50 protein-coding genes and 1 pseudogene (2 of these 51 cut by a window edge) are annotated in these 57671 nt (G+C 52.0%); 34 read left to right on the plus strand and 17 right to left on the minus strand.

The features are described from left to right. The 5 genes from PCH05_RS04385 to PCH05_RS04405 form a co-directional block, all read left to right on the plus strand. Nucleotides 1–88, plus strand: the final stretch of a protein-coding gene (locus tag PCH05_RS04385) for a DNA alkylation repair protein (RefSeq protein WP_127601056.1). Its footprint begins 617 nt before the window's first position; the window shows 88 of its 705 coding nt (coding positions 618–705); the start codon falls outside the window, past its left edge; its stop codon occupies nt 86–88. A gap of 126 nt (nt 89–214) precedes the next feature. Next, entirely contained in the window at nt 215–721 is a 507-nt protein-coding gene (locus PCH05_RS04390; protein WP_127601058.1) for a MerR family transcriptional regulator, read from the plus strand. After that, nucleotides 718–1161 (plus strand): SRPBCC family protein, encoded by a 444-nt coding sequence (locus tag PCH05_RS04395; RefSeq protein ID WP_127601060.1) that lies wholly within the window; start codon nt 718–720, stop codon nt 1159–1161. Before PCH05_RS04390 ends, PCH05_RS04395 begins: the two co-directional genes overlap by 4 nt. 3 nt (nt 1162–1164) lie before the next feature. Beyond that, on the plus strand, nt 1165–1602 hold the full coding sequence (locus PCH05_RS04400) for an SRPBCC family protein (RefSeq protein WP_127601062.1): 438 nt from the start codon (nt 1165–1167) through the stop codon (nt 1600–1602). A 15-nt stretch (nt 1603–1617) separates the two neighbouring features. Beyond that, on the plus strand, nt 1618–1917 hold the full coding sequence (locus PCH05_RS04405) for an S-layer homology domain-containing protein (RefSeq protein WP_127601064.1): 300 nt from the start codon (nt 1618–1620) through the stop codon (nt 1915–1917). Between the two features lie 205 nt (nt 1918–2122). Here PCH05_RS04405 and PCH05_RS04410 read toward each other — a convergent pair whose 3' ends face one another. Together PCH05_RS04410 and PCH05_RS04415 are read right to left on the minus strand one after the other, a co-directional pair. Next, entirely contained in the window at nt 2123–2809 is a 687-nt protein-coding gene (locus PCH05_RS04410; RefSeq protein WP_127601066.1) for an ABC transporter ATP-binding protein, read from the minus strand. Between the two features lies 1 nt (nt 2810). Further along, nucleotides 2811–3845 (minus strand): ABC transporter permease, encoded by a 1035-nt coding sequence (locus PCH05_RS04415; protein WP_127601068.1) that lies wholly within the window; start codon nt 3843–3845, stop codon nt 2811–2813. A 208-nt stretch (nt 3846–4053) separates the two neighbouring features. On the opposite strand from PCH05_RS04415, the gene PCH05_RS04420 reads away from it, so the two are divergent. After that, entirely contained in the window at nt 4054–4788 is a 735-nt protein-coding gene (locus tag PCH05_RS04420) for a glucose 1-dehydrogenase (RefSeq protein ID WP_127601070.1), read from the plus strand. Nucleotides 4789–5041: 253 nt separating this feature from the next. Continuing rightward, nucleotides 5042–6544, plus strand: a complete 1503-nt coding sequence (locus tag PCH05_RS04425; protein WP_127601072.1) for a malate:quinone oxidoreductase — start codon at nt 5042–5044, stop codon at nt 6542–6544. Nucleotides 6545–6705: 161 nt separating this feature from the next. Here PCH05_RS04425 and PCH05_RS04430 read toward each other — a convergent pair whose 3' ends face one another. From PCH05_RS04430 to PCH05_RS04440, 3 genes are all read right to left on the minus strand, one after another. Further along, the gene (locus PCH05_RS04430; protein ID WP_127601074.1) at nt 6706–8046 is read right to left on the minus strand and encodes an MFS transporter; all 1341 of its coding nucleotides are present in this window, start codon (nt 8044–8046) and stop codon (nt 6706–6708) included. 30 nt (nt 8047–8076) lie between these two features. Further along, entirely contained in the window at nt 8077–8784 is a 708-nt protein-coding gene (deoD, locus tag PCH05_RS04435) for a purine-nucleoside phosphorylase (protein ID WP_246049354.1), read from the minus strand. 214 nt (nt 8785–8998) lie between these two features. Continuing rightward, nucleotides 8999–9739, minus strand: a complete 741-nt coding sequence (locus PCH05_RS04440) for a GntR family transcriptional regulator (RefSeq protein WP_127601079.1) — start codon at nt 9737–9739, stop codon at nt 8999–9001. A gap of 315 nt (nt 9740–10054) precedes the next feature. Between PCH05_RS04440 and PCH05_RS04445 the strand changes: the two genes are divergently transcribed. The 5 genes from PCH05_RS04445 to PCH05_RS04465 all read left to right on the plus strand — a co-directional run bounded on the left by PCH05_RS04445 (nt 10055) and on the right by PCH05_RS04465 (nt 14609). Next, nucleotides 10055–10861 (plus strand): SDR family NAD(P)-dependent oxidoreductase, encoded by an 807-nt coding sequence (locus PCH05_RS04445; protein WP_127601081.1) that lies wholly within the window; start codon nt 10055–10057, stop codon nt 10859–10861. 51 nt (nt 10862–10912) lie between these two features. Then, a complete protein-coding gene (locus PCH05_RS04450) occupies nt 10913–12178 on the plus strand; it encodes an MFS transporter (protein WP_127601083.1) in 1266 nt (421 codons plus the stop codon). A gap of 27 nt (nt 12179–12205) precedes the next feature. Beyond that, complete coding sequence (locus PCH05_RS04455) at nt 12206–12940, plus strand: SDR family NAD(P)-dependent oxidoreductase (RefSeq protein WP_127601085.1); 735 nt, start codon at nt 12206–12208, stop codon at nt 12938–12940. A 67-nt stretch (nt 12941–13007) separates the two neighbouring features. After that, nucleotides 13008–13433, plus strand: coding sequence for a MarR family winged helix-turn-helix transcriptional regulator (locus PCH05_RS04460; RefSeq protein WP_127601087.1), 426 nt, complete (start codon nt 13008–13010; stop codon nt 13431–13433). Between the two features lie 312 nt (nt 13434–13745). Continuing rightward, on the plus strand, nt 13746–14609 hold the full coding sequence (locus PCH05_RS04465; RefSeq protein ID WP_127601089.1) for an MBL fold metallo-hydrolase: 864 nt from the start codon (nt 13746–13748) through the stop codon (nt 14607–14609). Nucleotides 14610–14689: 80 nt separating this feature from the next. Here the strand turns inward: PCH05_RS04465 and PCH05_RS04470 are convergent, their stop codons facing one another. Further along, entirely contained in the window at nt 14690–16135 is a 1446-nt protein-coding gene (locus PCH05_RS04470; protein WP_127601091.1) for a DEAD/DEAH box helicase, read from the minus strand. A 506-nt stretch (nt 16136–16641) separates the two neighbouring features. On the opposite strand from PCH05_RS04470, the gene PCH05_RS04475 reads away from it, so the two are divergent. Next, nucleotides 16642–17664: an ATP-binding cassette domain-containing protein gene (locus tag PCH05_RS04475; RefSeq protein WP_174806228.1), complete on the plus strand. Its 1023-nt coding sequence runs from the start codon at nt 16642–16644 to the stop codon at nt 17662–17664. Next, nucleotides 17661–18476 (plus strand): ABC transporter permease, encoded by an 816-nt coding sequence (locus PCH05_RS04480; RefSeq protein ID WP_127601093.1) that lies wholly within the window; start codon nt 17661–17663, stop codon nt 18474–18476. The genes PCH05_RS04475 and PCH05_RS04480 overlap by 4 nt, the downstream gene beginning before the upstream one ends. A 126-nt stretch (nt 18477–18602) precedes the next feature. On the opposite strand, the gene PCH05_RS04485 is transcribed toward PCH05_RS04480, so the two are convergent. Further along, on the minus strand, nt 18603–21686 hold the full coding sequence (locus PCH05_RS04485) for a hybrid sensor histidine kinase/response regulator (RefSeq protein WP_246049355.1): 3084 nt from the start codon (nt 21684–21686) through the stop codon (nt 18603–18605). Between the two features lie 119 nt (nt 21687–21805). Then, nucleotides 21806–23272: a sensor domain-containing diguanylate cyclase gene (locus tag PCH05_RS04490; protein WP_164766537.1), complete on the minus strand. Its 1467-nt coding sequence runs from the start codon at nt 23270–23272 to the stop codon at nt 21806–21808. A gap of 209 nt (nt 23273–23481) precedes the next feature. On the opposite strand from PCH05_RS04490, the gene PCH05_RS04495 reads away from it, so the two are divergent. From PCH05_RS04495 to PCH05_RS04525, 7 genes are all read left to right on the plus strand, one after another. Continuing rightward, nucleotides 23482–28560: an AAA family ATPase gene (locus PCH05_RS04495; protein WP_127601098.1), complete on the plus strand. Its 5079-nt coding sequence runs from the start codon at nt 23482–23484 to the stop codon at nt 28558–28560. 43 nt (nt 28561–28603) lie between these two features. After that, complete coding sequence (locus PCH05_RS04500; RefSeq protein ID WP_246049356.1) at nt 28604–29269, plus strand: response regulator; 666 nt, start codon at nt 28604–28606, stop codon at nt 29267–29269. Between the two features lie 313 nt (nt 29270–29582). Next, on the plus strand, nt 29583–29840 hold the full coding sequence (locus PCH05_RS04505; protein WP_127601102.1) for a cadherin-like beta sandwich domain-containing protein: 258 nt from the start codon (nt 29583–29585) through the stop codon (nt 29838–29840). A gap of 79 nt (nt 29841–29919) precedes the next feature. Next, entirely contained in the window at nt 29920–30903 is a 984-nt protein-coding gene (locus PCH05_RS04510; protein ID WP_127601103.1) for an SMI1/KNR4 family protein, read from the plus strand. A gap of 185 nt (nt 30904–31088) precedes the next feature. Next, nucleotides 31089–31418, plus strand: coding sequence for a MerR family transcriptional regulator (locus PCH05_RS04515; RefSeq protein ID WP_127601105.1), 330 nt, complete (start codon nt 31089–31091; stop codon nt 31416–31418). 25 nt (nt 31419–31443) lie between these two features. Beyond that, nucleotides 31444–31782 (plus strand): thioredoxin family protein, encoded by a 339-nt coding sequence (locus PCH05_RS04520; RefSeq protein WP_127601107.1) that lies wholly within the window; start codon nt 31444–31446, stop codon nt 31780–31782. Nucleotides 31783–31860: 78 nt separating this feature from the next. Beyond that, entirely contained in the window at nt 31861–32145 is a 285-nt protein-coding gene (locus PCH05_RS04525; RefSeq protein ID WP_127601109.1) for an alpha/beta-type small acid-soluble spore protein, read from the plus strand. A gap of 101 nt (nt 32146–32246) precedes the next feature. On the opposite strand, the gene PCH05_RS04530 is transcribed toward PCH05_RS04525, so the two are convergent. Together PCH05_RS04530 and PCH05_RS04535 are read right to left on the minus strand one after the other, a co-directional pair. After that, on the minus strand, nt 32247–33599 hold the full coding sequence (locus PCH05_RS04530; RefSeq protein ID WP_127601111.1) for a sensor histidine kinase: 1353 nt from the start codon (nt 33597–33599) through the stop codon (nt 32247–32249). Beyond that, nucleotides 33599–34276, minus strand: a complete 678-nt coding sequence (locus PCH05_RS04535) for a response regulator transcription factor (RefSeq protein ID WP_127601113.1) — start codon at nt 34274–34276, stop codon at nt 33599–33601. Before PCH05_RS04535 ends, PCH05_RS04530 begins: the two co-directional genes overlap by 1 nt. Nucleotides 34277–34498: 222 nt before the next feature. On the opposite strand from PCH05_RS04535, the gene PCH05_RS04540 reads away from it, so the two are divergent. From PCH05_RS04540 to PCH05_RS04550, 3 genes are read left to right on the plus strand one after another with little or no spacing between them, the layout of a single operon-like run. Continuing rightward, nucleotides 34499–35242 carry a polyphosphate polymerase domain-containing protein gene (locus tag PCH05_RS04540; RefSeq protein WP_127601115.1) on the plus strand — a complete coding sequence of 248 codons (744 nt, stop codon included), beginning with the start codon at nt 34499–34501 and terminating at the stop codon, nt 35240–35242. Continuing rightward, complete coding sequence (locus PCH05_RS04545; RefSeq protein ID WP_127601117.1) at nt 35239–35919, plus strand: DUF4956 domain-containing protein; 681 nt, start codon at nt 35239–35241, stop codon at nt 35917–35919. The genes PCH05_RS04540 and PCH05_RS04545 overlap by 4 nt, the downstream gene beginning before the upstream one ends. A 19-nt stretch (nt 35920–35938) precedes the next feature. Beyond that, the gene (locus tag PCH05_RS04550) at nt 35939–38380 is read left to right on the plus strand and encodes a carbohydrate-binding domain-containing protein (protein ID WP_127601119.1); all 2442 of its coding nucleotides are present in this window, start codon (nt 35939–35941) and stop codon (nt 38378–38380) included. A gap of 78 nt (nt 38381–38458) precedes the next feature. Here the strand turns inward: PCH05_RS04550 and PCH05_RS04555 are convergent, their stop codons facing one another. Then, complete coding sequence (locus PCH05_RS04555) at nt 38459–41617, minus strand: hybrid sensor histidine kinase/response regulator (protein WP_127601121.1); 3159 nt, start codon at nt 41615–41617, stop codon at nt 38459–38461. Between the two features lie 182 nt (nt 41618–41799). Here PCH05_RS04555 and PCH05_RS04560 point away from each other — a divergent pair, with 182 nt between their 5' ends. Beyond that, entirely contained in the window at nt 41800–43038 is a 1239-nt protein-coding gene (locus PCH05_RS04560) for an ATP-binding protein (RefSeq protein ID WP_127601123.1), read from the plus strand. 200 nt (nt 43039–43238) lie between these two features. Here the strand turns inward: PCH05_RS04560 and mgsA are convergent. Then, nucleotides 43239–43643, minus strand: a pseudogene (gene mgsA, locus PCH05_RS04565) (methylglyoxal synthase); the annotation flags it as partial. 655 nt (nt 43644–44298) lie between these two features. On the opposite strand from mgsA, the gene PCH05_RS04570 reads away from it, so the two are divergent. The 5 genes from PCH05_RS04570 (at nt 44299) to PCH05_RS04590 (ending at nt 50636) form a co-directional block, all read left to right on the plus strand. Next, the gene (locus tag PCH05_RS04570) at nt 44299–45105 is read left to right on the plus strand and encodes a class I SAM-dependent methyltransferase (RefSeq protein WP_127601127.1); all 807 of its coding nucleotides are present in this window, start codon (nt 44299–44301) and stop codon (nt 45103–45105) included. A 114-nt stretch (nt 45106–45219) separates the two neighbouring features. Next, nucleotides 45220–46206, plus strand: coding sequence for a substrate-binding domain-containing protein (locus tag PCH05_RS04575; protein WP_127601129.1), 987 nt, complete (start codon nt 45220–45222; stop codon nt 46204–46206). Next, entirely contained in the window at nt 46206–47669 is a 1464-nt protein-coding gene (locus tag PCH05_RS04580; RefSeq protein ID WP_127601131.1) for a sensor histidine kinase, read from the plus strand. Before PCH05_RS04575 ends, PCH05_RS04580 begins: the two co-directional genes overlap by 1 nt. Beyond that, nucleotides 47644–48996, plus strand: a complete 1353-nt coding sequence (locus PCH05_RS04585) for a response regulator (protein WP_174806229.1) — start codon at nt 47644–47646, stop codon at nt 48994–48996. The genes PCH05_RS04580 and PCH05_RS04585 overlap by 26 nt, the downstream gene beginning before the upstream one ends. A gap of 251 nt (nt 48997–49247) precedes the next feature. After that, complete coding sequence (locus tag PCH05_RS04590; RefSeq protein ID WP_127601135.1) at nt 49248–50636, plus strand: sugar porter family MFS transporter; 1389 nt, start codon at nt 49248–49250, stop codon at nt 50634–50636. Nucleotides 50637–50756: 120 nt separating this feature from the next. Here PCH05_RS04590 and PCH05_RS04595 read toward each other — a convergent pair whose 3' ends face one another. The 3 genes from PCH05_RS04595 to PCH05_RS04605 all read right to left on the minus strand — a co-directional run bounded on the left by PCH05_RS04595 (nt 50757) and on the right by PCH05_RS04605 (nt 52642). After that, nucleotides 50757–51674, minus strand: a complete 918-nt coding sequence (locus tag PCH05_RS04595) for an aldo/keto reductase (protein WP_127601137.1) — start codon at nt 51672–51674, stop codon at nt 50757–50759. Nucleotides 51675–51918: 244 nt separating this feature from the next. Then, nucleotides 51919–52326 (minus strand): DUF2752 domain-containing protein, encoded by a 408-nt coding sequence (locus PCH05_RS04600; RefSeq protein ID WP_127601139.1) that lies wholly within the window; start codon nt 52324–52326, stop codon nt 51919–51921. Beyond that, nucleotides 52307–52642 carry a DUF4234 domain-containing protein gene (locus PCH05_RS04605; RefSeq protein WP_127601141.1) on the minus strand — a complete coding sequence of 112 codons (336 nt, stop codon included), beginning with the start codon at nt 52640–52642 and terminating at the stop codon, nt 52307–52309. The genes PCH05_RS04600 and PCH05_RS04605 overlap by 20 nt, the downstream gene beginning before the upstream one ends. Nucleotides 52643–52898: 256 nt before the next feature. Here PCH05_RS04605 and PCH05_RS04610 point away from each other — a divergent pair, with 256 nt between their 5' ends. From PCH05_RS04610 to PCH05_RS27975, 3 genes are read left to right on the plus strand one after another with little or no spacing between them, the layout of a single operon-like run. Next, complete coding sequence (locus PCH05_RS04610; protein ID WP_127601143.1) at nt 52899–53708, plus strand: alpha/beta fold hydrolase; 810 nt, start codon at nt 52899–52901, stop codon at nt 53706–53708. Then, entirely contained in the window at nt 53708–54187 is a 480-nt protein-coding gene (locus tag PCH05_RS27970) for a PAS domain-containing protein (RefSeq protein ID WP_307719505.1), read from the plus strand. Before PCH05_RS04610 ends, PCH05_RS27970 begins: the two co-directional genes overlap by 1 nt. Beyond that, nucleotides 54133–54696, plus strand: coding sequence for a GGDEF domain-containing protein (locus PCH05_RS27975; protein WP_307719506.1), 564 nt, complete (start codon nt 54133–54135; stop codon nt 54694–54696). The genes PCH05_RS27970 and PCH05_RS27975 overlap by 55 nt, the downstream gene beginning before the upstream one ends. 97 nt (nt 54697–54793) lie before the next feature. On the opposite strand, the gene PCH05_RS04620 is transcribed toward PCH05_RS27975, so the two are convergent. Both PCH05_RS04620 and PCH05_RS04625 read right to left on the minus strand, forming a co-directional pair. Continuing rightward, nucleotides 54794–55624, minus strand: a complete 831-nt coding sequence (locus PCH05_RS04620) for a carbohydrate ABC transporter permease (RefSeq protein ID WP_127601145.1) — start codon at nt 55622–55624, stop codon at nt 54794–54796. Then, nucleotides 55624–56508: a carbohydrate ABC transporter permease gene (locus tag PCH05_RS04625; RefSeq protein ID WP_174806230.1), complete on the minus strand. Its 885-nt coding sequence runs from the start codon at nt 56506–56508 to the stop codon at nt 55624–55626. Before PCH05_RS04625 ends, PCH05_RS04620 begins: the two co-directional genes overlap by 1 nt. A gap of 212 nt (nt 56509–56720) precedes the next feature. Between PCH05_RS04625 and PCH05_RS04630 the strand changes: the two genes are divergently transcribed. Next, nucleotides 56721–57671: the 5' portion of a sensor histidine kinase gene (locus PCH05_RS04630; protein WP_127601149.1), read on the plus strand. The gene runs 882 nt beyond the window's last position; only the first 951 of its 1833 coding nucleotides appear in the window; it begins with the start codon at nt 56721–56723; its stop codon lies off the right edge, out of view.

Here is a 57671-nt window from a genome sequence, read left to right on the forward strand (position 1 = left end):
AAGCAAATCTTTGAACGCTTCCGTTAACATTCAAAAGGCGGTCGATAAAGGACAGCTCGGTTTTAAACGAAAATACGTAAGGTGTTAGCATCCGAAATCCGTTGACGCAAAAAAATTCCGTTTGAGCTTCACAATGTTGCTTGCACCTTACGTAACGTCATGTTTTAAAATAGAGCTACCGGTAAATAGCTGGCGTCGAAGAGTGGAGATGGTAATGAAGACAAATTGGAAGATCGGGGACCTCGCCAAGCTGACGGGTCTTACCGTACGAGCCTTGCGGTTTTATGATCAGATCGGGTTGTTCTCTCCGTCGGGACAGACGGAATCCGGCCACAGGCTGTACAATGAATCGGAATTGTCGCGTTTGCACCAGATCATATCGCTTAAGGAGCTGGGGTTATCCCTCGAGGAGATTAAGTCGGTCGTAACGGGCGGGCAAATCAGTCCGCTTGAGATTGTGGACCTGCAGATCAACCAAATCCAAGAGCAGATCAAACAGCAGCAGAAACTATTGGAACAGCTCAGACATGTATCGAAGCTTATGCAGGGCAAGAGGGAATTAACGGTTGAAGATTTCACCAGCCTTTTGCGAGCGATGAAGCAGGGATTCGAAAAGCCTGTTATTGAGCGGCAAACGAGTTGGGAACGACATTTGGACCTGCTGGGCGACTTTCTTGCCGAGGAGAGCGGAATGCCGAAACCTAAGGAGGAAAAACAATGAACGAACGATTTGTTAAGCATGCAACCTTTGTCATCGAGCGGATGTATTCGGCTTCACCGGAGCGCGTGTATCAAGCATGGTCCGATCCCGTTGCCAAAGCCAAGTGGTATTCGAAGCCGGACATCTTCGAGTTCCGGGTTGGCGGACGGGAATACAGCAGCGGCGGACCGCCGGAAGGGCCGGTCTTTACCTTCGACGCGATCTATCAGGAGCTTGTGCCAGAGCAGCGCATTGTCTATACGTACAGCCTGGATTCGGACGGTACTCGCATCTCCGTCTCGATAACAACGGTCGAACTGATCCAGATGGAGGGCGGCACGAAGCTGATTTTCACGGAGCAAGGTGCGTTCTTTGACGGACACGATACGCCGGAAGTACGGGAACACGGTACAAACATCATGCTGGATACGCTGGGCAAGGTATTGGAAGGGGAGGCATGAATATTGACCAGAGCTGAAACTGAACTTGTTGCTTCGCGAGAGTTCGATGTTCCGCGGGAGCTCGTATTTCGGGCCTGGACAACCCCTGACTTGTTAGCCAGGTGGTGGGGGCCGAAAGGCTTCACGCATACGTTTTACGAATGCGATGTGAGGCCGGGAGGCGCGTGGAAATTCACCATGCACGGACCGGATGGCGTAGATTACCCGAACCATAACGTCTTTGTTGAAGTGATGCCGTTCGAGCGGATTGTTCTGGATCATTTATCCGGCCATGAGTTTCGGATAACAGCTACTTTTGAAGATTTCGAGGGACGCACCATGGTCACCTTCCGTCAGCTTTTCAAGATAAAAGAGGAGTTTGAACAAGCTAAGCCGATCTGCTTAGAAGCCAACGAACAGCAGTTAGACCGGCTTGGCAGAGTGCTGGCGGACATGGCCTGATAGCATTGCAGATTCATCGGGCAGTCAGCTGCGGGAGAAGCCGCCTTTCCGGACACGAAAGGTCATTGGGCGGAAGCAGCTATTGCCAAGGCACAGACCGCCGGAATCATGAAGGGCTATGAAAGCGGCAAATTCCTTCCCGACTCCCCGCTGACGCGCGCGGAAGCGGTCGTCATGCTGAACAAGCTTCTCGGACGCGAGCCGAGCGCCGTTGCCGCTGCCAAGTGGAACGACGTAGCGGAAGGGTACTGGGCATATGGCGCTATCCAAGCCGCTTCCAGCGACGAAGAGGAAGATGTGTTAGCAGCACGGTAGCCTTGATTAAAAAGGCACCCTATGGGGTGCCTTTCAATTTGGGGCAAATAAGGATATGACGAACCATTGCCGGCCTCCAACTTAAAGAAGAACCACTTCCTCTCACAGGAGTGGTTCTTCTTTTTTTGAATTGTGATGCGGATTTTCTGGCCAAGGCGTACCATGCCTAGAAATTCATGTTGCGAAACGTCTCCTAAGGGGGCCCCTACATCCCCGATTGCACAATCAATCCGTCTTTCATCGTGACGATACGGTCTGCATAAGAGAGCATTTCTTCGTCATGTGTCACGAGTAAGGTTGTAATGTTGAATTCTTTCGTTAATTTACGGATGAGGGTCATGACATCCCTGGATCTGGTGGAGTCCAGACTTGCGGTCGGCTCATCGGCAAACAGCATTTTCGGCTTGTGGATGATGGCGCGGCCAATCGCAACCCGCTGCTTCTCGCCGCCCGACAACGAGGCTGGATAGGCGTCTTTGCGATGATCCATTCCGACCCACTTGAGGATCTTCATGACTTCCTCTTTTTGCTCGCGTTTACTCATGCGGGTCTCCGACACATCAAGCATCAGCATCAGCTGATCTTCTACGGTGAGGAAGGGCACGAGATGGGATGATTGAAAAATAAATCCGAACTGGCTGGCGCGTATTTTGCGAATCTCTTCTTGCGTCATGCCGGTCATGTCCTGGCCCTCGAAAGGAATTTGTCCGCCAGATGCATGCTGTAGTCCGGCTGCGATCGTCAGAAGCATGCTTTTCCCCGAGCCTGAAGCTCCGACGAGAGCCGTTATTTCCCCTTGCTGCAGGCCCAGATGGATTCCTTTTAATACTTGTTCGCTGACTTCGCCGTTCGTAAAAGTTTTCCGGACGTCTTGTATCGTGAAGGTAGTCATATCAGATATCTCCTTGCTGTATGGCCTGTAGCGGCTCGACTTTTCGAATTTGGAGACCAGAGAGCGTTGCCCCGATAAATCCAATGATGAAGAACAGGATCGACAGCTGCAGGGTTGTCCCCATCGTCAGGCTAAAAGGCATGCCTTCAGGCGCAATTAAATTAAAGCCCTGACTGAGTGCAATGGATAAGACAAGTGCGATAGCGGTGATGAAGAACATTTGAGCCCACATCATCCGGAATAGTGTGCGTGTTTTTACGCCGATTGCTTTCAAAATCCCGTATAGTCCGATCTTCTGCACATTCATCATATAGAAGAAAATTGCAAACAACATGCCGCTAATGGCGACCAAGAACCAAATAATCATATTCAGGGACATCTGTTCTGCGTTATAGCTTGCGATGGTGTTCAGAAACTGATGATTTGAAAAAGATTGGAGTCCATCGATGGACTGCGGTTCATCCTGCCCCGGAATGAAAAGCAGCTGCATCGTATTCACGCGGTACATCTCCTTATAGTTATCCATGTGGATGTAGGCTACGGGGGAATGGCTATATTTCTTATGATCCGCGAATCCGATGACTTTAAATGTACCGCTGAACTGATTGTTGGTTAATACATCCCCGACGTGAATGCCATCTTTCTCTAAGGAACGATCCAGGACAATTTCTCCCGGCTTTACGTTCGCGAACCACTTCGATTCGGTGGAGGTCACGAAAGCAACTCCATGCTGCTTGTCCTCCGCATCGTTCACGAATCCCATCTGAATGGACAGTGCAGCGGCATCCTGATGTTCCTGCAAGACGCGCTTTTGCACAGCGGGATCTATTTTAGAAAGATTATAGGTTTCGTTGGCTTGGTTATTCATGTAGAAATGACCGTCGGGCAGATCCTTGATTAAAGCCGCATTGTCGCGGGATAAGCCATTTGCGAGTCCGGATATAATAAAAGTTAACAAACTAACCAGAAAAATGATGGAGCCTAAAATAATAAACTTTATTCTGCTCTTCCTGATTTCTTTCCATGCCATATTCATGACCATGCCTCCCTTTCTCTGCTGCATGATAAAGTATACGGCTGCAATATGAACGCGGAATGAACAGAATATTACAAGCTCATAGGGTACGGACAGCAAGAATTGAAAAATAATTTGTTTGTAGTATAATTTGAATAAAGTACTTTAAACAGAGTACTAAAAATTAGGCAACTTAAATTAAGCTGCTTGAAATAAAGGAGACCTTCAAATGGAGCGTTTAACAGGCAAAGTCGTCATTATCACAGGTGGGGCACGGGGGATGGGCGAATCCCATGTGCGTAAATTTGTAAGTGAAGGCGCAAAAGTTGTTTTTACGGATCTCAACGAAGAGGGCGGACAAGCGTTGGCAGCAGAGTTGGGTGAAAACGTGAAGTTCGTGAAACAAGATGTAACGAAAGCAGCAGATTGGGATCATGTCGTGGCAGAAACGGAAAAAGCATTCGGCCCTGTCAACGTGCTCGTGAACAATGCAGGCATCAGCATGAGCAAATCGCTTTTTGACATGACGGAAGCAGATTATCGCAAAATTGTGGATATCAATCAGATTTCGGTATTCCTTGGCATGAAGGCAACGGCGCCTTCGATGAAAAAGACAGGAAACGGCTCGATCGTCAATATCTCATCCATGAACGGACTGGTTGGCGGCGCGGTAGGGTATACGGATACGAAGTTCGCGGTACGAGGAATGACCAAAGCGGCAGCTCTTCAGTTGGCACCGCTGGGTATCCGGGTCAACTCGGTGCATCCGGGCGTCATTGAAACACCGATGGTTACGCAAGGCGATGCAGTCGACACGATCAAGGAATTCTCGAAGCATATTCCGCTCCAAAGATTGGCTCAATCCGAAGAAGTCTCCAATCTGGTGCTCTTCCTTGCTTCTGACGAATCAAGCTATTCGACGGGTTCGGAATTTGTCATCGACGGCGGATTAACAGCAATGTAATTTCAATCGCATCAATTATGTAGGGGCATCCTTGGGGGTGCCCCTTCGTCATGTGAACAGCGCAGCAGTTCGCTTATTGCATTTTACAGCCGCTTAATTGAGATATAACTATTATTTAATAGTGTATCAATTAGTGATATACTAAGAGCAGGTTATAATTCATACAGAAAAGGTGTGTGACCAGGTCGTACTCTGGCTTGTATGGCAGCGCCAACATCTTTTCTTCAAATATTAGCGTGTAAGGGCGGTATACATGAGTAACAGACAAACCGAAACAGACGTTATTTTAATTGGTGCCGGAATCATGAGTGCGACTTTGGGAACTTTACTGAAAGAATTAGTGCCGGACTGGAAAATCACCGTGTTCGAGAAGCTTTCGAGCCCAGGCGAAGAAAGCTCCAACGAATGGAATAATGCGGGAACCGGCCATGCTGCACTGTGTGAGTTGAACTACACATCCGAGAAATCGGATGGATCGATCGATATCAGCAAAGCGATCAATGTGAATGAGCAGTTTCAAGTTTCGATGCAGTTCTGGTCTTATCTTGCCAAGAGCAATTTGATTCGCAATCCGCAGGATTTTATCATGCCGCTGTCTCATATGAGTTTGGTGATGGGGGAGAAGGATGTCGCGTTCCTGAAGAAACGTTTTGAAGCGATGTCGAAGAATCCTTTGTTCCAAGGGATGGAATTTTCCGATAACCCGGACAAACTGAAGGAATGGATCCCGCTGATTATGCAGGACCGTCCATCGAATGAACCGATCGCGGCCACGAAAAACGACTCCGGAACGGATGTTAACTTTGGCGCTTTAACGCGCATGCTGATCAGCCACTTGAAAAATCAAAATGTCGGTGTCCATTACAAGCATAGCGTGGATGATATCAAACGCGCGGGCGATGGCGCATGGGAATTGAAAATACGGAATGTCGAAAGCGGTAACGTCGAACGCCATAAGGCCAAATTCGTCTTTATCGGCGGCGGCGGGGGAAGTCTTCCGCTGCTGCAAAAATCGGGTATCCCCGAAGGAAAGCATATCGGAGGCTTCCCGATCAGCGGCCTGTTTATGGTCTGCAACAATCCGGAGGTTGTCGCGCAGCATCATGCCAAAGTATACGGCAAAGCGAAGGTTGGCGCGCCTCCAATGTCGGTTCCGCATCTGGACACAAGGTTCATCGATAATAAAAAATCACTCCTTTTTGGACCGTTTGCAGGCTTTTCGCCGAAATTCCTGAAAACCGGCTCCATGTTTGATCTGATCGGTTCCGTGAAGCCGAATAATCTATTCACGATGCTGGCGGCAGGCGCCAAAAACCTGTCGTTGACCAAATACCTGATTCAGCAGGTCATGCTCTCGAAAGAAAAACGCATGGAGGAGCTGCGCGAGTTTATCCCGAACGCCAAAAGCGAGGATTGGGATCTGCTGGTCGCCGGCCAACGGGTGCAGGTGATCAAAGATACGGTATCCGGCGGCAAAGGAACGCTTCAGTTCGGTACGGAAGTCGTAACTGCCGCGGACGGATCGATTGCGGCCTTGCTCGGCGCTTCTCCGGGCGCGTCCACCGCCGTTTCCGTCATGCTTGAAGTCATCGAGAAATGCTTCCCTGAGCATCATAAAACGTGGGTACCGAAAATTAAGGAAATGATTCCTTCTTACGGCCTGCAGCTTGTGGAGAACCCGGAGCTGGTTAACCAAATCCATGCTTCTACAGCGAAAGCGCTCGGACTGAGCAAAGAACTGAGCTCCGCGAAGTAAATCCATACATTCATAAAATAAGTTAAGCGGCCTTCGTCCCGAGTTTCATGGGGATGAAGGCCTTTTTGTTCGTTCATACATCAGCGGTATCCGTTAAAAACAACCTCGGACCGATACGCAAAAAGAAGCTGCCGCAGCAGCTTCTTAACCGTTCGAATGCTCTATTGGGACTCGGTGAGTCGGCCGACAAGCAGCCAATACATTGCGAGCGCAAAGAGAGTAATCAAGCAAAGGATATATAACACGGTTTCAAACGATACGGCTTCCATCAACGAAGCGGTATAGGCGATCCCGATCGAGACGGCCACGTTCAGCACCAGATTGTAGAACCCGATAGCCGTTCCCGATTTTTCCACCGGAATGGAGCTTATGCAGGAGTCCAGCATCGGAGCGTACATGAAGGCGAACGAACCCGAGAACAGCAGCATGGAGAGGACATAGACCATAACCGAGCTGCCCCCGATCAGGGCCGGCAGAGCCAGGCTGCATGCGATAAGGATCATGGCAATGGAAACCGCTTGCTTATTGGTCAGCACCTTCGCGATATTGCCGGAGAGCGCCCCGACCAGCACTGCCGTTACATAGCCGGGAATCAGCAGCAGCGAGATGGTGTCCAGCTGGAGCCCGTACATTTTTTGGAGCACGAACGGGAAAATGAAAATGTAGCCCAATTGAACCGTATAGATCACGAAGGCGATCACGAGAACGGATACAAACCGTTTGTTTTTAAAAAAAGCGATGCTAATGAAAGACTTCGTGCTCTTGCTGATATAGCCCAGAAATAATCCCGCAGCGACGACGAAAATCGCTATGAAGATCCAGTTGAAATCCGTTAAATACAGCATGACCGACGCCGCAATCGCCGCGATGAGGAGCAGACCGATGAAATCCACGTGGCTCTTGCGCGATTGTTCCTTCGGCAGGTACTTAAGAATGAAGGGAAGCAGGATCAAGGACAGCAGCGGGATCAGGAACAGCATCGCCCAGCTTAAATACGTGGAGACATATCCCCCGGTCAGGGAGCCGATCACCAGGGATAACGAGTAGCTGCTTGTACTGAATCCCAGGAACCTTTTCTGCTCTTCCTTGGGCAGATGCTTCGTGACAAAGATGACGTATAACGTTTCGGCAGAGGCAAGGCCCGCCGTCTGAATCATGCGCGCGGTCAGAACCCACAGATACGAATGCTGGAACGCAAATCCGATGATTGAACCTATACAGATTAAAATAATCCCTGCGCTCAGCAGCTTCCGGATACTGATGGAGTCGGCCAACGAGGCATAGACCACTGCGCCAATGCCAATGACAAGTCCCGCCAAGGATGCCTGCAAGCTGACAGCGGCAGCCGAGATGCCCAGATCATCGGCGATCGCTACCGAAACCAGCTTGAATGAGTTATCGATAATGAGAGCAAACACGAAAAAGAGCAGAATCACAGGCACAGCCTTTTTCGCATGAAAGGATGGAGCAGTCTTCGGTGGTTGTTCGCTTATCGTAGCCATATGCTATGTTCCTTTCGTACTTCGAATGTATTAAGCAAGCTCCAGTGCAATTTCCATCATTTTGGTAAAAGCAGTCTGTCTCTCTTCTGGAGTCGTGGACTCATGTCTGAAAATATGATCGCTGATGGTCAGAATGCAGAGGGCGTTAACGCCTGCATGGGCTGCGTTCAAATACAGGCCGGCAGATTCCATTTCTGCGCACAGGATGCCCATCTCGCTCCATTTCTTCAGCGCCGTCGGATCCGCGTTATAGAAAATATCGCTGGAGAGGACGTTCCCGACATGAACCTTCTGTCCTTGCGCGTCGGCGATTTTCTTGGCCTTTTCCAGCAGCTCAAACGACGCCGTAATCGAATAGTGGCCCGGAAGGTTGTACTGATGTGCATAATTGGAATCGGTTGCAGAACCCATTGCAAAAACGATGTCATACAGGTTCAAATGATCTTGAATCGCGCCTGCCGAGCCGATGCGAATCAGGTTTTTTACGCCGAACACATGGATCAGCTCCCAGGAATACAGGCTCATGCTTGGCGTGCCCATGCCAGTCCCCATCACGGATATTTTTCTGCCTTTAAACGTCCCCGTATAGCCCAGCATGCCGCGAACGTTGTTGAACTGAACGGCATTCTCCAAATAAGTTTCTGCAATGAATTTCGCTCTCAGAGGATCCCCCGGCAAAAGAATCGTTTCAGCAATTTCGACGCCCCCTGGTTTGATATGCGGCGTTTCTTTTGGCATGGATGTCGTCATTTTACATCTCCCTTTCGTGTATGAATGATTTACTTGTATAATTAGTTGTCTAATTTGTACATATATAAAATACCATGGTGCAACATCCGCGGCAACTGAATTTTATGGAAAAGGGCAGTGGCCTCCGAATCGGAGATTCCACTGCCCTGGCAAGTACCTGACATGTATGATGAAAGTACTGAAAAATAGTCCAAAATCGCATTTATTTCGTCGCGTTGATCTTCATCCGGCTAAATTCTTTAGGAATATAAAACTTGTTGTATACAATGGGGTACTGTTCATTGATGTACAAGCTCTCCAGCAGCAAGTCGCAGACCTCGCCGCCTACCAGCTCGAATTCTTGGGTCGAGGCATTCATCGCGGTCGAATGCTTGACCTCCACCGCTGCAGAGTTGGCCAGCTCGTATACCTTATTCTCGAGCATATCCAGCAGCTGTTCTTCGTTTTGAAGGTCCAGATTCAATTCAGATACGGCCTCAATGGCCATGAACGTAAACGCGAAGGCTACCGCTTGCCCTTTACTCTTATACCAGCGCTCAACGGCTACGACCGCGGCCGCGTTCCGGTTCAGAACCTCCTTGGTGTAGTCGCTCTCCAGATCCAGTCTGAACTTCATGTCGATCTGATCGACTTCTTCCGTATGGCACTTATGAATAGGATTTCCGATTTTCTCGAGACCTACGCTTCTCTGCTCGATCCGGGCCCCCGTCACGAAATTTCCCTTCCCGTGAAAGCTTTTCACGAGCCCGTCATCCTGCAATAAAGACAGTGCCTGCCTTAATGTCATCCTGCTTACATCGAACATTTTGGCCAGCTCAGGCTCCGAAGGCAGTTGGCTGTTCGCGGGGAATGTACCATTCATGATTTCTTTATACAGTTGATCGTATACGCTAAGATATAGCGGTTTTTTTCCTTTGGCCATATACTCCGGATTCTTTCCCATGGTTCACGCACCTATATTCTCTTCATTCATGTTAAGCCTATTATACCACGCTCCGTAAGCGTGCATCCGTAGAGGTTCCGTGGTCTTCATATGCACAGGTCCCTAAGAATCTTAGACATGATGATATAACAAAAGGCGCAATAGAACAACCGTAGCGGCACGATTTGAGAATGGACTGCTGCCAGAAATAGATTCAAATTCCCCGTTGCATCCGCATACATATTCTGATATTATTTAGACGCCTAATATTTATATATTTAAATAATAGGTATACTACCAGTATATTGAGTGTCTTCAAGAAAGGGGCCAGAAACAATGGCGAAAATGATTGACAAGGTAGCGCTGATTACGGGAGGCGCTTCTGGGATAGGGCTGTCGACTGCCAACTTAATGGCGAAAGAAGGGGCAAGGGTAGTCATTGCCGATTTCAATGTAGACGGGGCAAAGGCAGCGGCTGAACAGATTCACGCGCAAGGCGGAGAAGCCGTGGGCGTATTTCTGGATGCCGGCAGTGAAGCCTCCATTAAGGAAGCCGTTGAATTCACAGTACAGCAGTACGGTAAAATCACGACTTTGTTCAACAATGTGGGCCTGACGAACCTGAAGAAGGATCTGGATGTCGTTAACGTGGATTTGGACGAGTGGGACCGCTTGATGAACGTCAACCTGAAAAGCGTGCTGCTGGGCAGCAGGTTCGCGATTCCCCATATGATTCAAGCGGGCGGCGGTTCGATCATCAACACGGCTTCCATGGCGGGATTCGCCAGCGATGCGATTCGTGTTGCCTACGGCGCTTCGAAGGCAGGGGTTGTCAATCTTACGAAATATATCGCGACCCAATATGGCAAAAACAACATTCGCTGCAATGCGGTTGCACCGGGATTGATTTTGACACCGGCAGCCAAAAACAACATGTCTGCGGAGCTGCTCGATATGTTCGCGAAATATAACGCGCTGCCGTATCACGGGGAACCGGAAGATATCGGATACACCGTTTTGTTCCTGGCTTCCGATGAAGCCAAGTTTATTACCGGACAGACGATCCAGGTTGAGGGCGGGCATTATCTCGCGAACCCTACCGTTCCTGATTTTCAGCAACTGATGAAAATGGCACAGCAATAAGCGCGGCTGCATGCTGCGACGGATTTTAGAAATGGGGGAACGAACAACATTATGAGTCACAACAAGAAGAAAATTCACTATGCCTGGTGGATTTTACTGGGGCTTTGCATCATGGTCGGTTTGGGGAAAGCCGGTCTCAATAATTCTGCGGGTCTCTTTTTGAAGAAGGTTTCGAATGATCTGGGGGTAGGCGTAGGCAGCTTGTCCTTGTACTTTAGCGTCTCGGCGATCGTGACCATGATCTTCTTGCCGATCGGCGGGAAATTAATGGCTAAATACGATACCCGGTTTATTTTGAGCATCGCAATTATCCTGCAGGCCGGAGCCTTTGCCCTGTTCGGGTTGATGCATTCGGTATGGGGATGGTATATCCTGGCTATTCCATTGGCGGTAGGCGGCGTATTCATTACCGTCATCGCAGGACCTGTTTTGATCAATCAATGGTTCAAAAAAAGCAAAGGCCTTGCGCTTGGAATCATGGGTGCGGCAGGCGGCGTGCTTGGCGCCATTGCTCAGCCGGTCGTCGGCAACCTGATCGCCAGCCAAGGCTGGAGTGCCTCCTACATGATTGTCGGGATTGCGATCATCATTATCGTCGTTCCCGTCGTGCTGCTTCTGCTCAGAAGGTCGCCTCAAGAAAAGAAAACGCTTCCTTATGGGACGGAGGCCGCGGGTAGCGCTAACGGCAGTGCAGGCGCAGGGGAAGACAACAAGGGAGTCGCCTTATCCGCCGCGAAAAAATCATCTGCTTTTTATGCGCTAATCGCTTTCTTTTTCCTCATTACATCGGCGGCAAGCTTTTCGATGCACATTCCGACGTACCTGATGAACAAGGGCTTCGATGTCTCCTTCGCAGGCAACGTGATGGCGATCAACATGATCGGCGTACTGATCGGCTCGCTCGGGATCGGATTTGCCAGCGATAAAATCGGGGCCAAAAATACGGCCATTGCAGCGATGATTCTGGGCATGCTGTCCATCGGTCTGCTATTGTTCGCGGCATCAAGCACGGTTGTCATATCGATCGCCGTGGGGTTGTTCGGCCTCGTATCTGCCTCGATCGGAACGTTGGGCCCAGCGCTTACATCGAGTCTGTTCGGCAATAAGGAATACCCCCAAATCTACTCGAACGCCTCCCTGGGGCTTGCGATCTCATCGATCGTCGCTTTGCCTGCCTATGGGTTCGTATTCGATTATACCGGCAGCTATACTCCGGTTCTGTATGCCGTCGGGTTCATGATGATCATCAATATTGTCTGCATATTTATCGCCTTTAAAGGCAAAAAGAAACTTGAGCAAGCGGGTTTGTGGAATTAAAGAAAATAACGCGAGGAGCATGTGAACATGGGAAAATTGGAAGGTAAAGTTGCCATCGTGACAGGCGGGGCTTCGGGAATCGGCGAATGCATGGTCGATCTGTTTGCGCATGAAGGCGCCATCGTCATTGCTGCGGACATCAATGATTTGGGACTGGAGCAAGCAAGCCAGAAGCACAATGTTCAAGGAATGAGGCTAAACGTAGCTTCGGATGAAGAGTGGGAGAAGCTGGCGAAGGAAGTCAACGAGCGCTTCGGCAAAATCGATATCCTCGTCAACAATGCAGGCATCTCTTCCGAGAAGCCCTACGACCAAATCGATATTGAGGATTGGCAGAAAATGCTCTCGATCAACGGCTTTGGTCCATTCGCGGGCATTAAGCATGTCGCTCCTTACATGGCAGCCCAAAAGAAAGGCTCGATCGTCAACATATCCTCTTACACAGCGATGATCGGCCAAGGCTTTAACCACTATTCAGCGTCCAAGGGTGCGGTACGCGCTTTGTCCAAAGCGGCTTCGACCGCCTTTGGCCGTCAAGGCATCCGGGTGAACGCCCTCTTCCCGGGGATTATTGAAACGCCGATGACCAAGGCTTTAAGCACTTCGCAGGATTTGCTGGGCCAGCTCATTCAGGCTACGCCGCTGCAGCGTCTGGGACAACCTATGGATATTGCCAATGCGGCATTGTTCCTGGCTTCCGATGATTCTTCCTATATTACGGGATCCGAGCTTGTGATTGATGGTGGATACTCTGCCCAATAGCGTGTAAAATTGATGACAGCCCCTTCTTGTATACCAGGGGCTGTCGTTTATTTTTGAGGAGGACGTTATGGAAGAACAAAGTATCTTTGAACTTATACAGAGTATGGAAAATTTCACGAATAAATTGATCGTTCAATGGAATAAAACCTTCAATGAGGAGTTGGGCGTCTCTCATGTGCTTGTGCTCGGCCATCTGAATCAAAACGGAAAAAGCCGTCCCTCGGACATTGCGAGAATATTGGGGCTCACCCCGCCTACGCTCAGTTATTTATCGGATAAGCTCGTCGCGAAAAAATTGGCCGTCCGGAGCGTGGATGAGTCGGACCGGCGAATCGTGTATCTGGAGATTACCGATCAAGGCGTCGAAGTGCTGAGAAGAGCGACGCAGGAGGGGCAAAGGCTGAAAAGGGTTGTATTCGAAAAGCTTACCCAGCAGGACCGGGATCAGATGACGGCCATTTACAAAAAGTTGAACAACGAACTGGTGGATTAGGCTTCGGGACATCAATAAACACCTTCAAGAGAGGACCGCATCACGGGATGCGAATGACTCTTTGAAGGTGTTTTTTTCTTGCGTAAGCCACACCGGACTTACTCTCCCAGAAAGCTCTTCATGAAAAATTCCAGCTGATACTCCAAGGGTGGAGCGGGTTATCACGGTCACGGACGAAGGAGCTCCATGCGGAGAGCCTTCACAGGAGATTGGCTAGCCGGACAACGGAGGGGTTATAATGAAGATGAGTTTGCCTTTGTTGGCGGGCTTTTCGTTTTTATTTGAATAACAAAGAAGAGAAGGTATTTTTACATGTTAAAAAAGATTTCAAATCGAGTGTACTACATGCCGCATGTTTCCGAGACGGATCGCCCGACGCTGGGACTTGTTTGCGGGGACGACTACAGTCTGATCATTGATTCGGGGAATTCGCCTGCGCATGCGAAGGATTTTCTGGAGCTCGTGCAAAGCATGGATATCGCGCCCGCGAAGTTCGTGGTCATTACGCATTGGCACTGGGATCATATTTTCGGTATGAAAACGATGGGTTTACCAACCCTTAGCCATGAGGATACAAAGAAAAAATTAAAATATTTGAAGACGCTGAAATGGGACGACGCCTCGCTGGATGAGCGGGTGGAGACGGGAGAGGAAATCGAGTTTTGCAGAGACATGATCAAACGCGAAATGCCGACGAGAGATCATCTGGAGCTCAAGGTTCCGGAGTTCACGTTTAACGGCCGGATCGAGATGGACCTCGGCGGCATCACCTGTGTCGTTGAGCATGTCGGCGGCGTGCACGCGCAGGATTCGTGCATCGTGTATATCCCGGATACCAAAGTGATGTTTCTGGGAGACTGCATCTACCAGGATTTCTATAGCGGTGACTGGAGTTATGACCAAGATGAACTCGCCATACTGCTGAAAAAGCTCAAGAAGTATGATGCCGATTACTATTTGACGGGGCACCAGAATCCGAAAACGTATGGGGAATTGTGGAGAGAACTGGACGAGCTGTCTCGGATCGGGGAAATCGTAGGAGACGAGACGTCTCTGGACGCAGCGGTTGCAGCATTTCAAGCGGTGCAGCACAAGGTACCTGATGAGGAACAGCTGGAGTATATCCAAAACTTTGTGAGCGGGAATCTGAAGAAGTCCGGATACACCCGAGCATAACGTCATATGCATGCAGCAAAAAGGGGGATGTCAGCGCGATGCTGATCCCCCTTTTTGTATGTGCTGGCGCCAAACCAACGTTATCTTTTCCCTTTACGAACCTTGAGCAGTTTGCCTTTTACCGTCGTATTCTGCATCATGTCGAGCACAAGCGGCCCTTTGCCGTTCAAAATCTCCACATCGGTCACAAAATCGAGGATCGTAATAATCCCGATGTCGTCCGCGGTGACCCCGTCCAGCTTCGCGATCGTCCCGACAAAATCCACGGCCCGAAGCTTTTTCTTCTTGCCGCCATTGAAGTTCAGCTTCATGATCTCCTTGTTTAATTGCTCGCGCTTATCCTTTTTCGGTTCGGGCTTATGCTTCAGCTTTTGTTCAAAATCCTCCCGATGACGTTCAATATCCTCTGCAGAGGGAGCGTTCACCTTCGGAATCGCAAAACCAATGTACGCCTCAATATCGGCTAACCGGTGGGCATCCCTTGGCGTGACGAGGGTGATGGCTTTACCGGCCATGCCTGCGCGTCCCGTTCGTCCTGTCCGGTGTACATAGCTCTCCTTCTCCAGCGGAATATCATAGTTAATCACATGGGTAATGTTCGTAATATCGATACCCCTTGCGGCGACATCGGTCGCAATCAAGTAACGGAATTGTCCTCTCCGGAACGCGTTCATCACTTCGAATCGCTCCTCCTGCTCCATCCCGCCATGAATGCGGTCGCAGGGATAATCGAGATCAGACATGGCACTGAATAGCTTATCGACATGTTCCTGCGTGCGGCAGAAAATAATGCAGCTGTCCGGATTTTCCACCATGAGCACATCCTGGAGCAGCGACAGCTTGTCCGCCTCGGTTACCTGAATGAGCGCATGCTCGATAGTTGCCGTCGTTAAGCCGCTCGCTTGGATTTCGATTTGGACGGGATCCTCCATATATTCGCGTGCAAGCTGTTCCACATCCTCGGGAAATGTAGCGGAGAACAGCATGGTGACCCGATTGCGGGGGAGTGCTTGAATAATCGACTGAACCTGTTCAATGAAGCCCATGTTCAGCATCTCATCCGCCTCGTCTATGACGAGATAGGCCATACGCTCCAGCGATAGCGTACCGCGCTCGATATGGTCCAACACGCGTCCCGGCGTACCGACGACCATATGCGTTCTCTGCTTCAGCTCCGCTTTTTGGATATGAAAAGGATGCCTTCCGAAAAGAGGCGTTGCCTTGATTCGCTTAAAGCGTCCGATGTTGGACAGATCCTCGTTCACCTGTAATGCAAGCTCGCGGGTCGGTGTCAGGATTAAAGCCTGCGGCTTGTTCTCGTTCCAGTCGACGAGCTCGCAGAGCGGGATGCCGTAAGCGGCTGTTTTGCCGCTGCCGGTTTGCGATTTGACGACAAGATCCTGCCGCTCAAGGGCTACAGGAATGACCTTCGCCTGAACCTCCGTTGGCGTGCCGAAGCCTAGGCCGCTCAGCGCCCTTAAGATTTCTTCGCTCAATCGGTAATCCGTAAAGTGTTTCTCCGTCATTTTCAACCTCTTCTGCGCTGTTATTCAAGCGCTATATTAGAATGCCTGGTCGCGAAATAAATTGAACTGAAGAAAGAGTAACTGCTGCTCCTGCAAGGTCTCGATTTTCAAGGAGAAGCACGATCAAGCTTTGGTTCATTTTATATTCTTGATTTGAATGGATATACAACCGGTGTCCAGTGTGTATCTATCGTATACTGCTCCATTATACTCTGAATCGCGTGATATTTATCATGATCCCCAGGAATTCATGATCGGAGGCCATTCGGCAGCTGCGTGTATTCATTTTTTTAGAAAGGCATCCCGCGTTCATATTCAGTTCATAAAAGTATTTTATGATGCTTTGCGTAGACAGTTTACAGAGCAGCTTGCAGGCGATTGTGTTTAGGTCAGATATGAACCGGGATGGATAAATCAGTCCCGAGACGGAGAGCATTTTCCGGCCCTGGTCCATGTTAGAAATAGTGAAGTCATATTACATTAAAACGAAGAGGGAGGGTTTCTCAATGAAACAGATGAACGGAACGGAACGGCGAGCGGCGAGCGGCGAATGGGCTGTTGAAGCGCGCGGGCTCGTCAAAAAGTTTGGGAATAACCGTGCGGTGGATGGCGTGGATTTGAACGTGCGTGCAGGCACAATTTACGGTGTGCTCGGTCCAAACGGAGCCGGGAAGACCACCACCATCCGGATGCTGGCGACATTGCTGCGGGCAGACGAAGGGACGACGCGCATCTTCGGATACGATGTGGCGAAGGATCCCAATATCGTGCGCCAGCTGATCGGGGTCACCGGTCAATACGCCTCGGTGGATGAGTCGCTCAGCGCGACCGAAAATTTGGTCATTTTCTCGAGGCTCCTCGGTCTTAGCCGTGCGGAATCGAAGCGTAAAGCAGCAGAGCTGCTGGAGGAATTCAGCTTGACGGAAGCGGCGAAACGCCCGCTCAAAAATTTCTCCGGCGGTATGAGACGCCGCCTGGACTTGGCAGCCAGCCTCATCGCCCAGCCGCCGCTGATCTTCCTGGATGAACCGACGACCGGTCTCGATCCGAGGACGCGCAACCAAATGTGGGATACGATCCGCCGGTTGGTGAAGACCGGGTCAACGGTTGTATTAACGACGCAGTACCTGCAGGAAGCGGATGAGCTCGCCGACCGGGTCGCCGTGATCGACCGCGGCCGGGTGGTCGCTGAGGGCACCGTCGATGAACTGAAAGCATCCATAGGCACTTCATCCTTGCATTTGAGCATCCAAAATACGCAAGACCTTCAAAACGCCCGCCGGACCGTGGAGCGGATACTTCAAGTCCAGTCTGCCGTATCGCCGGAAGGCGGTAAAATTACGGCTCCGATGGCGGATGCCGACAAGGTGACCGATCTATTGATCGCCCTGCGCGAAGCGGGAATTCCACTGGCGGAGATGAGCGTCCAGAAGCCGACTCTGGATGAGGTCTTCCTGACCATCACCGGTCATGGGGTCCAAGAGGACGAAGCAGAGACGTCCCAAAAGGCAGAGGAGGTAGGAGCATGAACAACCAGTCCATGAATCCGATCGCAGGTCGTCAGCTGCGCAGCAAAACGAGCCTCCGCCAATCGATCCGGCATTCGTTAACGATGGCTTATCGCGGCCTGTTGAAAATTCGGCGCACACCCGAGCAGCTGTTCGATGTCACGCTTCAGCCGATTATTTTCACCTTAATGTTCACGTATATTTTCGGAGGAGCCATCTCTGGAGACGTGCAGAGCTATCTGCCCATCATCATTCCGGGCATTCTCGTGCAGACCGTTATTACGACCTCCGTTGTCACCGGCGTTCAGCTCCGAGAGGACATGGATAAGGGGGTATTCGACCGATTCAAATCGCTGCCGATCGCAAGGATCGCTCCGCTCGCCGGGGCTCTGCTCGCCGATACCATCCGGTACACGATTGCGACGGTGCTTACCTTCTCCATGGGTTATGTCATGGGTTACCGTCCGGAGGGTGGTCTGGGCTACGTCGCCCTCGCCGCGCTGATCGTCATCGTGTGCTCCTGGGCCATCAGCTGGATCTTTGCCTTCTTTGGGGTCATTGCCCGTACGGCTTCCAGCGTCCAGGGAATTTCGATGATCGTGTTGTTCCCGCTGACGTTCCTCTCCAACGCCTTCGTGCCTGCGGATACGCTGCCGAACTGGCTGCAGTGGTTCTCGAAGATCAACCCGATCTCCCATCTTGTGACCGCGGTCAGAGATCTGACCAACTCCGGCACTGCCGGCTGGGATTTGGGCATCTCGCTGATCGGAGCGGCCGTCATTGTAGCGATCTTTGCCCCGATTACAGTACGTGCGTATATGAGACGGACTTAATACCAAAAAGCAGCTCTGCCAAATTCCAGGCAGGCTGCTTTTTTAGTTCACCATAGGATACGTATTCTGTTGCCCTGATCTGTGCTTTCAAACGGAGAGCAGCATAACGGATTCATACCGATAGATTCAGGGTTGATGCTTCACGATCGTGAAGGAAACCCTGGTGCCCGAACCGCGTACGCTTTCGATCCTTAATTCGCTGCCGCAAAATTGCTTTAATCGGCGATGCGTGTTGATCAGCCCGGTTCCGGAGCGGATGCCCGGTGTTGTGTTCAGAATCTGCCGGACCTTTTCTTCGTCCATTCCCACGCCGTTATCGGACACGCATATCTCGACAGAGCGTCCAAGATCGGCAATGCGGATGCGGACCTCTCCGCCCTCGCCCCGCTTTAAGATGCCATGGCTGACGGCATTCTCCACCAGCGGCTGAATGGTTAAGGGCGGGATGCGGATATTCACACCCTCGTCGACTTCCCATACCATGCGAATCCGGTCCTCAAAGCGCTCCTTCTGGATAAACAGGTAGGAACGAATAAGGTTCAGCTCATGCTCCAGCGGTACCGACCGCTCGAAATGGTCAAAATCGATGCCCAGCCGGAAATAATTGGTCAATTCCTCGATGAGATCGTCCATTTTGTCCGGATTAACTCGGCTGAGCGCCGATACGGCATTGAACGTATTGATCAGAAAATGCGGCTTGATCTGGGATTGAAGCAGTGCAGCTTCCATGCGCAGCCGCTCGTTTACCGATTGCTTCAGGTTCGTTAATGATCGGACTCTGGCTTTCAGCTCTGTCGCATTCACCGGCTTGGTTACGTAGTCATTGGCGCCGGAACGGAATCCAGCTTCAATATCCTTGTCCAGGTGATATGCCGTCAAGAGAAGGACAGGGAGCTCCGCGAGGGAGTAACGCTCGCGAATAAGCCGGGTCAGTTCGTATCCGGACATGCCCGGCATCGCCACATCGGTGACGATCAGATCAAAGCCGCCATATTCCAGCTGTTTAAGGGCTTCCATTCCGCTGGTCGCCGTGAATACGTCATAATCCTCATTGGCAAAAATCGTCCTCAGCACGTTCAAATTGACGGGATCGTCATCGACCGCAAGCAGACGAATCTGGTCGTACGATGCATGAGATATCGTTTCTCCATAGGAAGGCATCAGAACGTCGGGAGCTTCGCTGCCTTCCGCTCTCGCAACGGCCGTCTCGGCCGATGTTTCGGCCGGCACATCAGCATTCCCATCCGCGGCAAGCCGCAGTGTAAAGGAGAATACAGAGCCCTCACTCGGTTTGGAGCGAACTATAAGCGTGCCGCCATGCATTTCTATGAGTTGTTTACAGATGCTCAGACCGAGCCCGAATCCGCCCCTGAACGAAGAACAGGCCGAAGAGCCCTGCGCGTAGGGTTCGAAGATGTGCTCCTGCAGGTCCTCGTCTATCCCGATCCCCGTGTCTGCTACGGAAAGGTTCGCCAAGCCGTCCTGAATTTCCGCCTGTACCGTCACCTCGCCTGCGTTGGAGTATTTAATGGCATTATGCAGCAAGTTGAACAGAATTTGATTCAGCCGATTCTCGTCGGCCTCAACCGGAGGGAAACCTTCCGGAATCCGGTTGACCAGTTGAATCGGTTTGCCTTCCGTCATATAGCGAAGCATATCGATGACGCTGGAAGCGGCGCCATGCAAAGATACGCGTTCCAGGTTCAACCGGACCCGGTTTTCCTTGAGCCGGGCCATATCCAGCAGATCATTCAGCATATAGGACATTCTTCGTCCAACTTGGATCAGGAGCTGCAGCTCCCGGGAGCTTTTCACTCCGGGTTGAGCTTGTTCCCGATCCGAGAGCGATTGCGAGATGTTAATCATGCCATGCAGCGGATTGCGCAGCTCATGGGCGACGGTGGACAGGAAATCATCCTTTTGTCTGTCCGCCAGCCGAAGCGATTCCGTAAGCTGACGGGACTCCCAGGATAGTCGGAAGAAGCGTCTGAACCAATACACCGAAAAGCAAATCATCGCTATGATGAGGTCGAACGGATAAGAGATCATATCGATATGAACCACGTTGATCATGATCAACCAGATCAGACTGCTGATGGCTGCGATTGCAGCCAGGAGCAGGAACAGGTTGTTTACATCCAGGCTGGCCGTCATGCGGAACATCGCAACAATGGTAAACAGGCATGGAATGAACATGAGCGCGAGGTATACCGGTTGCCAAGCAAGCACAGATGATAAAGGCAGGAGCAAAACCGATAGAACCGCCAACATGGATAACAGCTCATAGGCCAGTGATTTCCACCCCCGCAGCATGAAGGGAAGCCTGTTCTTGATCAACTGATGCAGAAAGTACCCTCCGGCCAGCATGGCGATGTAAACGGACTTTAAGCTCCATACGAAGGAGAATGGAATCCAGGCATACAGCAGCCGTTCTCCATCCATCAGCGTTGCGAGTATCACGCAAACAATCATCAGGGAATAAAAGATCAGCCGTTTATCCCGGTCTCCGACCAGATATACGAGGAGTCCGTATACAACATGAATCGCATAGACTACGCAGGCGATCCAAACCATATTTTCGGAGAAACGCATGTCTTTACTCAGGATATTCTCCAGCCCGAAGGAAATGGACCGGTCGATGCCGCCATCCCGGGAGTCGTCAAAATTGGAAACCTGAATTACGAGATCGATTTCGTTTGTATCGCCGGGCGTAAAGGTCACCGTATAGGGTACGTTAAGCGGTTTGTACTGCTCCTTGCTGATGCCCGGCTGGCCGGAGTGACCGAGAAGCTGCCCGTTGACATATAGCTCGGATGCACTGCGGATGCTCGGAATGTGGATGCCATAGGATTTCCCTTTACCGGGATCGACCAGAATTCTCAAGCGGTAAGTACCGAAACCATATTTGTCGCTGCTATATCGTCCATCGCCTAGGGTCCAGCTCCCCGGGACCTGAATCGTTTGACTCGGAGCGGCAGGGCCGGACGAAGCTGCATTCGGAAACAGAAGCACGCCGGGATCGAACTCCCATTCGCCGCTAAGGTGAAGGGAACGCTCCGAGATCGGGCTCCAGCCGCGCAGGTCCAATACGCCTCGAACGGCTACCGGGCTGTGGGTAGTGGAATGATACTGCAGCCACAACAAACGGAAGCCGGTCAAAACGGTCAAAAAAACGGTTGCTATGATCCATATTTTTTTTGTCGCCATCATACTTGTACTTTTCGACATTATTTGTCTTATTCCTTTGAAAAGATCGGGTGATTACGCAAGAGCGAATGTCATATGACAAAGACATGACAACACTCACTATCGGCGCAAGCACGTTATGATTATGATAGAACTACATCCTTTCCTCTCCGGCTTCTCTTCATCTCGTACATGGCATGATCGGCAATGTTGATCAGGGCTTGTCCATCCTGGCCTTCTACCGGATAACGGCTTACGCCGATGCTCATTCCAACGGGATTTGCGCCAAACTTAAGCATGTACCGGGACAGGCTGAGCTGCATTTGATCTAGCAGATGCAGAATCTCTGCTTCTGACGGTGAATGGGGAAGGTACATGACGAACTCGTCCCCGCCCATTCTGGCAGCCATTCCGTCTGGAGACGCGGCCTCCTTGATAATTCGGGCTGCCTCCTGGAGCGCTTCATCGCCGGCGAGATGTCCGAGATGATCATTCAGCCATTTGATGTTGTCCAAATCAATCAGGAAAAGGGCAAGCGTCTCTTGGCAGCGCTCCGCTTCCTGCAAAGCCTCATCCAATTTCTCATGAAAGTACCGGCGGTTTGGCAGACGGGTGAGTGGATCGTGAAATGCTAAAAAACGAATTTCTTCCTGGTACTGCGTTTGCACCGTGATGTCCCGAAGAATCAAAAGCACATGCTGCTCGTTATCAACCCACACATAGTCGGCATCGACAAGCAGGATAAACCGCTGATTCTGCAGGTTGATCTCTGTCTCGTAATGGTGGATCTCCTGCTTAGCCTGGATATGAGCTTTTACTCCAGGATCGAACAAGTCGAAAAACGAGACGGAGCGGATGGAACCCGTTCCCAGCAATTCGATGGCTCCGGGATTGGCGTCCTTCACTTTGCCGTTCAGACCGGCGAGAACGATCGGATCCGGGTTCATGTGAAACAGCTTCTCATATCGTTTGTCGAGCAGATTGAGGAAATCATGTTTCCTCATCGTATGGCGCAAAAAATAGCACCAGATCATACCGCTGTACAAATAGGGATAGGGCGGCAGACTGTCGCCATAATTGATATAGCCAAAGAGGGTATGCCAAACCACGGCGGCGATGATTCCGATGATTAACAGATTGTAGATGGATTGTTGTTCTGACGTATCGGCCTTTGTCTTGGCGAAGATCAAGAGGAGCATGATCAAGAGGTCCAGAGCCACGCTTGCGGTCATGGCGATGTAGTACCCTGCATTATAAACCGGCAGCTTCCACATGCCGATCTGGGTAAATTGCTGGGCGGAAATCATGTCGGCGCCTGTCGCCAGATTCATGACGACGAAGAGGAGCGGCAGGTAGAAAACATAAGGGTATATCATCCGCGGCATCTTGGCGTCCAGGCGCGTAAATTTCACGAGAAAATGAAAGCAAATTCCCGGAATCACGATGCCGACGCTGCTGAGCCACACCGAGGACAGCCGGGGGCTGTACTCCAGCGGAATCTGGTTTCTCACATACTCCTCCGCGAATAGCAGCAGATAGCATAAGCAGATGAGACTCAGGAGAATATGCTCGGTTCTTCTCTTATTGCGAAGCAATACGTCGGTTGCCATATAAGTAAAGAAAAGAATGGGCAGCCCGTGTGTGAATAAAAGGATCAGGGCATCCTTCATATTCATGTCATCACCATAGCTTTCTATGAATTATGTAATAGGACACAAGCTCATATGATGTTATTCTAACCTATTTTGAAAGAGCTGTGTTTAACGAATATACAAGGTTTGATATGATGGAATGAATACATAAATGGGGGCGGAAGGTCATGCTGGGCCAGGCGGGATACCAGGTCATCGAAGAACTCGGAAGGAACGAAGAGGTCTGCTTATATCGTGTTGCGCGAATGGAAGACGGTTTGAGAATGATCGCCAAGACGACCGGGGACTCGTACGCCGGTAAGGATAGAATCGCTTCCTTTCAGCGCGAGTATGAACAGATCCAGAAGCTGCGAGGACAGGCTGTGCTGGAACCGCTTCGGATGGACATCATAGATCACAAGCCCGTGATACTATTTCGCGATTTTCAGGGGATGACCCTGCAGCAGCTGATGACATCGGGACGGCATGCGTTAAAGCTTGAGGCACTGCTTGAAGTCGCGGTTGCTGTCCTGGACTTGATCCGTCAAATCCATCAAGAGCATGTGCTGCTGAATGAGATTACCCCAATGCATCTGCTGGTCAGCCATAGTCTTTCGGAAGTGCGGATGGTTTATATGGAAGCCTTCAGTACCAAAGAGGACGGAGCCTATAAGGAGGGACTGACACGCACCCCATCAGGCAAACCGGACTCCGTGCTTCCTTATCTATCTCCGGAACGGACGGGAAGGACAGGTATGGCAGCGAGCCAACGTTCCGATTTATACACCATAGGGGTCATTCTCTATGAATGGTTCGCCGGCATGCATCCGTTTGAGTCTCACAACGCGCTGGATTGGGTGCATCATCACTTAGCCGCGACGCCAGCTCCAATCCATACGGTCAATCGATCCATCCCCCGGATGATTTCCGAGATTGTTCATAAATGCATGGAGAAAATGCCTGAGGCCAGGTATGCAAGCGCATATGGCGTGAAATCCGATTTGGAAGAATGTCTTGTCCAACTCAAAGTGACCGGAAGAGTGCAGCCCTTTCCGCTTGCGGGCCGCGATGTTTCCGAGACCTGGATCATGCCGGAGGACTTATTCGGCAGACACATGGAGCAGCAGGTCCTGATCCGGAACATGAACAAGGTTCTTGCGGGGGCGGTGGAGGCCGTGTGGGTCAGCGGAGAAGCCGGAATCGGCAAAACCGCCTTAGTCGTCGAAACGCTGCGCAGAGAAGTGCCTGCGGAGGCTATTCTCGTTGTGGTACGCGCCGCGCCTGGACGACCTCATGCACTATGGGTGCAGGTAATCGAGCAGTTGGTCTCGCTCCTGCTCACATCCAATCAGCTTGAAATGGAAGTATGGAGATTAAGAGTTATGGATGCGCTCCAAGGATATGGCGGTCAGCTGCTTATCGATTTGGTTCCGCGTCTCCGGTTGCTGGCGGGTGAAGACGCGGCTTTGGATGCCGTTGATGAGAGAGAGATGCCGCGGGCCGAGGCCCATGCGGCGTTGCACCTTGCCATGGATCGGTTTTTCAGGCAGTTTTTTGCGAATGAACAGCCGCTGATTATATGTTTGGATGATTTGCAATGGGCCGATGAAGCCTCCTTTCGGTATTTAAGCCATCTGCTGATTGCGAAGGAAGCCAGATATTTGATGATTGCTGGCGTTTATCGGGATCATGAGGTGCCGGCACAGCATCCGTTGAGACGATTGATAAGCCTGCTGCGAGATCGGCACATGCGCACCGAGATGGAGCAGATTCATCTGGCCAGATACGACCATGCCGACATGCTGCAGATGCTCCGGCCTATGATACAGGATACGTCTGCGCGAGCGAAATCCTTCATTGACGTGCTGCTGCATAAGACGGAAGGAAACCCGCTGTTTCTCAAACAGTTTTTGCAGGAGCTGCTGGAGGTAAAGCTTATTTATTTTGATGAAGGGAGCCGGACGTGGCAGTGGGATTTGGGCCCGATTGCCGAGTGGACTATCTCTGATCAAGCGGCAGCGACGTTAGCGGACCGGATGCAGGATATGCCGGATCAGCCCCTGCGCATTCTCTCGCAAGCCTCCATGCTGGGTAAGCGCTTCGATCTGGAGGCTCTTTCGGCCATTACGGGACTTAGCGAAGAGGAATGCCGGAGTTGGGCCCGGCATGTCGTTGACATGCGGCTGCTTGAGCCTGTGCCGGGATCGGGAGAACGCTATATTTTTCAGCATGATCGCATCCGGCAGTTGTTGAAGGGGCTGCTCTCCAATGAAGAACGGTTGGAGCTGCATCTGCATATCGGCTGGATGCTGAATCACCGGATGAGATCGGGTGGGGAGGCTGGTATTTTTGAAGTGCTTGAGCATTTAAACCCCGCATCGGATGCGGTCGTTTCCCAGGGTAAAGGGCTAGAGCTCGCCCGGCTGAATCTGGATGCGGGTCTGAAGGCCAAACGAACCGAATCGTATGAAGCAGCGCAGGATTATTTGCGGCGGGCCACCGAACTTCTGCAAGCTGATTGTTGGGAGTCCGGTTACGATTTAACCTATCAAGTCTATCAAGAAAGAGCCGAAATCGAATTTTTATGCGACCACCTCGATGATGCCTATGATTTATACACCCTGCTGCTGGAAAAAGCCTCTGCCGATATGGATCGGGCGAAAATAGGCATTATGCTGGTTCGGCTCGAGCTGAACCGGGATCATTATGAAGAAGTGCGGACTTTGGGATTGCAGTGTTTGGAGTGGCTCGGCATGACTTTCGATTTAAAACCAGGCTCGCCGCAGCTGCTGTTGCAGTGGCTCAAAATCCAACGGCAGCTCCGCAAGCATCCCGTCGACTCCTTTGCAAAGCTTCCGCCCATGACGGATGAGCGGCATAAACTGGCGATGTCCGTGCTCGTCTATATCGCGAATGCCTCATTCACCCTGAACGAGAACGGCTGGGTGTCGGCGGTATTCATGATGCTTCAGATAACGTTAAGCGAAGGAATGACGCCGGAAGCCTCGATTGGCTGCGCAGGCTATGCCATTTTGCTGAATTACCAATTCCAGCGATACGAAGAGGCTTACCGGTGGGGGAGGCTGGCATGCCGGATATCGAAGCCCGACCCCAGGCTGTATGCGCAGGCATGTAATTCATTTTCCCTTTGCTACCATAGCTGGATCAGATACGATCCGAAACTGATGCTACGATTTGCCGATGAGCTCAGCCGCAGCAACCTGCAAAGGGTGGACTTGTGGCATGCCAATCAGAGCATGCTGATCTACGGGGCGCTTCTCTTAGAATTTGGGCATCCGCTAAATGATATATATGCCAGGTTTATATCGCATTCAGCCGCTTTCATACGCAGTGAGAATCGCTTTCATTGGAAGCAGGCGGCTATATTCAACGAGCTGATCTCGCGAATAACCGGCTACAGGCCAGCGGATGACCCCTATCAAGAAGTGGATTTGGAATCCGCATCGTTCTATGACCAGCTTAGTCCTAGGTCCCGTCAGATTTTACGGGAGTATATGGATATTTATCGTTATATCACCAGCTACTTATTCGGCGATTATCAGCAGGCATATCAAGTCCTGGAGCATAATGTTCATACGAAAATGAATGAGGGAGATCCATCCGGTTTTTTTTTCTACCGCGCTTTGGTCCTGAAAGAGCTTCATTTGACCGGGAGCCGGCAGGAGAAACGAACGTATTCACATCAAGTCCGTCAATGCGTGAACAAGCTGAAGGGCTTGGCCCGAAGCTGTCCCGAGATGAATGCGCATAAGTACCTTTTATCCAGAGCGGTGTTGTCTGAGGTAAACGGTAAGGCTCGTTCTGCAGAGCGGTTGTATGAGGAAGCTTTGGCTGCAGCTTATAAGCAGGGCTATGTGCACGATGCGGCCATCATTTCAGAATGCTTCGCAAAGTATGGGATTCGTCATGGTAAATCCATGATCGCCAAGCTGTATATGAATGAGTCCTATGAAATGTACCGGACTTGGGGAGCTCTTGCGAAAGCGGAGGATCTGCAGAGACAATACGGACATTGGCTTCAGGTCAAGCAGAATACGGACTTGGAACGGATGGACTACTTATCCGTAGCGATGTCGGCGCAAGCGCTCTCCAGTGAAATGGAAATGAGCCGATTGCTGGACAAGCTGCTACGGATCATGCTTCAGAATGCGGGGGCAGAGTACGGTGCACTTATTTTTGAAAATGAAGATCAGTGGATGATTGAGGCCTATGGAACCGTGCAGAAGCTATATGTGGAATCCATTCCGCTCGAGTCCGCAGGACATATCGTTCCGACATCCATCATTGGCTATACCGCCAGAACGAAAGAAGAAGTAATGCTTTCCGATGCCAAAAGAGATGACGCGTTCAAACGCGGCGACTATATTCGGAGCAGGGATATCAAGTCGGTTTTGTGCCTGCCTATCATGCATCAGAACAAGCTGACCTGCCTGCTCTACATGGAGAACAATTTATCGACGGGCGTGTTTACCAAGGAAAGGCTCGATGTACTCCGGCTGCTGAGCACACAGTGCGACATTTCCATTGAGAACGCCAAGCTGTTTACGGGCATCCAGTATTTGAAAAATAATCTGGAGGCCGAGGTGGAAGAGCGGACCCGGAGTCTGGAAAAGTCGATGGAGATCACGTCCGAGGCGTTAGCCGAAGCGACGGTATACGCCGAACGGACCCGGATCGCTCAGGAAATCCATGACATCGTGGGGCATACGCTGACCTCGACGATTCTGCAGATCGAGGCGGGTAAAAGGCTGCTGGACAAAGATATGGGCAGCGCGCTGGAGCGGCTGAAGGAAGCGCAGGACTCGGTCCGGCATAGCCTGAGCGAAATCCGCAGCTCCGTCCATATGCTCAAGGAAGACAAATATTATGAGCTCGAGGATGCACTGCATCTGCTGATCTCGGATACGGAGAAAAGCGCGGGGGTCAGCATTCATGCGATGATCGATCCCGTGGAGCATTTATCCCTCATGCACAAAAAGGTCATTTACCATGCTCTGCAGGAGGGACTGACCAATGGCATCAAGCACGGGAAAAGCAGCGAATTCAGCTTCAGCTTGAGCGATGACGGCGCCTCCATCCAGTTTAGATTAGCGGATAACGGCGTGGGCTCAAGCGACATCAAGATGGGCTTCGGCCTCAAAATGATGCGTGAGCGCGTTAAGCAGCTGAAAGGCGAAATCCATGTGGATTCGGAGCCGGACAAGGGCTGCCTGCTCCGGTTGAACCTGCCTTATTCCATGCAATGAATCAGGCCTGCAGCACAAGGGGCGATTGGAGATGACTGGTAAGATGATAAGAATCCTTGTCGCGGATGACCAGATGATGATTCGGGAAGGCTTAAGAACGATTTTGGATTTGGAGGAAGATATGGAAGTGGTCGGCGTGGCCAACAACGGCGTGGAGGTATGCAAGCTGGCGGATGAGCTGAGGCCCGATCTTGTGATGATGGATATTCAGATGCCCCAGATGGACGGGATCTCGGCGCTTAAGCACATCAAGCAGACGCTTCCCGATACCAGCGTCCTGATCCTGACCACCTTTCTTGACGATCATTATATCGTCGACGGCCTGGCCAGCGGCGCGGACGGGTACATTCTGAAGGATATGGAAACGGATAAGATGCTTGCTGCCATTCGCGACACCGCTTCCGGCCAGTTTATTCTGCCAGTGGCCGTCGCCTCCAAACTGGCGAAACGATTGTCGTACATGGAGATGCACGTACCCTCGGGTACCGCGCCTAACCAGCAGAGATTACGATTGACGGAACGGGAAATCGATATCGCAGAGCTTATGGTTAAGGGACATAACAATAATGAGATCGCTGCCGCTTTATACTTATCTGAAGGAACGGTACGCAATTATATCAGCAATCTGTACCGCAAATTAAACGTCACGGAACGTGTGCAGGCAAGCCTGCTGTTAAGGGAATGGCTTGAATACCAAGACGGGAAATAGAGTAAGGATGGTCTAGAGAAGTGCTCCAGCGCTATCGGAAGAGGCAGGGGAGCGGGATTTGTTCTCCGCAAAAAAATATGGCTTGAATACGGGTGTCCAAGGGAGGGCACTCGTTTTTTCTGGAAATGAAAAGAAGAATCATAATCCATAAAATGTAAGTTGTCACATGACATTTTGATGATTGGAGTCACTATGTATCGCCATATAAAATCACTATAATAAATACCAAATCGGGTAAATACTGCTTAAATACTCCGTTTAGAGATGCTGGAAGACCGGTAATTGGAGAATAAGGAGAAAGGAGCTTTTTATTATGAACTGCCAAGGACATCAGGCTCATATGGTTGTAGGTCGGAATGCGATTACGATTGTGGTGACGGGTCCGGACGGCTTCTTTCAAACATACACCGTTACGGTCACGCGCAAAGGAGAAGAGGCGATTTCGCAGAACGTACCGATCCTGCCGGAGGAATCCCTGAGCGCTGCTGTAGCCATCGAAAAGGCGGAGTGGACAGCCAATGAAGATCACTGCAAGGAAATCAACCGGGAGGAATCCTTGTACAGAACATAAGTGATTCCACTCCAGGCTGGAGACCCTCCTGCCGTTAATGTTATACTTTGTAAAAGGTGAAAAGTGGGAGGCGTGTGGAATGCAGGAGGATCTTGTGGAACAGCTGGACGCATGGCATGAAGAAGATGAATATGAAAACATCGTAAACGCGATTACGGAAATTCCTGCCGAGGAAAGGGATTACGTGCTGGTCAGCCACTTGGGCAGAGCGCTGAATAATCTCGAACGGTACAATGAGGCGATTGAACAATTTTTAACGGTTGCGGAAGAGGGAGAAGAGGACCCGCTGTGGCATTACCGGATCGGATTGGCTTATTACTACCTCGATCAGTATGAAGACGCGCTCAGGGAATTCGAAATGGCGGACAAGCTTGATCCGGAGGATGAGGACACGCTTGAGTTCCTGGAGGATATCCGGAGCAAGCTGGCTTCAGAGGAAGCGGAGTCCGAAGAGGATTCCAATGATGGGCCGGTTGAGGGTGCTGCTGAAGCATCTGCGGATACAGCTCCTGCCGGTTTGTCTGGTATTGCTGCCGCTTCGGATGCTCCGGGGGCAGATGAGACCGGTTTTTGGAATGACAACGAACAGGCGCTGGAGCTATACGTTTCCGAGCCGCCGACGGACGAACGGATCTCTGCCGTGGAAGAAAAGCTGGTGTTCAAGCTGCCGGCATCTTATATTGCAATGATGAAGGAACATAACGGAGGAATTCCGTATAGCCGCTATTTCCCGATTGGAAAGGCAGCCTCTGGAGAAGCCTATATCGAGATTTCCGGTATTCTGGGGATTGGATCCGAGAAGAAACGCTCCCTTTGCGGAGAAATGGGCAGCCGGTCCGTGATTGAACATGGCGGCTATCCTGAAATCGGCGTCATGATCTGCAATTGTCCATCGGATACCGGCATTGTCATGCTCGATTACCGCGAATCCTTGAATGACGGTGAACCCGAAGTCGTGTATGTCGATAAAAGCAACAACTATCAAATCACCAAGCTGGCTGCAAACTTCGAGGCATTCGTGAGCGGATTGGTAAGGGCGCAGACTGTACCTGCAGCTGAGTAGAGCGAGCTAACGGACACGCAGAGGCTGAGCGTTATTGGAAAGCCGAATATACCTGCAGGTAAAGAACCACTCCCGATAAGAGGAGTGGTTTTATTTTAGGATCAAATCCCAAAAGACACTTGACCCTCACATCAATGTCAGGGTTTATAATAAACACGAAACCAAGGACCAGGAGGCATGAAATGATGAAAATCGGAGAACTCTCAGCGCGCACCGGGGTCAGCATCCGGTCAATTCGTTATTACGAGCAGCAGGGTTTGCTTACACCTGTCCGCCAGGAGAACGGATACCGGGAATATTCGCCGTTCGCCGAAGAGCAAGTCCGCACGATCCAGCTGTACCTCAATCTGGGGCTGTCGACGGAGCAGATTGCCGGTTTTCTTCACTGCGTCCTGCAAAATAAAGAATCGTTCTGCAAAGAGGTATTCCCGGTATACCGCCAAAAGCTTGCAGAAATCGAGGAGCAAATCAAGCTTCTGCAAAGCATCAAGTCCAATCTGGAGGAACGGATGTAGTCCATCGTAGAAGAACAGCAAAGCCATGCGAAGGAGGAAGGATAATATGAGCTTAAATAGCGAGAGCTCAGCCCATTTTCAAAACGCAATCCAAGAGAAGGAAGTCATGCTGGTGGATTTCTCCACGAAATGGTGTCCCCCCTGCAAAAAACTGGTTCCCATACTGGAAGAACTGGAGCAGGAAGCGGACGGGCGTCTGACGGTGCTACAAGTGGACTGCGATGAACTGCCGGAAGTCGCTTCGAAGTACAGCATCATGTCGGCACCTACCGTCATCATGTTTTATCGCGGCGAGCCGATGGAAAAGTGGATTGGACTTCGGCCTAAGAGTGTGTACCAAGCGGGGCTTTCACGGTACATGTAGAGCCAAACAAAGAGCAGCGCGGATGATAAGAACCGTCTCTGGGCATGTTAATGTCAAAACAGGTTTGGAGTGAGACGCATGTCCAGAAGAAACCGGAAATATGCGGTACCGGGAGCCGAGCGCGGAATGCAGGTATTCAAAGCCGAGGTCATGAAGCGTGAGGGTTATGATGTGGATCCCGACCATCCGGATGACGTGAAGTATGAAGTGGCCAAGGAATTGGGCGTTCCACTGAAGCCGGACGGCAACGGGGAATTAACGACCGAGTCCGCAGGGCAAATCGGCGGGAAAATCGGCGGCTCCATGGTCCGCGAGATGATCCGGCTCGCCCAGCAGCAAATGGCGGACCGGGAAGGGCACTAGATATAGTCGAAAGGCTCATCGCGGAACCGATGAGCTCTGATGCAGATGGGAAAGGGCACCCCGAAGGGTGCCCTTTTCATCATGGCTGCATGATCGGGAATTTAGAGCTGCACATAAAAACTCGTCTTGTCCTTGGGTACGCTTTTCACGTAAATCTTCCCCTTATGCTGCTCCACGATCGACTTGGCGATGGCCAGCCCCAGCCCATATCCGCCGTGCTTGCGCGAGCGCGATGAGTCGGCCCGGTAGAACCGGTCGAAGATTCTGTCGACATGCTCCGCAGCGATGCCTTCTCCCGTGTTGGTTACTTTCAGCAGCAGGTGGTTATGCTGCTTCTTCAACTCAAGATGGATAGACCCTCCTGGATTCGTATATTTGATCGCGTTATCCAGCAAAATCATGACGACCTGCTTGATCTGCTCGCTGCTGCCCGTCATCGTCTGTTCAGGCTCAATGTCATATGTGAACGAGATCTCCCGTTCGAAAATGACGGCCTCCATGGTCAGAATGACGCTTTCCACGGCTTCGCTGAGATGGAAGGGAACGAAAATCATGTGGGTCTGCGCATCATCCATTTGGGTCAGGTACAAGAGATCATTCGTGAGCGTCTTCATGCGCTCGGTTTCCGATTTGATGTGATGCAGCCATTTGGACTGCGCATAAATCGGTTCCTCGCTGTTGGCCAGAAGCACGTCGGCATTGGTGTTGATGACGGCGAGCGGCGTTTTCAGCTCATGGGAGGCGTCGGCGATGAACTGCTTCTGCTTGTCAAAAGCCTCCCTGACCGGCGCGATGGAGCGGTTGGCAAAATAACGGCTGGTCAGGTAAATGACCACCAGCATCACCAGAGCCACGATGGAAAAGGTATAGATCAGGTTGGTGATGATTTTCAGCTGGGCGGTGACGTCAAGAAAGACGATCGAATGGCCTTCCGCATTTTGCTTAACAGTGAACGCCCAACGCGTTCCATTCAGCGTGAACTGGCCGTCTTGGTCCGGCTGCAGAGCGGCTTTGTCTTTGGCGGATGCGTAGAAATCGTCATCCATGTCGAAGCGGGAGTTCTTCGACAAGAGATTCCATTCCCGATCTGTTTGCAGGGCAAAGGATACCGACAGCTCAGGCGGAGCATTCTGGCCCCCCGAGCGGGGCTTGGATGAGCTGCTTCCGCTTGGGGATATATCGGCTGCCGAAGAGGGATCTGGGGTGCCCGTTTTCGTTCCCGCGATGCCTCCAGTGCTTCCTGACACGCGGGAGGGATCATTCCCTGACAGTCCCTGTCGTCCGGGGCCGCCGTCTTTATGGTAAAACTCCGATACGCGCTGCAGATCCACCTCGATGTCGCGGCGCACATTTTGATACGTAATCGTATAGATTGCCGCGAAGGCGACGAGCATGATGATCGAAATGATGACCATGTTCATCAGCAGGAACCGATTGCGCAGCTTTTGGAACATTAAGGCATCGCCTCCAATACATATCCCACGCTCCGGATCGTATTAATCCGCACCGATGCATTCAGAAAAGTCAGCTTTTTCCGCAGAAACGAAATGTATACCTCCACGTTATTGTGCTCGACCTCCGAATCAAAGCCCCACAGCTTCTCGATCATCTGCTCTTTGGACGTTACCGCCTGCTTTCGCGTCATCAGCAGCTCCAGCAGCTCGCTTTCCTTCAAAATCAGCTTCAGCTCTTTTCCTTTACAGCTCAGCTTCAGCGTAGATGTATTCAGCTCGATATCCCCGAACTTCAAGCCGTCCTCCGGGACAACCTCGCCCTTGCGTCTCAGAGCCGCCCGAATGCGGGCGAGCAGCTCCCCTGTGGAAAAAGGCTTGGCGATATAGTCGTCCGCGCCGCAATCCAGTCCGGCAATCGTATCCGATATTTCGCCTTTGGCGGTAAGCATAATGACAGGGGTCGCGATGCCTTCGCCCCGGATCGTTTTCAGCAGCGTGATTCCGTCCATTACGGGCAGCATGATGTCGAGCAGCAGCAGATCGTAGATTCCGCTGAGGGCGTTGTCCAGGCCCGTCTGCCCGTCGTGGACGGCATCCACGGAATAATGGTTTTTTTTCAATATTTGGGTCAGTGCCTCCGCGAGATGCACCTCGTCTTCCACAATTAATATGCGCATGGACTAACTCTCCTTCATTCCTTCAGGTTACAAGCCCATTATAGGAAGCGAACCTTTAATCAACCTTAATCCCGGTCCGCGGGAATGAAGCACCGAGTTTTGTCCTGGAATGTAAACGGAATGTTATCGGAGTGTTTAAGCTTCGTTAAAGGTTGGAGCATTAAGCTACAGACATGGAAAGGCAAGAGGAATCCGTTACCCGCGAAAGGAGCGTATTGAACGATGGCGATCGAGGTATTCAACCGGTATGAAAACAAGTACCTAATGGACACAAAGGCTTTTTACAACATTTACAATGACCTGATGGCATATATGGAACCGGATGAGCACAGCAAGGATGACAAATTTTACACTATCAGCAATCTGTATTACGACACCGAGCATCACTCGCTGATCCGCACCAGTTTGGCCAAGCCCAAATACAGGGAGAAGCTGCGGATCCGGTCTTACGGTGTGCCAGGGAGCGACGCCAAGGTGTATCTGGAGCTGAAGAAAAAGGTATTCGGCCTCGTCAACAAAAGGCGAACATCGCTCAGGCTGGATGAAGCTTACGAATTTGTCCGGACCGGCGAAGCGCCTGCATACCGGAAAGGCATGAATCAGCAGGTGATCCGCGAGATCGAGTATTTCTTGAGCCGGTACGAGCTGCAGCCGATGGTGTATCTGGCGTATGACCGCATCGCGCTCTTCTGCAAGGGCAACCGGGATCTGCGGATTACCTTTGATACCAACATCCGTTCGCGGCGCTATGATCTTACCCTGGAGGCCGGCGACCATGGCGAGCAGCTGATGGAGAGGGGCCAGTGGCTGATGGAGGTCAAAGCCGAGAAGACCGTTCCCGTGTGGCTGTCCAAGATGCTGTCCGAGCATCAGATGTACCGCACGAGCTTCTCCAAGTATGGCAATGAATATAAAAAATCGATTCGAAATGTACCGATCGTTGAAAGGGAGAGAGTTCTTTTATGATAGAATCCATTTTTGCTTCGTCCGCTGCGGACACGACCTTAACGATATGGCAGGCGATTCTGACCTTGGTTGTGGCAATCGTGCTCGGCGCCATCATCAGCATCACCTACATGAAAACACAGTCGGCCTATTCCACGAGCTTTACCCTGACGATGATGGTTCTGCCTGCGATCGTGGCGATCATCATCCTGCTGATCGGCAGCAACGTGGCCAGGGCGTTCAGTTTGGCGGGCGCTTTCTCCATCATTCGTTTCCGGAGCGCGCCGGGCGATTCCAAGGATATTTCCTACGTCCTGTTTTCCATGGCGGCAGGCCTGGCGGCTGGCGTCGGCGCTTTCGGCTACGCGGTGCTGTTCACGATCATTCTCTGCGTGCTGATGTATGTCCTGAATCAGATCAGGTTCGGCGCGCGTAAAGACGCCATGAAAACGCTGAAGGTCACCATCCCCGAAAATCTGGGATACGAAGAAGCCTTTGATGAGGTGTTTCGCATGCACAACGTCGGTTACGAGCTGAGAAAAGTCAAAACTACCGAGCTTGGCAGCCTGTATGAAGTCGTGTATTCGATCAAAATGGGTCCAAGCACGGATCAGAAGGCATTGCTGGATGACATTCGGACCCGCAACGGCAATTTGGACATTACCCTGACGATGAACCCTGCGGTGCAGGAATATTAGACGAGAAGAGGTTGAATTCATGAAACCATCCTACAAAACGAAATTTGCCACGATCCTGATTCTGGCGGCCATGCTCGCCTCCGGCTGCACGACCAATGCGGCCAGCAATACGACGTCGGAAGGCAGTACGGCAGTGGAAACGGATACGGCGGCGGTAGATGCAAGCACGGCCAACGCAGAGCTGGCTGGCCTCAAAATCAAGGACCTGGTGGAGTATGACAACGATGATACCAATGCCGATTGGGCGGCAGGCGATGCGACGACGATTACGCTGAGCGGCACGAGTGCAACCGTCGCTGGAGAAGGGGCGCAGGCCAGCGGCGGCGACGTTAAGATTTCTTCAGCCGGAACGTATGTGATCAGCGGCAAGCTCACGAGCGGAAGCCTTGTGGTGGACGCGGGCAAGGACGATATCGTGCATTTGGTGCTGAACGGCGCGCAAATCGTTAGCCCGAACGGCCCCGCGATCCAGATCAAGAAAGCCGGTAAAACCGTGCTGACGCTGAACAAAGACACGACCAACACGTTGTCAGACGGCAAATCTTACGCAGATACGTCGGAAGAGGCCCCGACAGCAGCCCTGTACAGCAAGGACGATCTGACGATCAACGGCACGGGCAAGCTGACCGTGCAGGGTAATTACAAGGACGGCATTACGAGTAAGGATGATCTGAAGATTGTGAGCGGCACGCTGGACGTCAACGCGGCGGACGACGGGATTATCGGCCGTGACTTGACCGCGATCAAGGCGGGCGTCATTCATGTCAATGCCGGCGGCGACGGCTTCAAGACAACCTATGATGGCGACAAGGACAAAGGCTACCTGGTTATCGAGGGCGGCACGTTTAATATTGACGCAGGCAGCGACGGGTTCCAGGCGTCGGCTTCGCTTCTGATCGACGGGGGTACCTACGATGTGGTGACCGGCGGGGGAAGCGCGAACGCAGAGCCGCATCCGGAGGAAATGCCGATGCAGCGCCCTGATTTCGGCGGCCAGACGGGAGCGCAAGGCACGGGCAGCGGCAATGCCAGCGTGGATGCAGCAAGCGGAGCAAAGACATCTCCAACCGGCACGGATGCAGCTTCCAAAGCGAAGGAGGAGAGCGCGAAAACAGAGGCCGGCAATACGGCCGGCACCGATGCTGCACAATCGGCGAAGGAGGATGGCGAATCCAAGAGCATGAAAGGGCTCAAGGCTGAAAAGGGCATTGCGGTTTCGGACGGCATGTTCAGCATCGATTCGGCTGATGATTCCGTGCACAGCAACGGCAGCATTCTGGTTTCCGGCGGGCAGCTGGAGCTTGCCACGGGCGATGATGGCATTCATGCCGACGTATCGATCGTCATTTCCGGCGGCAAAGTGAACGTCAAGCAAAGCTATGAAGGCATTGAGGCTGCGGATATCAACATTTCAGGCGGAGAAGTGCATGTCGTTTCCAGCGATGACGGCGTGAATGCCTCGGATGGCAGCGGCAGCGAGGAAGGGCCAGGCGGCATGTTTGGCGGCGAGCGGCCGGAAGGCATGCCGGGACAAACGGCGCCTGCAGATCAGGCTCAAGCCGGCGGAAGCCAGACGCAGTCTGACAAGACGCAATCTGGCACGGCTCCATCGCAAACGAATCAGGCTCAGTCAGCTAATCAGACGCAATCCGGTGACCAAGCCCAAGGCCAGCAACCGCCGGCAGGGGGTCAGGGTCAGGGTATGCCTGGCGGACCGGGTGGAAGTACCGGCACCGCGAAGCTTACAATCAGCGGCGGATATGTGACGGTTGATGCGGCAGGCGATGGGCTTGATGCCAACGGCTCCATTGTCATGACTGGCGGGACCGTCCTGGTGAATGGCCCAACGATGAACGGAAACGGTGCTTTAGACTATGACGGCACCTTCGAGCAGTCCGGAGGTCTGCTGGTTGCCGCCGGAAGCTCGGGCATGGCACAGGCGACATCGGAATCCTCTTCGCAGCGCTCCGTGATGATGACGTTCCCGAGCACGCTGAAGGCCGGCACGCTGGTTACGCTGGCGGACACTAAAGGCACGCCGATCCTGAGCTTTGCACCGGCCAAATCCATCCAGAATATCGTGATTTCCACGCCGGATTTGAAGGCTGGCGATACCTATATCATCTATACAGGCGGAACATCCACGGGAACAAAGACGGATGGACTGTATGAAAAGGGCAAGCTTACAGGCGGTACGAAAATCGTCAGCTTTAAGCTGGGAGACACCGTCACTTACGTCAATGAGTCCGGTGTGACAACCGGCGGCAGCGGCTTCGGCGGCGGCTTTGGCGGGGGCCGCGGCCAAGGAGGCCAGGGCGGTGGCCGGGGCAAGGGGGAACCGTCCGGCACCGACGCTTCCGGTCAAAGCGGAGCAACCGACTCCAGCGGAACCAAAAGCCAAGGCGGGGCCGGCTCGGGTTCGGCTGATACCGCCAACGATGGGGCGGATGCCTCGATCTAAGCGAAGCGGGCATCAAACTCAAACCATAGCCGAACCTCATATCACCATAAAAAAACACTCCGGAATCGGAGTGTTTTTTTATTTGACAACGGACATGCCCGCCGCCTGTGTATCCGGAATCATGAATGATACGCTGGTTCCTTCCTGAGGCTTGCTGGTAATCGACAGGCCATGGCCGTACAACTGCGTCAACCGCCGGTGCGTGTTTGCAAGGCCGATGCCTTGCTTCCCTTTCATGGACGGGCTCAGCAGCTGGGCAACCTTCTCCGGACTCATCCCTATACCATTATCATTCACTTCAATCCGCGTAAAGCCGCCGGATTGGCGGGTAATCCGTACCTGCAGCGTTCCGCCTGACTCCCGGCTGAGGAGCCCGTGCTTCGCCGCATTTTCAATCAGCGGTTGAATGGAAAGCGGGGGCAGAAGCAGATGGAGATCCGATTCGACCTCCCAGCTCACGGAGAGCCGTTCTCCAAACCGTTCTTTCTCAATATACAAGTAGGCCTGGACGAGTTCCAATTCATGCGATAGATTGACCAGCTGGCCTGTATTCATATAATCAAAGCTGATCCGCAGGTAGGACGCAAGCGCCTCACCGAGATTTTGCATCCGCTTGGTATCGATATCGCCCAGTGCCATCAGCGAATTTAACGTATTGAACAGGAAGTGGGGATGAATCTGCGCCTGCAGATAGGCGGCCTCTATCCGTAAGCGTTCATTGATGGATCTCTTCGTCGTGATCAGTGCACGGATACGGTATTTGAGCTCCAATGCGTCTACCGGCTTGGTCACATAATCGTTGGCACCCGCAGCGAATCCAGTATAGGTATCGGCAATTTGGCTGCGTGCGGTCAGCAGCAAAACCGGAAGCTCGGACAGGGAATAGCGCTCCCTTATTTTTTGCGTCAACTCATAGCCGGACATGTGCGGCATCATGACATCGGCAATGATGAGATCCCAAGGCTGCGTTCCCAGCAGATCGAGCACTTCCATAGCCGAGTTTGCGGTAGTGATGTCATAGGATTCCGTGGAAAGAATGCCTGTGAGCACATTGAGGTTCACGGGGTCATCGTCTACGGCCAGGATTTTTAAACTGTCGTCATGAAGGAGCGCAGGGATTTCGATCGAAGCCGCTGATTGATGAATAGCTGCATCCGTCATCCTAATCCCGGCGGTCTGATCGATGGAATCTGTACTTAGCTGTGCGGGTGCCGGGGCTTCGAATGATGGCAAACGCCACATATCGGCTGTCAGCAGATCAAAGCTGAAGACAGAGCCTTTACCGGGCTTCGAATAGACGGTTAACGTGCCGCCATGCAAGTCCACCAGCTGCTGGCTGATGCTTAGACCGAGCCCGATGCCCCTGCCATCGTGAATTCCGTAGGAGCCCTGCTCGTAAGGAAGGAATACTTTCGCCCGTGTCTCTTCATCCATACCGACGCCGGTATCGGAGATCCGAATGACGACACGGCCGTCCCGCATCTCGGCAGACACGGAAACCGTCCCTTTCTCCGTAAATTTGAGGGCGTTATGCAATAGGTTGTACACAATTTGCACGAGCCTTTTCTCGTCGGCCATCACCGGAGGCATCCCGTCGGGAATCTCCATCGACAGCCGGACAGGCTTGCCCTCTGTCATGTATTTCAGCATGGCAATGACGCCGGGAATAACCGATTGAATCAAGAGAGGCTCCTGCTGCAGGGTAATGCGGTGTTCGCGCAGCCGGGCGGCATCAAGAAGATCCCCGAGCATGCGGGACATGCGGCGGCTGATCGTGATCAGCAGCTCCATATCCTTCACGCTGCCTGGGTCCATGCTTTGCCGCTCTCTCGTGACGACGGTCTGGGCAATATTCATGATGCCATGCAGCGGTGTTCGAAGCTCATGAGATGTATTGGCGAGAAACTGGTCCTTCAGCATGTTGGCTTCCTGCAGCTGTTTGTTGAGCTGGGTGTTCTCCTGGGCGTGACGGAAATACTTTTTGAACCAGTAGGTGGAGAAGCCGATGATCGCTACGATAATTTCAGTGGGGTAGTAGACGGTAGTAACATGTAAGCTGCCCTCCAAGCGGCTCCATATGATATTCGACGCGATGCTGACACCGGAAAGCAGCAAAAAACCGATGTCTTTGTCCGTCTGCTTTTTGAAAATCATCGTGCCGGCAACATAGATGAACCAGAAAAAAGCGATTGCATAGAAGAGAATGACAACCTGGTAATGGATCATGGTGTGCACCCACGAAACCGGCGCAAGCATCAGGAATCCGGAAAGGCCGACTAACAGAGAGATATACAGTTTCAGCCACTTGCTCTCCGGAGGGGCCGAGGCGAATTTTCTGAAAATCATCAAAATGAAGAGATTCTGCCACAGAAGGGAAAGCAGCCGGATCTTCAAGCCCCATGTATAATTGATCGGAATCCACAGCAAAAGCACGTTATCATGGCCGGCCACAACGGCGATTCCCGTCGACAGCATTAATAAGAACGTCCATAATAACGCATGCTCTTGGCGGTTGAACATGAAGAGAATGCACGCGTACAGACCGTGAAGCAGCAAAATAAGAAAGGTTGCCATCTGAAGGCCGATCGAATACCAGCGCACGAAATCGATGGAGGCCTGCGAGCCGAAGCGGATGGAGCTTAAAATCCCTCCGGCATAAGGATTATCGAAATTAGCGGCATGAACCAGCAGCTCAATTTCACTTGTGCCTGTCTGTGAATAGGTGGCTATGTAAGAGACATTTTTGGGCGAATACGCTTCTGCATCCGTTGCAAGCTTGCCCATGCTGTGCTCGGCTATCCCATTAATTTCAATCTGGGAAGAGGCATCGATCTGCTGAAACCAGAATCCCACCGGCTGGACAAGCGGATCGATCCGTAAGCGCAAACGGTAGGTGCCATACCCGTAGGACGAGCCGGAGTCCTTGTTCATTGCGCTTTTCCAGTCTGCCGGCACCCGGATAGGTTGAGCGGCTTTGTTCTGTATAGCGGAGCTTGAATCCAAGGACTCCGGGTAAAACTCCCATTCTCCGTCCAAATAAAAGGTAGGGGAAGATTCCAAATCGATGCCGCGCAGGTCCATCACCCCATCGACGGCATGAGGATGATCCTCCGTATAGAAAATATCAGACCATGCCCACCGCAGACAGAGGAGGACGACAAGAAAAAAGGCCGTCAAGGCTATGTACTTTAATGAGTTGTTATCAGTAGATCGTATCATATCAACGGATTTCGACATGTTTTCCTTCGTTCCTTCATATGAGCCGGGGCCGGCTACCCTTATTTCATAAATCATACCAACGTCGTTCGAGCCTCAGGTTTCGCTTTACGAACCGCCTAATATTGCGTAATCTTCTATAGGATAGCCTATAAGCTGACATAAATCTATCAAGTACCCCAAGGCTGAAAGGAAGTTATCGTTTGTTTGAAACGCTGCTGCTCAATTTTCTGTTTCTGCTGTTTCCGGTCGTCGCTTTTTTGATTTTCTTTGAGAACAAAACGGTTTCGTTTAATCGAAAGGTCCTTGTTTTATTATCGGCAGTGACGATGCTTTTGTGCATTTCCAAGCCGATCAAGCTGGAAGTCGGTTTCATTATTGATTTGAGGTACATTCCGTTTATTCTTGTGGCTCTGTTTGGAGGGTACAAGAATGCGTTCCCGTTATATGTCCTGTTGAATGTATACCGCTTCTATATCGGCGGGCCCGGAACGATGCAATCCTTTCTTTTCGCCACGATGTTCATGATCCTGGTGCCTTATTACAGCCGAAAATTTGTGAGTCTTACCTCCAAAGGCCGTATTCTGTGGGCAACCATGATTTCATTTTTGACGGTGGGGTTCTACCTGTTTACGTTAAGCTTTTCGAAAGTGGGATCGGATAAGCAATTCTGGTTGATCGCCCTGAGTGCGGCGACTACGTACGTCGGAGTCATGTGCATCCTGATGATTTTGATCGAGAAAATCATTGCGAACATTAAAAGCCGCGAGCGGATGGTGCAATCCGAAAGGCTGAACGTCGTCAGTGAATTGGCGGCGAGCGTATCCCATGAGATCCGAAACCCCTTGACGGTCACCAGCGGCTTCCTGCAGCTGCTCAATAAATCGAAGACCATCTCGCCGGAGGAGAAGGAATACGTGAAGTTATCATTGCAGGAGCTCAAACGAGCGGAGAAAATCGTCAGCGATTACCTCCTGTTCGCCAAGCCGCAATCGGAGAACATGGTGTATTCCGACATGAGCGCAGAGCTGGAGTACACCAAAAATATTATCATGCCCTACGCCAGTCTCCATGAAGTCAAGGTGATTTTCCATTTCAATAACAAGCTGAAAAAATACTATGATCAGAGCCAAATTCAGCAGTGCCTCATCAACTTATATAAAAACGGCATCGAAGCGATGAGGGACAAAGGCGGAGGAACGCTGACCATCGACATCTCGGAGAAAAAGCAAAACATTATGATTCGCATCCAGGATACCGGCATCGGCATGACGAAGGAGGAAATCTCACGCCTTGGAAATCCGTATTATTCCACCAAAGCGGAGGGAACCGGGCTTGGCATGCTCATGGTTTACAGTACAATCCATAAAATCAAAGGCAGCATCGAGGTCGAGAGTGAGAAAGGGAAGGGAACGACGTTCCTCATCACGATTCCGACGTGAGAGCCTTGCCCAAATCCATCGAATTGAACATAAAAAAGCCGGCTCCTGAACAGGGGACGGCTTTTCGGGTTAGGCGCATACGTGTTCCAAAAAAGGATTTATCGGGATTCTACCGCAGGAAGGCTGAGGCCGTCGTTATACGTTGGCAGTGGGGAGGACTTGGACTCGCGGGGTCTAATCGTACGGTGAGCCACATTCGTGGGGCGGCATTGGTGAATAATGTCGCGCCAGCTGAAATCTCCGCGCTCCAGCGCACGGACAAGCAGTTCGGCCGTGGCCATGTTCGTTGCTACGGGAATGCCATAGACATCGCATAGACGGAGCAGAGCTGTAATATCCGGCTCGTGGGGCTGCGAGACCAACGGGTCACGGAAGAAAATAAGCAAATCCAGTTCATTCTGAGCTACCAGGGAACCGATTTGTTGATCGCCGCCCAGTGGACCTGACATGAACCTCACAATATCCAAGGTGGTATTTTCCATGATGCATTTACCCGTAGTTCCTGTCGCAAACAAGGAATGACCTTCGAATAAAGACTGATAAGCCACGACAAACTGTACCATTTCTGCTTTCTTGCGATCATGAGCTACAAAAGCTACTTTCATAAGTTACCACCTTCCCACTCCAAATGAATGTTATTTTATTTAACATATTACTACTCTTTTTCAAACTAAACAATGATTTTTCAATTATTTTCACGAAAAATTATAATTTATTGTTAATATAGTTAACATAAATATAACATCAGGTTGATATTCATCAGAATGAATTCGGCGAACGGTCCTTTTCCACCTTGTTTTTCATTACGCCAGTCCGAACCGCGAATTAGCTGCGGCACAATCCCGGCGTGCAAGAAAGCTTGTCTCGAGTACCTTATCCCTTATTTCTTATTCGCGCTCGTCAAATTGGGTTGACATACAATATTTGTAAAACGTATACTTGAATCCAATTACAGGATGAAACGCAAGGAACGGGAGCAATAAGGCATGGCTAAGGTCAAGAGAGCTGTCGGCAGGTGTGAGACAGTCCATGGCAGCCCCAACTCGCCCGCGAGCGTTAGGATCGAACATGTGTAGATCCTAACGGCTGACCCCCGTGAGCAGGTTCTGAGATTCGTTTCCTTTGCAGCTGAAGGCAGCGAACAAGAAGAGTGGTACCGCGAAGGTTCAACCTGTCGCCTCTTTGGAGGCGGCAGGTTTTTTCTTTTTCCTCGCAACTTCATTTTGTAATGCAAACGACAATGGGAAGGTGTGACGACAGATGGAAAACGTGATTGAGTATTACTCCCGATTCGATGAATGGGGGAGATTGGACCGGGAACCGCTTGAATTCATAATCAACCTGCATTCTATCCGGAAGCATTTGAATGCGGTGAGTAACGTGCTCGACAATGGCGCAGGACCGGGCAAGTATGCGCTGGAGCTGGCGAAGCTTGGACATCGCGTAACGCTGTCCGACCTGACCCCAAGGTTGGTTGAAGTGGCAAGGGAGAAGGCGGAGGAGCTGGGGCTTGCCGAACGGTTCGGCGGCTTCCATGTTCGTAATGCGGTTTGCTTGGAAGGACTGGCCGACCAGGCTTACGATGCAGCCTTGATGATGGGGCCGATGTATCATCTGCAGCGGGAGGAAGAACGGACATCCGCGGTCAAGGAGCTGCATCGCGTGACGAAGCCGGGGGGACTTGTGTTTGTTGCCTTTCAAAGCCGGATGAGGATGACGATTACGTCCCTGCAGTACCCGCAATTTTGGAAGCCGAACGACAATATGGAGACCATCCAGGAATTTTATGAAGCAGGATGCTTCAATCATCAGGATCCGGGCCGGTTTACCGGAGCGTATTATTTTAATGTTGCGGATATTCAGCCGTTCATGGAGAAGCATGGGTTCGAAGGGGTGGATTTGATCGCCTCCTCCAGTATCGGGGCGCTCCTGACCCAGGAACAAAAGCAATACTGGATCGACCGCGGCGAATATGACCGCATGACCGATTTTCTGATTTCCATCGCGAATGATCCGTCCATTCTGGGGGTATCCTCGCACTTGCTGTATATCGGCAGGCGGAAATAAGCGTTCTTTTGTAAAAGAGTCCCTTCATGTCGTGCTTTCGCTTCATGTTATACTATCCGAATGGGTAAATTATACTTGGATGCAAGGTGCAGGCAAGAGAGGGTGAGAGGCATCATGTCAAACCGAAAATGGTCGCTTGGACTTGTCTTCCTCGTTCTGATTTTCGGATACGTCTTAATTCGTTTTTTCGCGGCGTCCACCCGGGTGGATGATCTGGTACAGCGGATCGGGCGCGGGCAGGGCGTATCGGCGCCAGCCAAGCATGTGGTCTTGATTGCGCAGGAGCTCGATAATCCATTCTGGCGGGAGATGGAGCAGGGCGCCGTCGAAGCGGCTGCCAAGCAGGGAATGAAGATCGATTATATGGGACCGATCCGAATCGATGCCGCGGAGCAGACGAAGCTGTTGGAGAAAGCGATTGCCGCACAGCCGGACGCGATTTTGGTGCAGGGAATCCATGATGCAAAATACGATCAATGGATCGATAAAGCGGTGGAACGGGGAATTCCCGTCCTGACCGTCGATGCCGACGAGGCAGACAGCCGGCGGCTGGCCTATGTCGGAACGGATAATCTCGAAGCGGGCAAGCAGCTCGGACGGTTCGTGGTCAAAGATGCGGCGGAGGGCGCCGTGATCGGTGTCATCATCGGCAGTGAGCTGGCGGATAACCAGCGGCTCCGACTGGAGGGCTTTCGCTCGGTCATATCGACGGCTCCGAACTTTCAGATCATCGATGTCCGTTCATCGAATATATCTCGCGTCGGCGCGGCGAAGCAGGCTGAGGCCATGCTGAAGGAGCATGCCGGAATGAATGTCATCGTTGGTTTCAGCGCGCTCGATGCACCGGGCATCGTTGAGGGCATGCAGGCCGCTGGACGGAAAAACGTGCGCGTATATGGATTCGACGATCTGGAAGCGACGCGAAAAGGTATTGCCGAGGGCCGTATCCGCGCAACAGTCGTGCAGCGACCGGCGGAGATCGGGTCGGAAGCGGTAGCGCAGCTGAGCCGGCTGTTTAAAGGCGAGAAGCTGCCCCAGCAGCTGTATATCCCAACCGCCATATGGGATGCCGAAGCGCTGAAGTCGGGGGGCGAAGGCTGATGAATACGCGCCGCATGCTCTTTATCGTGATTCCGCTGCTGTTCATTCTAAACAATGCGGTATCGTTTTTTGTTTTCCAGAGCGGGCGCACCGTGCAGCAAAGCTACAATACGATGCTGGACCGCGTGCTGCTCTACAAGCAGATCGACGAGAAGACGAGGGAAAACTTGCGGGCCATCAACGTTCATATCATGGACCGGAGCCAGCAAAGCCTGAAGACGCTTCAAAGCGAGGCATCCGAGCTGAAAGGGCTGCAGGCAAGCTTCGCCGGGGAGCGGGCGGTGGCTTCGGCCGAACTGACGGCGAGAAGCTACCGGCACATGCTGGATGCATTTATCGTGCAGGAGCAGCACGTGATCGACGCCCTCGGCAGCCGTACGCCGCTCGCTTATGCCGCTGCATATGCGGAGGCGGAAAGCACGGCGGCATTCATCCAGGAGGAAGCCTACCAGCTGATCGACCAGGAGCTAAGCTATTATCAGCCGATATACCGCAGCATTCTCGTGCAGACGGAAGTGATGAACCACTGGGGGGTTGCCGTATTCGTGCTCAATACGCTCATCAGCGTGCTGTTCGCTTATTGGATCTCTTTGCGCATTAACCGGCCGATCCAACAGCTGGTACGGACGGCCGAACAAATCTCCGGGGGCAATCTGCAGGTTGCCCCTCCGCGGATGGCGGCCCACGACGAGTTTCGGACCTTGTCCGAGGCTTTCGTTCAAATGCAGGAACATTTAAAGCTGCTGATCCGGAAGGAGAAGGAGGGGCTGGAGAAGGACCGGCTCGTGAAGGAGCTGGAGCTGGCCGTGCTCCAGAACCAGATCAACCCCCATTTCCTGTTCAATTCGCTGAATGTGCTCTCCAAGCTGGCGCTGCTCGAAGGGGCAGAGAAAACCAGTGATCTGACCGTCTCGATGTCCAATTTGCTCCGCTACAACCTGCGCCGGCTTGACCGGCCGGTTCCGCTTCGGGACGAGGTGGAACATGCCAGGGAGTACTTCACGATCCAGCAGGCGCGTTTCCGGGAACGGATCCGCTTTGAAACGGACATCGACGAGGAAGGGCTGGACGTGCTCGTGCCGGTGCTGACCTTGCAGCCTATTCTGGAGAACGTGTTCGTGCATGCGATCGAAGGGATGGAGGAAGGGGCGATTATCCGGCTGTCTGTGCGGAGAACGCCGGATGAAGTGCAGGTTTCCGTGTCGGATAACGGCCTCGGGATGAGCGAGGACATCCGGGAGGCGCTGCTGCATTATAACGAGGAAAGCCCGCGGCCGGATCAAGGCGAGGGTCATTCCACGGGACTCGGCACGCGCAACGTGTTTAAACGGCTGGAGCTGTTTTACGACCGGCAGGACATGGTCAGCATCGAAAGCAGCCCGGGGCGGGGGACAACGGTCCTTATACGCATTCCGGCGCCCGGGAAGGAGGATGTACATGTACCGTTTACTGATCGCAGATGACGAAGCGCTGGAACGCGAGGGCATCGAATGGATCGTCAACCGGACGATGCCGGATACGTTCGAGATCATTCACGCGGAGAACGGGCGGATCGCCATCGAGAAAGCGGCGGAATTCCATCCGCATATCGTCATGATGGACGTGCGGATGCCGGGCATTCAGGGCTTGGACGCCCTGAAAGAAATCAAGGAACACAATCCCGGCGTCAAAATGATCCTGATCACCGCATACGAATATTTCGAATACGCCAAGCAGGCCCTTTCCCTCGGCGTGCAGGAATATGTGGTCAAGCCGGCCAAGCGGGAGCAGATTACAGCCCTGCTGGAGCGGCTCCTGCGGGAAATCAAACGGGAGCGGGAGGAGCGGAACGAGCAGCTCGCGATGCGGGACCAATACTTGCAGCTGCTGCCGCTGGCGGAAACGGAGATTGCCCTGCATCTGATGTCGGATCAGGTGAACGAGACGGAAGCCGAATCCCTGGCAGACATCCTGGGGTTATCGATCCGCAAGGGCTGTGCGATCGTGCTCGCCTTCCCCGAGATGGGCGATGAGAAAAAGCGGGTCTTTGATACGGTGAAAGCTCAGGCACGGCAGTCAATTAAACACGGCTGCGGTGCGGTGGTCAGCTCGATGGTCCACAGCCACATGGCCGTGTTTCTGCTGGGACAGCCGCAAGCGAGCTTTGGCCTGCTTGGCGAAGCCGCCGCACAGCTCGGGGCGACGATCGCCGAGTCGCTGTCCGCGCAGTGCGGGATCGTGATCTCCGTAGGCATCGGCACCGTGAATTCCGAGGTGGCGGGCATTCGGCGCTCGTATTACGAAGCGGTTTTCGCCTCCAAATTCGATGGCCGCTGGGGTAGCTTGTACCGCTTCGAGGATTTGAACATCGCGGGCCGCGACCTTGCAGGCGAAGGCTCCGCCGCATCCGGAGCAGTCGAGGGTGCCGGTGAGGAAAGCACCTACGTGGAGCTGGCGATCCGGCAAATCCGCGAGGAGCGGGAGCAGAGCACATCGAACATGATGGACCGGGCGGCGGCGTATATCCGCGAGCGTTTCCGCGAAGACGTTTCGCTGGAGGACGCGGCGGAGTATGTCCATCTGAATCCGTACTATTTCAGCAAGGTGTTCAAGCAGCAGACCGGCGAAAGCTTCATCGATTACGTTACGAGGCTGCGCATCGATCAGGCCAAGGAATTGATGAAGGACGAGGCGCTTAGCTTGAAGGAGGTCTGCTACGCGGTCGGATACAAGGACCCGAATTACTTCAGCCGGGTGTTCAAAAAGGTCACGGGAGCGACACCTACCGAGTATCGCTTGCAGATGCCATAGTTATCCGGAGCGAAGTCCATGCCGTCAGGCATGGACTTTATTGTCATAGGGGGCTAAATTGTGCTAGTCCGCAGGCCGGGAGCGGCCGGGCGGTTGACGGAGGCAATTTTATGCTGCCATAACGCAAATTAGTGAAGGGATTGCCCCGCAAGAAGCCGCCGGGGCCATGCTACAATATGTTCAGATTCGGAGGATTCGGGACATGCCGCATCCTCGGACTGCCAATACTAGCTTAGAAGGAGCATCCTATGATGAGCTCAAACATACAAGAATTAAACGGCCAGCAGCAGATCAGCATGAAGTTCGTTACGCTGGTTTCGATCGTGGCCGCGCTCGGCGGCCTGTTGTTCGGCTTCGATACCGCCGTGGTGTCGGGTGCCGTCGGATTCATGAAGGACCGCTTTAATTTAAGCGAATTCGAGGTCGGCTGGGCGGTGTCCAGCCTGATTATCGGCTGCATCGTCGGCGCGCTGAGCACCGGCATGCTGAGCGACAAGTTCGGCCGCAAAAAAATCCTCATCACGGCCGCGATCCTCTTCATTCTCGGATCGCTCGGTTCGGCGATTCCCGATACATTCAGCGGCTTCATCATCGCCCGGATGATCGGCGGCATCGGCATCGGCATCACGTCGACGCTTTGCCCGCTCTATAATGCGGAGATCGCTCCCGCCAAATATCGGGGACGCTTGGTTGCGCTGAACCAGCTCGCCACCGTCACCGGCATTTTTCTCGTATATTTCGTCAACCTGTGGATTTCGGGGCTTGGCGACGATGCTTGGGATATTTCCACCGCTTGGCGCTGGATGTTCGCCGCAGGCATTCTGCCGGGGGTCGTTTTTCTGGTGCTTCTGTTCCTGGTGCCGGAGAGCCCGCGGTGGCTTATCAAGCAGGGCCGCGCAGCCGAATCGCTGCCGATCTTGCTGAAGATCCACGGCGAGGAGCTGGCGAAACAGGAAGTGCTGGACATCAAAGAATCGTTCAAGCAGGAGAAGGGAACGCTCCGCCAATTGTTCAAGCCGGGTCTCCGGATGGCGATGGTTGTCGGCGTCGGCTTGGCGATCCTGCAGCAGGTGACGGGAATCAATGCCGTCATGTATTATGCGCCTGAAATCTTCAAAGAAACCGGAGCGGGCACGAACGCGGCGCTGATTCAGACGATTCTGGTCGGCCTGATCAACTTCCTGTTCACAATTTTGGCTATTTGGCTGATCGACAAAGTGGGCCGTAAGGCGCTTCTGCTGACCGGCTCGGCTGCGATGACAATATGTCTGGCCGTGATCGGCATCGCCTTCCAAACGGGCCATACGTCTGGACCGCTCGTGCTCATCTTTATCCTGATTTACGTCGCCGCCTTTGCCGTTTCGCTCGGACCGGTCGTCTGGGTCATCATTTCCGAGATCTTCCCGAACCGCGTCCGCGGCATCGCAACCTCGATCGCCTCCATGGCGCTGTGGGCTGCCGACTATGTCGTGTCCCAAGCTTTTCCGCCGATGCTGGCGTCTGCCGGCCCGGCCGTGACGTTCGGACTTTTCGGCATCATGTCGCTCGTCACCGTCCTGTTTACATGGCGGGTCATTCCGGAAACCAAAGGCAAATCGCTGGAGGATATGGAAGCGTTGTGGACGGCGAATAAAGCATAATGATTCCAAGAAGCCGGTAAGCGTAGTGGGAAAGCCTCCTGGCTGTGACCTGCCGGTTGGGTATAGATAAAGCATTAAAGCCAAAAAAAGCACCCGAATGGGTGCTTTTTGCTTGTCCGTTTATGGAAGGATATTGCCTGCCGAACGGTAGATATCGTACCATTCTTCCCGCGTGAGGCGGATGTCGGCTGCTTTGCAGCAATCCTTCAGGCGTTCGATGTTCATGGTGCCGATAACCGGCTGCATGTTCGCCGGATGGCGGAGCAGCCAGGCGATGGCGATCGTGGTGTTGCTGACGCCGTATTTCGCTGCGACCTCATCGATCTTTTGGTTCAGCTCAGGGAATTTATCGTTACCGAGGAACACGCCCTCGAAAAATCCATATTGGAACGGGGACCAAGGCTGAATGGTGATGTCATGCAGTCTGCAGAAGTCGAGTATGCTGCCGTCGCGGTTCGCGGCCGCATCGTTCTCCATGTTCACGTTGAAGCCCTGCGAGATCATGGTTGTGTTCGTGATGCTGAGCTGCAGCTGATTGGCGACAAGCGGCTGCTTCACATGCTTTTTCAGCAGCTGGATCTGCATTGGATTTTGGTTGGAGACGCCAAAATGACGCACTTTGCCGGAGCTTTCCAGCTGATCGAACGCCTCAGCCACTTCTTCGGGCTCGACGAGCGTATCCGGACGATGCAGCAGCAGGACGTCGAGATAATCGGTCTGCAGCCGTTTCAGGATGCCGTCCACGGAATTCAGGATATGCTCCTTGGAGAAATCGAACATACCTGGACGAATGCCGCATTTGGACTGGATCATCATCTTCTCGCGGACGCTTGGGTTCATATGAATGGCTTCCGCGAAGCGTTCCTCGGATTTGCCTCCCCCGTAAATATCCGCATGGTCGAAGAAATTGGCTCCTATTTCAAGCGAAGTCTGGATGAAGCGTTCCGTCTGCTGCAGATCCAAAGACTCGATGCGCATGCAGCCTACTGCAACAACAGGAACCTCGAGCGTGCTGGTGCCCAGCTTGATCGTTCTCATGCCTATGTACCTCCGATTTTATAAGTAGTCTGTTATGGCGGCAATTATCGCGCTGCCTATGTCTATTGTTGCACAGGCTGTGGCCTGTTTCAATACGGCGGAGCCAGAAATTGAAACGTTTTCGGGGAAATTCCTGCGTTCCTTAGGTTTCCTCCAGCTGCGAGCCGCCAGTTCATGGAGTACGCGCCGCCAAAGCGACATTCGGTAAAAGCAAAGACCGTTCCTCAAAAGGAACGGTCTTTGGCTATGGCAAAACCGTCGGCGCCATGAAGGCGAACATAGGGAAATTCCTCAGCAAGCCGAACGCCAGCGACATGACCAGCATGAATGCCATCAAGATCTGGCTGAAGCGCCGCATGCCTTTCTTGTGGGTAACGGCATAGACCACGTACATGGGCGCCAGTACAAATACCAGCGGATTATACCGGAAAGCCTGAACCCAGTCCAGGTGCAGCAAGGATAGAATAGCCCGCGTGATTCCGCATCCCGGACAGTACCATCCCGTTACGGCATGAAAAGGGCAAGGAACGGTGATGCCGGTCAGCGGAACCCATGCCTTGAAATAGATTAAGCCTGCGGCAGCCAGGATGGCTCCCTTGAACAGCGGGGAGCGCTTCTTTGGTTCCGGGTGCTTATACGAGATTGTTGACATCGTTTTGAACCATGGCATACGTGACGATGCTTAGACCGAACAAATTGAGGATGACGTACAGAATAGCGTTGTCAGTAGCGCGTAAACCGCGCCGGCTTTGGGCAAATGCTACATGCTGGCCGATCTGGTAAGCCCAGATGAATCCCCAAATGCCGCAAGTAATCAAGGTCAAAAGGAAATGCTTGAGACCCGTAAAGTCTGGATCCCCGCTCAATTGGCCGACTTCATCGGTCAATACGATAAACCAGTAGATTCCGTATAGTCCGCAGGTGATGAGCGTTAAAATGATAGCTAATACAATGTTTCTCTGAGTCATGAATGGGGCACCGTCCGATTTTATTTTCTTGCCAAATATGGATCTGAAACCGACAATAATTGTCCAAATTTGACAATATCATCGTATAAGCCCATGAATCTATTGGCAAGGTAAATAATTACATTTGATAACATTTCGTGAATTCTGCCAACCTTCATACGGAAGTGGAAAGGAAAGCATGACCGAATTCTCTTGAAATTTCCACCCGCTCCCTTCAGAATGAAGGGAAAGCTAATCATAAAGGGAGTTATAGGAAATGATTGATGTTGCAGCACGCAATAACGTCAAGGTCGTGGGCGAAGGAGAACGCACCGTTGTGTTTGCGCATGGATTCGGTTGCGATCAGAGCATGTGGAAATATATAACGCCATCGTTCGAGCAGCATTTTCGCATCGTTTTATTTGATTATGTAGGATCGGGAAATTCGGATCTTGCCGCCTATACATCGGAAAAATACGGCACCTTTCGCGGTTATGTGCAGGATGTGCTGGATATTATAGATATGTTGAAGCTCGAACGGGTTACATTTATCGGCCATTCCGTTAGTTCGATGATCGGGATGCTGGCATCCATCGAGCGTCCGGACGCTTTTGATCAATTGATCATGATTGGGCCGTCTCCACGTTACCTCAACGACGGGGATCAGTATTTCGGCGGATTCGAACGCAGCGACATCGACGAGCTGCTGGATATGATGGAGATGAATTTTGCGGGCTGGGCCAGCTTTTTAGCTCCGCTGGCGATGAATGCGCCGGAGTCGCCGGGACTCACGAAGGAGCTGGAACGGAGCTTTATCTCGGGGGATCCGGTCATCGCGCGGGAATTCGCGGAGGTTACCTTTATGTCGGATCACCGCCAGGAGCTGCCGAAAGCGACGGTTCCGACGCTGATCCTGCAGTGCTCCGACGACAGCATCGTTCCGATCCAGGTTGGAGAGTATCTGCACAAGCATTTGAAGAACAGCACGCTGCGCCTGATGGAGGCTAAGGGCCATTATCCGCATATCAGCCATCCTGAGGAAACGATCCGGGACATTTATGAGTTTCTTGGAGTGAGCCTTGGCTGATGACGAAGATGGATGAACGATTAAAATATGCCCCTTGCGGCTATGTTTCCATTACGCATGAAGGGATCGTCACGGACGTGAACCAGACGTTCCTGGACTTGATGGGGTATGTGGCCGAGGAATTGCTGCACAAGCATTTGGAGTCGATCATGTCGACGGCGAACAAGCTGATATTCCATTCTTATTTCTATCCGCAGATCAATCTGAACGGACGGGTGGAGGAGCTGTTTATCAGCCTGAAGGACAAACAAAAGCAGACGGTTCCGTTTATATTAAACGGAAGACGCTTCGAGGACGACGGCGTCGAAGTGATCGATTGTGTACTCGTCCAAATGAAAAACGCATTGATTACGAACAGGAACTCCGCACCGCGAAGAAGCAAATTGAAGATGCGTATCGTCAGAAGGAGCAGGCACTGGCGAAGTTGGAGCAAATCCACAAGGAAATTGAGCGGAAACAATCCGAGCTCATGGAGATGAACGCCATGCTTGTGGAGCTGTCGGTGACGGACAAGCTGACAGGTCTCAAAAACCGCAGATACTTCCAGGAAAAGCTGGACGAGCAGCTGCATCGGTATCATGAGACCGGACAAGCATTTTCGTTGGTTATTATCGATATTGATCATTTCAAGCAAGTGAACGATACCTGGGGACATCAGATGGGCGACGAGGTCCTGGAGAAGCTCGCGAAAACCCTCACCATCCATGCCCGCAGCGAGGATACGGCCGCACGGCTGGGCGGAGAAGAATTCGTGCTCATTCTGCCTCATACGGATGCCGCCCAGTCCAGCAAAATAGCTGAACGCTTGCGAATCGCCGTCATCGAGACCGTCTGGCCGATCGGCAGCATTACGGTGAGCTCGGGAATCGCGACGGTAAATCCGGATGATTCGGGAGCTTCCCTGCTGAAAAAAGCCGATGAGGCGCTGTATGCCTCCAAAGAAAACGGCAGAAACCGCGTCACGCATATCGAGGATGTGAAGCGTTGAAGAAATCGAATAAACCCGGAAGGCGTTTCTCCCGCAGGAGATAGGCTTTCCGGGTTTTTGTTTTACAAGGCCTGCTAAATGACGACTGCTGTGCCAATCAACCTTTGACCGCGCCGGCGACCACGCCTTTGACGATGTATTTTTGCAGGAAAATAAACACGATGATGGAAGGCAGTACGGCCATCACCATGGCAGTCATTGCATACTGCCAATCGGACGTATATTGTCCGACGAAGGTATAAGCGGCCAGCGTCAGTGTTTTGGTGGACGGCGAGCCGTTGACCATCAATAACGGTAGCAGGAAATCGTTCCAGATCCACATCACGTCGATGATGACGATCGTTGTCGTAACGGATTTCAACAGCGGGAAAATCACACTGAAGAACAGCCGGAAGCCGGAAGCGCCGTCAATGGTCGCGCTCTCGTCGATTTCCTTCGGAATCCCCTTCACAAATCCGTGATAGATGAACAGCGCAAGCGGTGCGCCAAAGCCCCAGTACAGAATGCCGAGTCCCCAGGTGCTGTCGGAGAGATTCAGTGACTTGGCCATCTGCATGACCGTGAGCATGATCGACTGAAATGGAATAAGCATCGGCATAATACAGAGAAAATAAATGACAAGGCTTGTGCGGGATTTGGTCCGGGCAAGTTTATAGGCAGCGATCGAAGAAATGAGAATGATACCGACAAGGCCCAGCACGGTCACGATCGTGTTGTTCAGGAACAACCGCGGATAGTTGATGAACTTCCATACATAGGTATAGTTTTCAAACGTAAACGAGTGGGGCAGGGCAATAACATCAGTCATGACTTCTTTAAAGGTTTTGAAGGAGTTGATGATCGTCAGAAAGAGAGGATACAAGAACACCAGCGAAAGGAGAATCATCACGACTTCTAGGACGATGCGCCCGGTTTTCTTTTTACTCATTATGCCTCAACCTCCCTGCGTTTAAAGATCGTGAGCTGTATGATGGTGATGATCAGGACCGCTACGAACAGAATCAACGCTTTGGCTGTGCCGTATCCGTACAGGTTGTTCTGGAACGTGTCGCGGTAAATATCATAGGCCACGCTGTAGGTCGTACCGCCGGGGCCGCCTCCGGTGAGGGACAAAATCACATCGAATACCTTAATAGAGTTGGTGAGCGCCATGAACACCGAGATTGTAATGGATGGCGCGAGCAGCGGCAGCGTCACGCTGAAGAAGCGGCGGAAGGGTCCGGCTCCGTCCACGGTAGCGGCTTCCTTCAAGTCGTCCGGTACCGACTGCAGGCCGGCGATGTAGATGACCAGGTAAAAGCCGATCGACTGCCAGATCGAAACGAGCAGGACGGATATAAAAGCGAGTCCCGGCTTGCCGAGCCAGCTGAGGCCGAAAATACTCCAGCCCGTGCTTACACCGAGCGATTCGAAGCCTTGCATGAAAATGAACTTCCAGATAAAACCGACGATCACGAGGCTGAGGATATAGGGAATGAAGAATGCCGCTCTGAGCCAGGTCGTTGATTTCAGCTTCATATCCAGTACGAGCGCCAACAGAATCGCCAGCACGTTCACGAGCACGATATACAAAATGGCATATTTTACAGTGAACCAGGTCGCGTGCGTGAAATTCGTATCGCCAAGAAAAATCTGCTTGAAGTTATCCAGCCCGACGAATTTCGGATGTTTGGAAATCCCGTTCCACTTGGTCAGGGAGTAGCGAATCGTCATTACGAAAGGGTAGTAGAACACTGCGATGACGCTGATGAGGATGGGGAGGGTGAAGATCCCAAATTCAAGCTTTTCAGCCCGTTTTCTCCCGAGTTTCATTATCTTGCACCTCTTTTTCGTGACAGATTAAATGCGGTATGCGCTTTCTTGTGTTCATTATAAAATAGCCGATTTGGCGTCTAAATGGATTTAAATAAACAGTTAAGGGTAAAAAGGTGAACTCAAGCCAAAAGATAGCCGTAATCGAATAAATTGTGCTATAAGTGTACGTATAAGCGGCACAGAGGCCGCCCTGATGGGGGTGCAAGAAAATGGGTTCGGTCAAAAAGGCTTTCATGCAGCTGAAGGAGCGAATCTCCAGGAGGCTGGTCAATAAGCTGGTCCTGCTGTTTACGAGCATAATTATTTTGGTCGTAGGCTCGTTGACGATCATTTCCTATCAGATGATTGAGAAGGAATCAGTCAATAACAGCATTGCTAGCACCACGAACAATCTGAAGCTGATCAACCAGAAGCTGGAGGACTACCTGGATGGCATCGAGCAGTTGTCTCTGCCCTCTCTGCGGTATGACGAGACCATTCGCGCCATCGTGAACGAGGAATCGGATTATGCCTCCAAAATGTATCTGGAGGATTATCTGAGGGAGCTGTTTTACTCCAGGCACGATTTGAACGGCATTTATTTATATCTGATTGATCAAGGCAAATATTATTCCGTGACCCAGGAGGCTTACGACATCAAGGTTCGGGTAAGCTACGAGGTCGGAATTCCCGAACAAAGCTGGTACAAGCAGGCGATGAAGAGTCCGCGCAACCGGTCGTTCCAGTCCTTTTTGGATCCGGTGGAGCAGACGGGCTACGCCGCGAATGAGAAGCCGGGCTTTATGGCGTATCACCGGGTGCTGAGATCAATCGCCACGAAAGATCCCAAGGCGGTCATTTCCTTTTACCTGAAACCGTCGGTCGTCGATGAAATCATGCAGGACATTCCGTTTGAAAAGGGTGAGCATTTGCTGTTCCTGGATCCGGACAATGTCCCGTTCCGTGCGGATGAATTTGGATTCTTCAAGGAAGCCAAGAGCGATGGATGGCTGAGCCGGATCGGGGATAGCACGCCGGACGCGCCGATGACACTAACCGCGAAGCGGCCGGAGGAAACGAAATACCTGGTGGTTTACAACGTGGGAGAAAAGGATGGCTGGAAGCTGGTCAAGCCGATCCCATACAGCAATATCTACGAGGCGGCCAAGACGGCAAGGAAT

Source organism: Paenibacillus chibensis, assembly GCF_004001045.1.
GTDB classification, from domain to species: Bacteria; Bacillota; Bacilli; order Paenibacillales; family Paenibacillaceae; genus Paenibacillus_AQ; species Paenibacillus_AQ chibensis.

Bases quoted from the DNA above. Each gene is read 5' to 3' on its own strand.
- PCH05_RS04540 (WP_127601115.1), top strand. From the start codon at position 34,499: ATGGCGATCGAGGTATTCAACCGGTATGAAAACAAGTACCTAATGGAC.
- PCH05_RS04450 (WP_127601083.1), top strand. From the start codon at position 10,913: ATGAGTCACAACAAGAAGAAAATTCACTATGCCTGGTGGATTTTACTG.
- PCH05_RS04410 (WP_127601066.1), bottom strand. From the start codon at position 2,809: ATGACTACCTTCACGATACAAGACGTCCGGAAAACTTTTACGAACGGC.
- PCH05_RS04490 (WP_164766537.1), bottom strand. From the start codon at position 23,272: ATGGCAACCGACGTATTGCTTCGCAATAAGAGAAGAACCGAGCATATT.
- PCH05_RS04605 (WP_127601141.1), bottom strand. From the start codon at position 52,642: ATGACTCAGAGAAACATTGTATTAGCTATCATTTTAACGCTCATCACC.
- PCH05_RS04430 (WP_127601074.1), bottom strand. From the start codon at position 8,046: ATGGCTACGATAAGCGAACAACCACCGAAGACTGCTCCATCCTTTCAT.
- PCH05_RS04485 (WP_246049355.1), bottom strand. From the start codon at position 21,686: ATGATGGCGACAAAAAAAATATGGATCATAGCAACCGTTTTTTTGACC.
- PCH05_RS04585 (WP_174806229.1), top strand. From the start codon at position 47,644: ATGTACCGTTTACTGATCGCAGATGACGAAGCGCTGGAACGCGAGGGC.
- PCH05_RS04420 (WP_127601070.1), top strand. From the start codon at position 4,054: ATGGAGCGTTTAACAGGCAAAGTCGTCATTATCACAGGTGGGGCACGG.
- PCH05_RS04525 (WP_127601109.1), top strand. From the start codon at position 31,861: ATGTCCAGAAGAAACCGGAAATATGCGGTACCGGGAGCCGAGCGCGGA.
- PCH05_RS04610 (WP_127601143.1), top strand. From the start codon at position 52,899: ATGATTGATGTTGCAGCACGCAATAACGTCAAGGTCGTGGGCGAAGGA.
- PCH05_RS04570 (WP_127601127.1), top strand. From the start codon at position 44,299: ATGGAAAACGTGATTGAGTATTACTCCCGATTCGATGAATGGGGGAGA.
- PCH05_RS04595 (WP_127601137.1), bottom strand. From the start codon at position 51,674: ATGAGAACGATCAAGCTGGGCACCAGCACGCTCGAGGTTCCTGTTGTT.
- PCH05_RS04440 (WP_127601079.1), bottom strand. From the start codon at position 9,739: ATGGGAAAGAATCCGGAGTATATGGCCAAAGGAAAAAAACCGCTATAT.
- PCH05_RS04390 (WP_127601058.1), top strand. From the start codon at position 215: ATGAAGACAAATTGGAAGATCGGGGACCTCGCCAAGCTGACGGGTCTT.
- PCH05_RS04480 (WP_127601093.1), top strand. From the start codon at position 17,661: ATGAACAACCAGTCCATGAATCCGATCGCAGGTCGTCAGCTGCGCAGC.
- PCH05_RS04395 (WP_127601060.1), top strand. From the start codon at position 718: ATGAACGAACGATTTGTTAAGCATGCAACCTTTGTCATCGAGCGGATG.
- PCH05_RS04460 (WP_127601087.1), top strand. From the start codon at position 13,008: ATGGAAGAACAAAGTATCTTTGAACTTATACAGAGTATGGAAAATTTC.
- PCH05_RS04415 (WP_127601068.1), bottom strand. From the start codon at position 3,845: ATGAATATGGCATGGAAAGAAATCAGGAAGAGCAGAATAAAGTTTATT.
- PCH05_RS04470 (WP_127601091.1), bottom strand. From the start codon at position 16,135: ATGACGGAGAAACACTTTACGGATTACCGATTGAGCGAAGAAATCTTA.
- PCH05_RS04515 (WP_127601105.1), top strand. From the start codon at position 31,089: ATGAAAATCGGAGAACTCTCAGCGCGCACCGGGGTCAGCATCCGGTCA.
- PCH05_RS04495 (WP_127601098.1), top strand. From the start codon at position 23,482: ATGCTGGGCCAGGCGGGATACCAGGTCATCGAAGAACTCGGAAGGAAC.
- PCH05_RS04520 (WP_127601107.1), top strand. From the start codon at position 31,444: ATGCGAAGGAGGAAGGATAATATGAGCTTAAATAGCGAGAGCTCAGCC.
- PCH05_RS04620 (WP_127601145.1), bottom strand. From the start codon at position 55,624: ATGAGTAAAAAGAAAACCGGGCGCATCGTCCTAGAAGTCGTGATGATT.
- PCH05_RS04445 (WP_127601081.1), top strand. From the start codon at position 10,055: ATGGCGAAAATGATTGACAAGGTAGCGCTGATTACGGGAGGCGCTTCT.
- PCH05_RS04580 (WP_127601131.1), top strand. From the start codon at position 46,206: ATGAATACGCGCCGCATGCTCTTTATCGTGATTCCGCTGCTGTTCATT.
- PCH05_RS04555 (WP_127601121.1), bottom strand. From the start codon at position 41,617: ATGTCGAAATCCGTTGATATGATACGATCTACTGATAACAACTCATTA.
- PCH05_RS04600 (WP_127601139.1), bottom strand. From the start codon at position 52,326: ATGTCAACAATCTCGTATAAGCACCCGGAACCAAAGAAGCGCTCCCCG.
- PCH05_RS04625 (WP_174806230.1), bottom strand. From the start codon at position 56,508: ATGAAACTCGGGAGAAAACGGGCTGAAAAGCTTGAATTTGGGATCTTC.
- PCH05_RS04530 (WP_127601111.1), bottom strand. From the start codon at position 33,599: ATGTTCCAAAAGCTGCGCAATCGGTTCCTGCTGATGAACATGGTCATC.
- PCH05_RS04575 (WP_127601129.1), top strand. From the start codon at position 45,220: ATGTCAAACCGAAAATGGTCGCTTGGACTTGTCTTCCTCGTTCTGATT.
- deoD (WP_246049354.1), bottom strand. From the start codon at position 8,784: ATGCCAAAAGAAACGCCGCATATCAAACCAGGGGGCGTCGAAATTGCT.
- PCH05_RS04455 (WP_127601085.1), top strand. From the start codon at position 12,206: ATGGGAAAATTGGAAGGTAAAGTTGCCATCGTGACAGGCGGGGCTTCG.
- PCH05_RS27970 (WP_307719505.1), top strand. From the start codon at position 53,708: ATGACGAAGATGGATGAACGATTAAAATATGCCCCTTGCGGCTATGTT.
- PCH05_RS04550 (WP_127601119.1), top strand. From the start codon at position 35,939: ATGAAACCATCCTACAAAACGAAATTTGCCACGATCCTGATTCTGGCG.
- PCH05_RS04510 (WP_127601103.1), top strand. From the start codon at position 29,920: ATGCAGGAGGATCTTGTGGAACAGCTGGACGCATGGCATGAAGAAGAT.
- PCH05_RS04425 (WP_127601072.1), top strand. From the start codon at position 5,042: ATGAGTAACAGACAAACCGAAACAGACGTTATTTTAATTGGTGCCGGA.
- PCH05_RS04545 (WP_127601117.1), top strand. From the start codon at position 35,239: ATGATAGAATCCATTTTTGCTTCGTCCGCTGCGGACACGACCTTAACG.
- PCH05_RS04465 (WP_127601089.1), top strand. From the start codon at position 13,746: ATGTTAAAAAAGATTTCAAATCGAGTGTACTACATGCCGCATGTTTCC.
- PCH05_RS04535 (WP_127601113.1), bottom strand. From the start codon at position 34,276: ATGCGCATATTAATTGTGGAAGACGAGGTGCATCTCGCGGAGGCACTG.
- PCH05_RS04505 (WP_127601102.1), top strand. From the start codon at position 29,583: ATGAACTGCCAAGGACATCAGGCTCATATGGTTGTAGGTCGGAATGCG.
- PCH05_RS04590 (WP_127601135.1), top strand. From the start codon at position 49,248: ATGAGCTCAAACATACAAGAATTAAACGGCCAGCAGCAGATCAGCATG.
- PCH05_RS04500 (WP_246049356.1), top strand. From the start codon at position 28,604: ATGATAAGAATCCTTGTCGCGGATGACCAGATGATGATTCGGGAAGGC.
- PCH05_RS04475 (WP_174806228.1), top strand. From the start codon at position 16,642: ATGAAACAGATGAACGGAACGGAACGGCGAGCGGCGAGCGGCGAATGG.